51 protein-coding genes and 2 tRNA genes (1 of these 53 running past the window's edge) are annotated in these 57,671 nt (G+C 33.0%); 28 read left to right on the top strand and 25 right to left on the bottom strand.

Features of this window, described 5'->3' with window-relative positions; genetic code table 11:
- Positions 1 to 1,619 carry the 3' portion of a polysaccharide biosynthesis protein gene (locus P6733_RS13920; protein ID WP_306353538.1) on the top strand. It extends 349 nt beyond the left edge of the window, so 1,619 of the gene's 1,968 nt are visible here — the last part of the coding sequence; the start codon falls outside the window, past its left edge; the stop codon is at positions 1,617 to 1,619.
- Between the two features lie 69 nt (positions 1,620 to 1,688).
- Here the strand turns inward: P6733_RS13920 and lnt are convergent, their stop codons facing one another.
- Both lnt and P6733_RS13910 read right to left on the bottom strand, forming a co-directional pair.
- Positions 1,689 to 3,284 (bottom strand): apolipoprotein N-acyltransferase, encoded by a 1,596-nt coding sequence (gene lnt / locus P6733_RS13915; RefSeq protein WP_306353537.1) that lies wholly within the window; start codon positions 3,282 to 3,284, stop codon positions 1,689 to 1,691.
- Between the two features lie 4 nt (positions 3,285 to 3,288).
- Positions 3,289 to 4,356 carry a putative type IX sorting system protein PorV2 gene (locus P6733_RS13910; RefSeq protein ID WP_459553641.1) on the bottom strand — a complete coding sequence of 356 codons (1,068 nt, stop codon included), beginning with the start codon at positions 4,354 to 4,356 and terminating at the stop codon, positions 3,289 to 3,291.
- Positions 4,357 to 4,556: 200 nt separating this feature from the next.
- Between P6733_RS13910 and P6733_RS13905 the strand changes: the two genes are divergently transcribed.
- Together P6733_RS13905 and P6733_RS13900 are read left to right on the top strand one after the other, a co-directional pair.
- The gene (locus P6733_RS13905; RefSeq protein ID WP_306353536.1) at positions 4,557 to 5,288 is read left to right on the top strand and encodes a CDP-alcohol phosphatidyltransferase family protein; all 732 of its coding nucleotides are present in this window, start codon (positions 4,557 to 4,559) and stop codon (positions 5,286 to 5,288) included.
- A 15-nt stretch (positions 5,289 to 5,303) separates the two neighbouring features.
- Positions 5,304 to 6,185, top strand: coding sequence for a glycoside hydrolase family 25 protein (locus P6733_RS13900; protein ID WP_306353535.1), 882 nt, complete (start codon positions 5,304 to 5,306; stop codon positions 6,183 to 6,185).
- A gap of 60 nt (positions 6,186 to 6,245) precedes the next feature.
- Here P6733_RS13900 and lptB read toward each other — a convergent pair whose 3' ends face one another.
- Genes lptB through P6733_RS13880 form a run of 4 tightly spaced genes read right to left on the bottom strand, consistent with a single transcriptional unit; the run spans position 6,246 to position 9,137 of the window.
- Positions 6,246 to 6,986 carry an LPS export ABC transporter ATP-binding protein gene (gene lptB / locus P6733_RS13895; RefSeq protein ID WP_306353534.1) on the bottom strand — a complete coding sequence of 247 codons (741 nt, stop codon included), beginning with the start codon at positions 6,984 to 6,986 and terminating at the stop codon, positions 6,246 to 6,248.
- Positions 6,987 to 7,010: 24 nt separating this feature from the next.
- Positions 7,011 to 7,355 (bottom strand): carboxymuconolactone decarboxylase family protein, encoded by a 345-nt coding sequence (locus tag P6733_RS13890; RefSeq protein WP_306353533.1) that lies wholly within the window; start codon positions 7,353 to 7,355, stop codon positions 7,011 to 7,013.
- Positions 7,339 to 8,172, bottom strand: a complete 834-nt coding sequence (gene tatC / locus P6733_RS13885) for a twin-arginine translocase subunit TatC (RefSeq protein WP_306353531.1) — start codon at positions 8,170 to 8,172, stop codon at positions 7,339 to 7,341. Before tatC ends, P6733_RS13890 begins: the two co-directional genes overlap by 17 nt.
- Positions 8,172 to 9,137, bottom strand: coding sequence for a KpsF/GutQ family sugar-phosphate isomerase (locus tag P6733_RS13880; RefSeq protein WP_306353529.1), 966 nt, complete (start codon positions 9,135 to 9,137; stop codon positions 8,172 to 8,174). Before P6733_RS13880 ends, tatC begins: the two co-directional genes overlap by 1 nt.
- An 86-nt stretch (positions 9,138 to 9,223) precedes the next feature.
- On the opposite strand from P6733_RS13880, the gene recQ reads away from it, so the two are divergent.
- A complete protein-coding gene (gene recQ, locus P6733_RS13875) occupies positions 9,224 to 11,419 on the top strand; it encodes a DNA helicase RecQ (protein ID WP_306353528.1) in 2,196 nt (731 codons plus the stop codon).
- 51 nt (positions 11,420 to 11,470) lie between these two features.
- Here recQ and P6733_RS13870 read toward each other — a convergent pair whose 3' ends face one another.
- On the bottom strand, positions 11,471 to 11,719 hold the full coding sequence (locus tag P6733_RS13870) for a hypothetical protein (protein ID WP_306353526.1): 249 nt from the start codon (positions 11,717 to 11,719) through the stop codon (positions 11,471 to 11,473).
- Between the two features lie 178 nt (positions 11,720 to 11,897).
- Here P6733_RS13870 and P6733_RS13865 point away from each other — a divergent pair, with 178 nt between their 5' ends.
- From P6733_RS13865 to P6733_RS13825, 9 genes are all read left to right on the top strand, one after another.
- Positions 11,898 to 13,451 carry an NAD(P)/FAD-dependent oxidoreductase gene (locus P6733_RS13865; RefSeq protein WP_306353524.1) on the top strand — a complete coding sequence of 518 codons (1,554 nt, stop codon included), beginning with the start codon at positions 11,898 to 11,900 and terminating at the stop codon, positions 13,449 to 13,451.
- A gap of 178 nt (positions 13,452 to 13,629) precedes the next feature.
- Positions 13,630 to 14,157: an isopentenyl-diphosphate Delta-isomerase gene (gene idi, locus P6733_RS13860; RefSeq protein WP_306353523.1), complete on the top strand. Its 528-nt coding sequence runs from the start codon at positions 13,630 to 13,632 to the stop codon at positions 14,155 to 14,157.
- Positions 14,154 to 14,564: a 6-pyruvoyl trahydropterin synthase family protein gene (locus tag P6733_RS13855; protein WP_306353522.1), complete on the top strand. Its 411-nt coding sequence runs from the start codon at positions 14,154 to 14,156 to the stop codon at positions 14,562 to 14,564. Before idi ends, P6733_RS13855 begins: the two co-directional genes overlap by 4 nt.
- Position 14,565: 1 nt before the next feature.
- Positions 14,566 to 15,018 carry a peroxiredoxin gene (locus P6733_RS13850; protein WP_306353521.1) on the top strand — a complete coding sequence of 151 codons (453 nt, stop codon included), beginning with the start codon at positions 14,566 to 14,568 and terminating at the stop codon, positions 15,016 to 15,018.
- Positions 15,019 to 15,020: 2 nt separating this feature from the next.
- Entirely contained in the window at positions 15,021 to 15,989 is a 969-nt protein-coding gene (locus tag P6733_RS13845) for a type I phosphomannose isomerase catalytic subunit (RefSeq protein WP_306353519.1), read from the top strand.
- Between the two features lie 53 nt (positions 15,990 to 16,042).
- Positions 16,043 to 16,309 carry a hypothetical protein gene (locus P6733_RS13840; RefSeq protein WP_306353517.1) on the top strand — a complete coding sequence of 89 codons (267 nt, stop codon included), beginning with the start codon at positions 16,043 to 16,045 and terminating at the stop codon, positions 16,307 to 16,309.
- A gap of 79 nt (positions 16,310 to 16,388) precedes the next feature.
- A tRNA-Thr gene (locus P6733_RS13835) sits at positions 16,389 to 16,462 on the top strand.
- 127 nt (positions 16,463 to 16,589) lie between these two features.
- Positions 16,590 to 16,663: transfer RNA gene (locus P6733_RS13830), tRNA-Thr, on the top strand.
- 434 nt (positions 16,664 to 17,097) lie between these two features.
- Entirely contained in the window at positions 17,098 to 17,523 is a 426-nt protein-coding gene (locus tag P6733_RS13825; RefSeq protein WP_306353515.1) for a helix-turn-helix domain-containing protein, read from the top strand.
- A 79-nt stretch (positions 17,524 to 17,602) separates the two neighbouring features.
- Here P6733_RS13825 and P6733_RS13820 read toward each other — a convergent pair whose 3' ends face one another.
- The 11 genes from P6733_RS13820 to htpG form a co-directional block, all read right to left on the bottom strand.
- Positions 17,603 to 18,316, bottom strand: a complete 714-nt coding sequence (locus P6733_RS13820) for a DUF4369 domain-containing protein (protein ID WP_306353514.1) — start codon at positions 18,314 to 18,316, stop codon at positions 17,603 to 17,605.
- A 175-nt stretch (positions 18,317 to 18,491) separates the two neighbouring features.
- A complete protein-coding gene (locus tag P6733_RS13815) occupies positions 18,492 to 20,333 on the bottom strand; it encodes a M61 family metallopeptidase (RefSeq protein ID WP_306353513.1) in 1,842 nt (613 codons plus the stop codon).
- 226 nt (positions 20,334 to 20,559) lie between these two features.
- Positions 20,560 to 21,171 carry a hypothetical protein gene (locus P6733_RS13810; protein WP_306353511.1) on the bottom strand — a complete coding sequence of 204 codons (612 nt, stop codon included), beginning with the start codon at positions 21,169 to 21,171 and terminating at the stop codon, positions 20,560 to 20,562.
- 162 nt (positions 21,172 to 21,333) lie between these two features.
- Positions 21,334 to 24,003, bottom strand: a complete 2,670-nt coding sequence (locus tag P6733_RS13805) for a toxin-antitoxin system YwqK family antitoxin (RefSeq protein ID WP_306353510.1) — start codon at positions 24,001 to 24,003, stop codon at positions 21,334 to 21,336.
- Positions 24,004 to 24,190: 187 nt separating this feature from the next.
- Positions 24,191 to 24,469, bottom strand: a complete 279-nt coding sequence (locus P6733_RS13800; protein ID WP_306353509.1) for a DUF2805 domain-containing protein — start codon at positions 24,467 to 24,469, stop codon at positions 24,191 to 24,193.
- A 94-nt stretch (positions 24,470 to 24,563) separates the two neighbouring features.
- Entirely contained in the window at positions 24,564 to 25,166 is a 603-nt protein-coding gene (locus P6733_RS13795) for an alpha-ketoglutarate-dependent dioxygenase AlkB family protein (RefSeq protein ID WP_306353508.1), read from the bottom strand.
- Between the two features lie 76 nt (positions 25,167 to 25,242).
- Positions 25,243 to 25,926 (bottom strand): aquaporin Z, encoded by a 684-nt coding sequence (gene aqpZ, locus P6733_RS13790; protein WP_306353506.1) that lies wholly within the window; start codon positions 25,924 to 25,926, stop codon positions 25,243 to 25,245.
- A gap of 37 nt (positions 25,927 to 25,963) precedes the next feature.
- Entirely contained in the window at positions 25,964 to 26,344 is a 381-nt protein-coding gene (locus P6733_RS13785; RefSeq protein WP_306353505.1) for a DoxX family protein, read from the bottom strand.
- A gap of 66 nt (positions 26,345 to 26,410) precedes the next feature.
- The gene (locus tag P6733_RS13780) at positions 26,411 to 27,328 is read right to left on the bottom strand and encodes an EamA family transporter (RefSeq protein WP_306353503.1); all 918 of its coding nucleotides are present in this window, start codon (positions 27,326 to 27,328) and stop codon (positions 26,411 to 26,413) included.
- A gap of 188 nt (positions 27,329 to 27,516) precedes the next feature.
- Positions 27,517 to 28,275 carry a hypothetical protein gene (locus P6733_RS13775; RefSeq protein WP_306353501.1) on the bottom strand — a complete coding sequence of 253 codons (759 nt, stop codon included), beginning with the start codon at positions 28,273 to 28,275 and terminating at the stop codon, positions 27,517 to 27,519.
- Between the two features lie 158 nt (positions 28,276 to 28,433).
- Positions 28,434 to 30,314, bottom strand: coding sequence for a molecular chaperone HtpG (htpG, locus tag P6733_RS13770; protein WP_306353499.1), 1,881 nt, complete (start codon positions 30,312 to 30,314; stop codon positions 28,434 to 28,436).
- A gap of 200 nt (positions 30,315 to 30,514) precedes the next feature.
- On the opposite strand from htpG, the gene P6733_RS13765 reads away from it, so the two are divergent.
- The 6 genes from P6733_RS13765 to aspA all read left to right on the top strand — a co-directional run bounded on the left by P6733_RS13765 (position 30,515) and on the right by aspA (position 36,905).
- Complete coding sequence (locus P6733_RS13765) at positions 30,515 to 30,976, top strand: lipocalin family protein (protein ID WP_306353497.1); 462 nt, start codon at positions 30,515 to 30,517, stop codon at positions 30,974 to 30,976.
- Positions 30,977 to 30,990: 14 nt separating this feature from the next.
- Positions 30,991 to 31,686, top strand: a complete 696-nt coding sequence (locus P6733_RS13760; RefSeq protein WP_306353495.1) for an OmpA family protein — start codon at positions 30,991 to 30,993, stop codon at positions 31,684 to 31,686.
- Between the two features lie 148 nt (positions 31,687 to 31,834).
- Entirely contained in the window at positions 31,835 to 32,503 is a 669-nt protein-coding gene (locus tag P6733_RS13755) for a TetR family transcriptional regulator C-terminal domain-containing protein (RefSeq protein WP_306353494.1), read from the top strand.
- A gap of 193 nt (positions 32,504 to 32,696) precedes the next feature.
- A complete protein-coding gene (locus P6733_RS13750; RefSeq protein WP_306353492.1) occupies positions 32,697 to 34,007 on the top strand; it encodes an ABC1 kinase family protein in 1,311 nt (436 codons plus the stop codon).
- Positions 34,008 to 34,194: 187 nt separating this feature from the next.
- The gene (locus P6733_RS13745; RefSeq protein WP_306353491.1) at positions 34,195 to 35,172 is read left to right on the top strand and encodes an ABC transporter ATP-binding protein; all 978 of its coding nucleotides are present in this window, start codon (positions 34,195 to 34,197) and stop codon (positions 35,170 to 35,172) included.
- A 320-nt stretch (positions 35,173 to 35,492) separates the two neighbouring features.
- The gene (gene aspA, locus P6733_RS13740; RefSeq protein WP_306353490.1) at positions 35,493 to 36,905 is read left to right on the top strand and encodes an aspartate ammonia-lyase; all 1,413 of its coding nucleotides are present in this window, start codon (positions 35,493 to 35,495) and stop codon (positions 36,903 to 36,905) included.
- A 66-nt stretch (positions 36,906 to 36,971) separates the two neighbouring features.
- Here aspA and P6733_RS13735 read toward each other — a convergent pair whose 3' ends face one another.
- Positions 36,972 to 37,439: an energy transducer TonB gene (locus P6733_RS13735; RefSeq protein ID WP_306353489.1), complete on the bottom strand. Its 468-nt coding sequence runs from the start codon at positions 37,437 to 37,439 to the stop codon at positions 36,972 to 36,974.
- A 321-nt stretch (positions 37,440 to 37,760) separates the two neighbouring features.
- Between P6733_RS13735 and P6733_RS13730 the strand changes: the two genes are divergently transcribed.
- A complete protein-coding gene (locus P6733_RS13730; protein WP_306353488.1) occupies positions 37,761 to 38,375 on the top strand; it encodes an NAD(P)H-dependent oxidoreductase in 615 nt (204 codons plus the stop codon).
- 76 nt (positions 38,376 to 38,451) lie between these two features.
- Here the strand turns inward: P6733_RS13730 and P6733_RS13725 are convergent, their stop codons facing one another.
- On the bottom strand, positions 38,452 to 40,869 hold the full coding sequence (locus tag P6733_RS13725; RefSeq protein ID WP_306353487.1) for a S9 family peptidase: 2,418 nt from the start codon (positions 40,867 to 40,869) through the stop codon (positions 38,452 to 38,454).
- Positions 40,870 to 41,362: 493 nt separating this feature from the next.
- Between P6733_RS13725 and P6733_RS13720 the strand changes: the two genes are divergently transcribed.
- Positions 41,363 to 42,373, top strand: a complete 1,011-nt coding sequence (locus P6733_RS13720) for a 3-oxoacyl-ACP synthase III family protein (RefSeq protein ID WP_306353486.1) — start codon at positions 41,363 to 41,365, stop codon at positions 42,371 to 42,373.
- A 17-nt stretch (positions 42,374 to 42,390) separates the two neighbouring features.
- On the top strand, positions 42,391 to 42,912 hold the full coding sequence (locus P6733_RS13715) for a L,D-transpeptidase family protein (RefSeq protein WP_306353485.1): 522 nt from the start codon (positions 42,391 to 42,393) through the stop codon (positions 42,910 to 42,912).
- A 720-nt stretch (positions 42,913 to 43,632) separates the two neighbouring features.
- Here P6733_RS13715 and P6733_RS13710 read toward each other — a convergent pair.
- Entirely contained in the window at positions 43,633 to 46,053 is a 2,421-nt protein-coding gene (locus P6733_RS13710) for a TonB-dependent receptor (protein WP_306353484.1), read from the bottom strand.
- A 288-nt stretch (positions 46,054 to 46,341) separates the two neighbouring features.
- On the opposite strand from P6733_RS13710, the gene argS reads away from it, so the two are divergent.
- From argS to P6733_RS13680, 6 genes are all read left to right on the top strand, one after another.
- Positions 46,342 to 48,117, top strand: a complete 1,776-nt coding sequence (argS, locus tag P6733_RS13705; protein WP_306353482.1) for an arginine--tRNA ligase — start codon at positions 46,342 to 46,344, stop codon at positions 48,115 to 48,117.
- An 18-nt stretch (positions 48,118 to 48,135) separates the two neighbouring features.
- Positions 48,136 to 49,623 (top strand): SGNH/GDSL hydrolase family protein, encoded by a 1,488-nt coding sequence (locus P6733_RS13700; RefSeq protein ID WP_306353480.1) that lies wholly within the window; start codon positions 48,136 to 48,138, stop codon positions 49,621 to 49,623.
- Positions 49,613 to 51,034 (top strand): LysM peptidoglycan-binding domain-containing protein, encoded by a 1,422-nt coding sequence (locus P6733_RS13695; RefSeq protein ID WP_306353479.1) that lies wholly within the window; start codon positions 49,613 to 49,615, stop codon positions 51,032 to 51,034. Before P6733_RS13700 ends, P6733_RS13695 begins: the two co-directional genes overlap by 11 nt.
- Positions 51,035 to 51,063: 29 nt before the next feature.
- The gene (locus P6733_RS13690) at positions 51,064 to 52,719 is read left to right on the top strand and encodes an MBOAT family O-acyltransferase (RefSeq protein WP_306353478.1); all 1,656 of its coding nucleotides are present in this window, start codon (positions 51,064 to 51,066) and stop codon (positions 52,717 to 52,719) included.
- A gap of 113 nt (positions 52,720 to 52,832) precedes the next feature.
- The gene (ffh, locus tag P6733_RS13685; RefSeq protein ID WP_306353477.1) at positions 52,833 to 54,170 is read left to right on the top strand and encodes a signal recognition particle protein; all 1,338 of its coding nucleotides are present in this window, start codon (positions 52,833 to 52,835) and stop codon (positions 54,168 to 54,170) included.
- Positions 54,171 to 54,242: 72 nt separating this feature from the next.
- Positions 54,243 to 55,130 carry a bifunctional 5,10-methylenetetrahydrofolate dehydrogenase/5,10-methenyltetrahydrofolate cyclohydrolase gene (locus P6733_RS13680; protein ID WP_306353476.1) on the top strand — a complete coding sequence of 296 codons (888 nt, stop codon included), beginning with the start codon at positions 54,243 to 54,245 and terminating at the stop codon, positions 55,128 to 55,130.
- Between the two features lie 64 nt (positions 55,131 to 55,194).
- On the opposite strand, the gene P6733_RS13675 is transcribed toward P6733_RS13680, so the two are convergent.
- From P6733_RS13675 to P6733_RS13660, 4 genes are all read right to left on the bottom strand, one after another.
- Positions 55,195 to 55,746, bottom strand: a complete 552-nt coding sequence (locus tag P6733_RS13675) for a DUF6705 family protein (RefSeq protein WP_306353475.1) — start codon at positions 55,744 to 55,746, stop codon at positions 55,195 to 55,197.
- Positions 55,747 to 55,765: 19 nt separating this feature from the next.
- Positions 55,766 to 56,350: a DUF6705 family protein gene (locus P6733_RS13670; RefSeq protein WP_306353474.1), complete on the bottom strand. Its 585-nt coding sequence runs from the start codon at positions 56,348 to 56,350 to the stop codon at positions 55,766 to 55,768.
- 30 nt (positions 56,351 to 56,380) lie between these two features.
- A complete protein-coding gene (locus tag P6733_RS13665; RefSeq protein ID WP_306353473.1) occupies positions 56,381 to 56,953 on the bottom strand; it encodes a DUF6705 family protein in 573 nt (190 codons plus the stop codon).
- Positions 56,954 to 56,964: 11 nt separating this feature from the next.
- On the bottom strand, positions 56,965 to 57,671 hold a 707-nt coding region (locus P6733_RS13660), incomplete at its 5' end, for a hypothetical protein (protein ID WP_306353472.1).

Raw genomic sequence — 57,671 nt, 5'->3', positions numbered from 1 at the left:
TAGTGATAAACTTTGTTTTTCTCATGACAAATCATGGGAAGATATTCCTAAATACAGGACTTTTTCTAAATTTCGTATTATCGTTTTGTGCTCTATTCTCTTATCGAATAATGGTCAAACAAGTTTTTGAACGCTATTTTAACGATAAAAAAGATGCTAAATTAATCCGGGCAATGATTTATGGTTCTGATGCAAATGCAATAGCGGTTGCCAATGCATTGCGATCCGAAGTACCAACGAGATTCAAATTAGTAGCATTCATCAATAAGAACAATCATAATACATCAAAGAGAATTCTAGATTTACCTATTCTGTATCAAAATAAAAAAGTATCAGTTTTAATGCGTTCAAAAGGTGCTGAAGCCTTAATTATAGCGGATAAAAGTTTGACGAAAGAAGAACAGTTGGTTTTAGTCGATGAATGCTTAGAATTTGGATACAATGTGTATACGGTACCATTAATAACAGACTGGGAGAATAAACAAGAAATATCTAAAAAAGTAAAGAACTTTCAAATTGAAGATTTACTAGAAAGAAAACCTATAACATTAGATAGTCAGGCTATTTCTAAACAAATTAAAGATAAAACAGTATTAATCACAGGTGCAGCAGGATCAATAGGTAGTGAAATTGTATGGCAGGTAATCGGTTTTAATCCAGCAAAAGTAATAGTATTAGATCAGGCAGAAACACCCCTACATAATTTGTTTTTAGAGATACAAAAGAAAACAAATAAAGCGGAGATTTATCCAATCATTGCAGATATAAGAAATAAACAGGCAGTCGATCAGGTTTTTAAACAATTCAAGCCCGATGTTGTATACCATGCAGCAGCCTATAAACATGTTCCGTTAATGGAAGAAAACCCAGCACAGGCAGTATATGCAAATGTTATGGGGACAAAGAATATTGCCGATTTAGCCTACCAGTATAAAGTATCAAAATTCGTAATGGTTTCTACTGACAAAGCAGTAAATCCAAGTAATGTGATGGGAGCAAGTAAACGTATTGCAGAAAAATATGTACAAGCTTTACACTTCAAATGCAGTAACGAAAATGGAGGGAAAGGTAAAACAAAATATATTACAACCCGTTTTGGAAACGTATTAGGTTCAAATGGCTCAGTAGTACCATTATTTACGAAGCAAATTGCAAGTGGTGGTCCAATAACAATTACACACCCAGATATTATTCGATATTTTATGACCATACCAGAAGCTTGTCAGCTAGTATTAGAGGCAGGAGCTATGGGTAATGGAGGTGAAATCTATATTTTTGATATGGGAAAACCTGTTAAGATTATTGATTTAGCGTATAAAATGATTCGACTTGCCGGTTTTATTCCAGATAAAGAAATTAAGATTAAAATTGTTGGATTACGTCCAGGTGAGAAGTTATATGAAGAATTACTGAATAATTCTTCTAAGACCCTACCAACACATCATAATAAGATTATGATTGCTCAAGAAATGCATGAGGAATTTGAAATATTAAATGTGGCAATTGAAGCTCTTATTCATAAAGCGAGTTCGTATGACAATCATAGCATTGTGACTGATATGAAGAAATTAGTTCCGGAGTTTAAAAGTATGAATTCAACATTCGAAAAATTAGACTAAAGAAATATAGTAAATACAAAAAAAGGCTCATAAATTATTATGAGCCTTTTTTTGTGTCTGAATCTTTTTTTAAGATAAAACCTTTTTCTTCTTACGAAATAAAGAAATTAGAATTAATAGTATGATTGAGATTCCAGCTATTCTTGGGATGTAATCTCCAAATCGTACATAGAAAGTTTCTTTATCATTCAATTGTACTTTACCTAACAAAGCTGTTTTTTCATTATACTTAGATTGTTGTGTTATGTCACCCTTTTGATTTATAAAACCTGAAATTCCAGTATTAGCACTTCTTGCAATATCTCTTCTGGTTTCGATTGCTCTTAGACGTGCGAGACTTAAATGCTGTTTATGACCTTGTGTATCACTCCACCAAGCATCATTCGTTATAATGGCTAGAAATTGAGCGCCATTTTTAACGTAGCCGGTAACAAATTCACCATAAATAGATTCATAGCATATAATAGGAGCAACCTTAGTGTTGTCATTTGCTGTAAATACTGAACGCTCTTGCTGTGTGGTTTTGGTAGAAACCGTACCGCCAAGATTAATCATAACATTACCCAGTAAAGGCTCTAGTACACTTTTGTAAGGTAAGTTTTCAATACCCACTACAAGCTTAGATTTATTATACTTTTGAAAATCATATTGTTGATTAATAAATAAAGCAGCATTGTAGAAATTCACCCATAAATCTTCACGAACCTTATTAGAAGAAGGGTTTAAATCCTGTACATTAAATAGTAAGTCATAGGTATCTATTCCCCATAAAAATTGAGCTTTTGGATGTTGCTGAACATAAGTTGCTAATAAGCGTCGAACATCAGAAGTTGGAAAAGCACTAAAAGGTATGTTTTCTGCCAAAACAGTTTCTGGAGCCAGAATAAACTCTGTGTTCGGAGTTATGATTTCATTTGTTTGTGCAAGAAGACCTATAGCAACATCAATATTTCGAGTTTCATACTTTTCAGTGTATGGATCTACATTGGGTTGCAAAACAATTACTTCTTTAGTTTCACCTTTCGATTCGTAAGATGTATAGATCCAAAGGGAAAGTATAATAGGAATTGCTACCGCCAAAGACCATTTTGGAAATATATTTTTTAGAATATAAGTTTTAGTACTATTAGTAGATAATAAGTAGAATGTAAAGGCATTTACAGCCAATACCCACAATGTTCCGCCAAATGTCCCTGTGTACTCATACCATTGAATCCATTGTACATAATCCGAGAACCCATTCCCTAGATTAAGCCATGGCCAAGAGAAATCCCAGTTAAGATGGAATTTTTCAAAACAAATCCAAAAGCAGATTAAGAATAATAAACTTGCTTTTTGAGAAAGTCGTTTAGCAGCCAAATGATACATTAAAAACACTAAACTCATGAGTAATGTATTCACTAAGATAGCAAATAACATTCCGAAAAGTGTAGAGTAGTAAAGCCAGTATGTCGCAATAAGATTCCAAATAAAGAAAGACCAATATGCATGAATCCAAACTTTAAATTTTACTTTTTTGTGAGTGTCTCGGAATTGTTTTTCAGCAAATAATAAAGGAATAAAAGCGAGAAATAAGAGTAGAGGGAAACCATAAGTAGGCCAACTAAAAGCCAATAATAAGCCCGATAGTGTAGACAGGAAAAAAGGTTTTTTTAATAAAGTCATTTTGTTATCTAAAAATTCCTAAGTCAATAGTTAATGAAAAAATATTTGAGTAAAGTGCCACACTTTGATCCCCAATATCGGTAAGTGCATAGTCAATTTGAATGCCCTTATATTTAAAGCCTAATCCAATATTAGGTTGAAAACCAATTTTTTCTGTATTGTCAATCTGTTTTACATTTTGAAAATTACCAGCACCAGCTCTAAGGAAAACTAAATCAGTATATCCAAATTCAAAACCGATGGCAGGATCAATACTAACAACATCTGTTGAGATAATATCATTTGTTCTGGCAAAACGCATGTTTAAGTTGGCTGCAGCCAATAAACTATAGTCGTAATGAAAGATAAACTTCTTCGCCATTCCAATCTGTGCTTTTGGAAGTGTAATTTCGGTGCTTTCAGGTAATTCTTGATTTTGCCCTGGTATAGCATCTTTTATTTTGGCGTAAGCCTGTTCGTTGATATTCCAAACATTATAAGTCGTAGTTATATCTCTTAACATAATACCAAACTGCCATCCACTACTTTCATACTGTATTCCAACATCAAAACCAAAACCCCAAGACGTTGCAAAATCTCCAATGATTCTACGAATAACCTTTGCATTTACACCATAATTAAAACCATCAAGCGGTAGTTTACGTGCATAAGAGAAAGTAATGCCATAATCGGCAGTTGAAAACAAGCTAATACGATTGTAGTCAATATTACCTTCACTGTCAATTAATTCAGTAGTGTTTAAAATATCATCAACACCAAAACGAATCATAGAAATACCAAAAGCACTTCGGTCATCGATAGGCATTGCAAAGGCAGCGTAATCATATTGAGCAATATTTGCAAAATAACTAGCGTGCATTAATGAGACTTGTTTATCCTCTACTTTAATTAAACCTGCAGGATTCCAATAACCAGAATTTACATTGCCTGTGCTTGCAACTACAGCATTAGACATACCAAGTGCAGCAGCATCAACTCCAATATTCATGAATTCATTAGAGTACTTTCTGACGGCTTGACTGTAAGTAGCTGAAAATACCAATAATAGAATGAGTAAAAGACTTTTTTTCAATGTAAATTATTTTATACAAATATTAAATAAAAATTTGAGATAGCAATAACGAAAATTGTATTGTAAAATCAGCCATTTTTATCAATTTAATACTTGTTGTTATGTTAAAACAATAAAAATTTAATATCATGTAATAAACTCTATTATGTATTAACTTATTGTGCTAAATTTGTAGGCTTGAATAATAAAATAACGATGCGATGCAATTAAAATCTCAAATTCCAAATACAATTACTTTACTTAATCTATTCTCAGGCTGTATTGCTTTAGTCTTTGCTTTTCAGTCCAACTTTGAATGGGCTTTTTATTGGGTATGTATTGGTATTTTTCTGGACTTTTTTGATGGTTTTTTTGCCCGAATTCTAAAAGTACAAAGTGAATTAGGTTTGCAATTAGATTCATTAGCAGATATGGTTACCAGTGGTGTAGTGCCTGGAGTTGGAATGTTTTTTCTGTTGGCAAAATGTCAAACAGGAACTACCGATATTAATGCTTTAGATTTAACTAATACATTTGTTCCCTTCTTAGGATTTATCATCACATTAGGATCATGTATGCGTTTGGCGAGATTTAATTTGGATAAAAGACAAACCTCTTCTTTTATCGGTTTACCTACACCAGCCAATGCTTTATTTATTTTGAGTTTACCACTAGTTTTAGAAACAACATCCTATGAGTTTATTACTGCAGCATTAAGTAATCAGTGGGTTTTGTTATTCATTACCGTTTTAAGTGCTTTCATTTTAAATGCAGAAATTCCATTATTTTCATTGAAAATTAAAAGCTTTGATTTAAAAGCAAATGGGATTCAAATCATCTTCTTGTTGATATCATTATTACTACTGTTATTCTTCCAATTCTTAGGAATTCCATTATTGATTATAACGTATATTATAATGTCTGTGGTTACAAATTCACTTCAGAAAAAATAATCGTTTTCGTCTTGCATGAAGAAAGTAACCAAGAGAAAACCAGTATCTCCAAAACGAAAACCAACTCCTAAAAAGAAAAAATCTTCATTGGTAAATAAAGTAGTCACAATTACTGTGACGGTTTTAGTTATTATTGTAACGATAGGATTATTGTATCAATTTCGTAACGGATTAGCCTATTACTTAGGTTTTAAAAGTGATAAAGTTTCAAAAGAAAATACCGATGAAGCTGCCGCCAAAAAAATTGCGGATGTACGTATTTATGAAGTATTAAATAGACATGAAGACAAAGTTTTTGGTTTTGATGTTTCACATTATCAAGGCGATATAAAATGGGAGAAAATCAATACAGTTGAAAATACTTTTCCTATGCGATTTGTGTTTATTCGCGCAACAGCTGGCAAAGATGGAGTGGATAAAAAATTCAAAGAGAACTGGGTAGGAGCAAAGAAGAATAAACTAATACGTGGTGCTTACCATTACTATCGGGCTGATGAAAACTCATTAGAGCAGGCGCAAAATTTCATTAAAAATGTCAAATTAAAAAAAGGAGATTTACCTCCAGTACTTGATATTGAAAGAATCTCCAGCGTTCAATCTATGGAACGATTAAAAGTGGGATTGAAAAAATGGTTGGATGTAGTAGAAGAACATTATGGTGTAAAACCAATTATTTATTCGGGAGAACATTATTACAAAGAATTCATTGATGAAGAATTTAGTGAGTACACCAATTGGATTGCCAATTATAATTTTTTTGTAGAAGAAATAAGAGACGAATGGTTGTTCTGGCAGTTTACAGAAAAAGCCAGAGTAGAGGGGATAAAAGGAAATGTTGACCTGAATATTTTTAATGGAACCCCAACACAATTAAATTATATCACAATAGGAAATTAATGCTATAAAAAAAGAGCTTGTATCATTACAAACTCTTTTTTTATAGGGTAAAGAATGAATTTAAAATTCAAGTTTCTTTTTACGTAATTCAAAATTCTGACCCAAGTATACTTTACGAACCATTTCATCTTGTACTAATTCATCAGGAACACCTGCTTTCAAGATGCCCCCTTCAAACATAAGATAAGTTTTATCAGTAATAGCCAATGTTTCTTGTACGTTGTGATCCGTAATTAAGATACCAATGTTTTTATTCTTCAATTGAGCAACAATACGTTGAATATCTTCTACGGCAACAGGGTCAACTCCTGCAAACGGTTCATCTAGCAAAATGAATTTCGGATCCGTAGCCAAGGCCCTTGCGATCTCAGTACGACGTCTTTCTCCACCAGAAAGTAAATCACCTCTATTCGTTCGGATATGCTCCAAGCTAAATTCAGAAATTAAGGATTCCATTTTTGCAACCTGTTCCTGCTTAGAAAGCTTCGTTAATTGCAATACACTTAGAATATTATCTTCAATACTTAATTTTCTAAAAACAGATGCTTCCTGAGCAAGATAGCCGATACCATGTTGAGCTCTCTTGTACATTGGGAAATCGGTGATATTCATATCGTCAAGATAAATCGTACCACTATTCGGTTTTACTAAGCCTACAATCATGTAGAAAGAAGTAGTTTTACCAGCACCATTAGGTCCCAAAAGACCCACAATCTCACCTTGATTCACTTCAACGGAGATACCCTTTACAACACTTCTGCCTTTATAGGTTTTTACTAAATTGTCTGCTCTTAAAATCATTATAGATAAAAGTTTGAATGCGGTTTAATTATTTTCTAAAGCGTCCCAGAATTCATAAGCTCTACGCAAATGAGGAATAACGATAGTTCCCCCTACTAATGTAGCGATTCCTAAGGCTTCCATTACCTCCGCTTTAGTTAATCCTTGCTTATAACTGGTTTCCAAGTGATATTTGATACAATCATCACAACGAAGTACAGCAGAAGCTACAAGACCTAAAAGCTCTTTGGTTTTAACATCTAGTGCACCTTCCATGTAAGCATTAGTGTCTAAATTGAAAATACGCTTAATAATTTTATTGTTGTCATTCAGGATTTTTTCATTCATTTCCTGACGATACTCGTTGAATTCGTTAACTAGGTTGCTCATTTTTTTCTTCTTCTTTCTTTTGCTTGTTTATAACCCATTTTGAAATGTAAATGCTAATCTCATACAAGATAACAAGTGGTATTGTTACAATTGTTTGACTTACTACGTCTGGCGGTGTAATGATAGCCGCAATAATTAGAATAATAACAAATGAAATTTTTCTGTACTTTCTTAAAAACTCAGGTGTTACAAGTCCTAGTTTAGTCAAGAAGTAAATCAATATTGGTAGCTCAAAAACTAGACCACACGCTAACGTTGAAGTTTTTACTAAGCTAATATAGGAATCTAAATCGATATCATTATGAACCACTTTACTAATGTTGTAGGTTCCTAAGAAGTTTACAGATAGTGGCGTAATAAGGAAGTAACCAAATAATACCCCAATGAAAAACAAGAAAGAAGCAGTGATGATGAATCCTCTTGCGCCTTTTCTCTCTTTTTCGTACAAAGCAGGAGATATGAATTTCCAAAATTCCCATAAAATAAAAGGGAAAGCTACAATGAAACCAGCCGTAATAGAGGTCCAAATGTGAGCGTTAAATTGCCCGGCCATTGTTCTACTTTGAATGTCAAAAGGCATTTCTGTAATACAGAAACCTTCATCAAGACCAAATTTTAAGGCAAGATCACAGAAGAAACGGTAGGTTACAAAATTAGGGTCTTTTGGTCCAAAAATAATTTCATTAAAAATGAAATCACTAAAGAAGTATGCCACACATCCACCTACGGCGATTGCAATTGTACTTCGAATCAATAACCATCTCAGTTCTTCAAGATGATCTAAGAAAGACATCTCGTTTTTGTTTTTTTTTGCCATTATATTATCCCTTCTTTTAAAATGTCATGCAAGTGCAACACACCTACATACTGATCATCTTCGGTGACGATCAATTGTGTAATTGAATTATCTTCTAGAATATTTAAAGCGTCAACCACCATGGCATCGGATTTAATTATTTTTGGATTTTTTGTCATGATATCTTTGGCTGTTAAGTCGCCAAAAGAATCACGTTCATTAAGCATTCTACGGATATCACCATCAGTGATGATTCCAATAACTTTTTGATTTTCTACTACTGCAGTAACACCCAGTCTTTTTTCTGAAATTTCTACAATAGCCTTTTTTATACTTGAATCTGGGGCAACCATAGGTTTTTGAGCGCTGCCAAGCATATCTCGAACACGTAACAAAAGTTTTTTGCCTAAAGCACCACCAGGATGATATTTGGCAAAATCTTCATTTTTGAAACCTCTTAATTCCATTAAACACACGGCCAATGCATCTCCCATTACTAGTTGAGCAGTTGTGCTGTTTGTTGGCGCTAAATTTAAAGGACAAGCCTCAGATTCTACATACGTATTTAATACATAATCGGATTCTTTACCTAAAAAAGAAGTGATGTTACCTGTAATTGCAATTAAAGTATTGCCAAAATTTTTCAAAAGCGGTACTAATGCTTTTATTTCAGGACTATTTCCGCTCTTAGAAATGCAAATTACGACATCACCAGGTTGAACCATTCCAAGGTCGCCATGAATAGCTTCGGAAGCATGTAAAAAAATGGAGGGAGTCCCAGTAGAATTAAAGGTTGCTACCATTTTTTGAGCAATGATTGCGCTTTTTCCAATTCCTGTTACGATTAGCCTGCCATTTGATGCAAATATGATTTCTGTAGTTTTAACAAAGTCATCATTTAGATAGTCTGTTAGTTTTGCAATAGCTTCACTTTCAGTGAGTATCGTCTTTTTGGCTAGTGCCAAGATGTTCTCTTTATTTACCAAAACAGTTTTTTTATAATATTTGTGTGTATAAAAGAAATTCGTATCTTTATATTGTGCAAATTTATGTAAAATACCATTAATAAATAATGAAATCAACCGAAATTGACTTACACAAGGAGTTAAAAAAGTATTTTGGTTTTAACCAATTCAAAGGGTTACAAGAAGGAGTCGTCAAAAGTATTATCACCGGAAATAACACATTTGTCATTATGCCCACTGGTGGTGGTAAGTCTCTTTGTTACCAGTTGCCTGCTCTTGTGCAAGAAGGAACTGCAATTGTAGTTTCACCATTAATTGCCTTGATGAAAAATCAAGTAGATGCCATAAGAAGTCTTTCTTCAGAGAATGGAATCGCCCACGTGCTTAATTCTTCGCTTACCAAAACGGAAATTGCTCAAGTAAAAAAAGACATAACTTCAGGTTTAACGAAGTTGCTTTATGTTGCTCCAGAGTCACTAACCAAAGAAGAATATGTTACCTTTTTAAAAAATGTACCCCTTTCCTTTGTTGCGATCGATGAAGCCCACTGTATTTCAGAATGGGGACATGATTTTAGACCAGAATATAGGAACTTAAGGCATATTATAAAGCAATTAGGCGAAATTCCAATTATCGGGCTAACCGCAACGGCAACACCAAAAGTTCAAGAAGATATCTTGAAAAACTTGGATATGCCTAATGCAAATGCCTTTAAGGCTTCATTTAACAGGCCCAATCTGTATTATGAAGTACGAACAAAAACGAAAAATATTGAATCTGATATTATTCGATTTATCAAACAACATAAAGGAAAATCAGGGATAATTTATTGTTTGAGTAGAAAGAAAGTAGAAGAAATTGCTCAAGTACTTCAAGTCAATGGAATTAGTGCTGTCCCTTACCACGCGGGATTGGATGCTAAAACCAGAGCAAAACATCAAGATATGTTTTTGATGGAAGATGTAGAAGTTGTAGTTGCAACGATTGCATTTGGAATGGGAATCGATAAACCCGATGTTCGTTTTGTTATCCATCATGATATTCCAAAATCACTTGAGAGTTATTACCAAGAAACGGGTAGAGCTGGTCGTGATGGAGGAGAAGGACATTGCTTAGCTTATTACTCGTATAAAGACATTGAAAAACTAGAGAAATTCATGTCTGGTAAGCCAGTGGCTGAACAAGAAATAGGTTACGCATTATTACAAGAAGTAGTTGCTTATGCAGAGACATCGATGTCTAGACGTAAATTCTTATTACATTACTTTGGAGAAGAATTTGATGGAGATCATGGAGATGGAGCAGATATGGACGATAATGTACGAAATCCGAAAAAGAAAGTAGAAGCGCAAGATCAAGTAGCGATGTTGTTACAAGTTGTGCGTGATACAAAACAATTATATAAATCGAAAGAAATTATTTTCACATTAATCGGCAAGGTTAATGCGATGATAAAAGCTCACAGAACAGATGCTCAGGCATTTTTTGGAAAAGGAGCAAGTTTCGAAGAAAAATATTGGATGGCATTAATTCGCCAAGTATTGGTAGAAGGGTTATTGTCAAAAGATATTGAGACCTATGGTATATTGAAAGTGACTAAAAAAGGAGAGGAATTTATAAAAAATCCAGTTTCCTTTATGATGTCAGAAGACCATGAGTACAATGAAACAGAAGATGAGGCTATCGTCACAGCTTCAAAATCATCTGCTACAGCCGATGCTCAATTAATGGAGATGCTCCGTGACTTGCGTAAAAAGGTAGCGAAGAGGTTAGGTGTTCCTCCGTTTGTGGTGTTTCAAGATCCATCACTAGAAGATATGGCCTTAAAATACCCAGTGAATATTGAGGAATTAGGAAGTGTTCACGGTGTAGGAGAAGGAAAAGCAAAAAAATACGGTAAGGAATTCGTAGATTTAATTACCCGTTATGTAGAAGATAATGATATTATTCGACCAGATGATTTAGTTGTTAAGTCTACAGGAGCTAACTCTGCTTTGAAACTGTACATTATCCAAAATATAGATCGAAAATTACCATTGAATGATATTGCTTCCGCCAAAGGGATTCCGATGGATGTGTTGATCAAGGAAATGGAACAAATTGTATATTCGGGAACAAAACTGAATATAAAATATTGGATTGATGATTTATTGGATGAAGACCAACAAGAAGAAATTCATGAGTATTTTATGGAATCAGAATCAGATAAAATACAAGATGCATTAAAGGAATTCGATGGAGATTATGATTTCGATGAACTTCGATTGATGCGAATAAAATTCATTAGCGAAGTAGCTAATTAAAATTAAAAAAGCCCTTTTTTGAATTCAAAATAGGGCTTTTTTTATGTGAAATTATTGAATTGGCTCTTCGTACAATTCCCCGCGATGTGGTTTTAAAGCATCTCGTACAGCAATCATTTCCAGATCGGTAACGACCATAAAAGCAATAGCGTACATATCAGAATAGATTTCAAAGCCTGTAATGTTTAAAGGTAGTTTTTCAATAGCGATATATTCTTTCAAATGGATTTCGTGATGCTCAGCCGTTTTTGCGGAAGCAGGTCCACGGAAATCCCAGATTAATTTTATTTTTCTAGACATTGTTTTGAATAAACGAATTATAATTGGAACAAAGTTACAAAGTTTTCACGTAGAATAATTGCAGTAATGAAGAAAGGAAGAAGAATGTATTTCTTTAAAATAGAGTTGTATTCCTTTGAAAACATAGATAATGTGGAAACTAAAATTCTAAATTACTATTTTTGCCAAAAATTCCAGTATGCCAAGAGAGATTCAGATTCAGGTTGTTCCTGAAGTTGCAGCACAAGAAATAATATTAACAGATCATGTTGCAAAACTATTTAAAGTAGCTAGTGACAGGATAAAGCATTGTGTTGTCTTGAAACGATCTATTGATGCGCGTCAGAAATCGGTAAAGATTAATTTAAAACTGGCTGTGTATCTCGATGATGAACCTTTTACGGATAGTAAAATAGATTTACCAGAATACAAAGATGTTTCGAATGCAAAAGAAGTAATTGTTGTAGGAGCTGGACCTGCGGGATTGTTTGCGGCCCTAAGATTAATTGAGTTGGGATTAAAGCCAATTCTTATTGAGAGAGGAAAAGATGTAAGAGGAAGACGTCGTGATTTGAAATCTATCAATAGAGATCATATTGTAGATGAGGATTCCAATTACTGTTTTGGAGAAGGAGGGGCAGGAACTTATTCGGATGGGAAATTATATACTCGTTCCAAAAAACGAGGAGATGTGAATCGAGTATTGGAATTGTTTGTAGCTTTTGGTGCTTCAGATGATATTCTAATCGATGCGCATCCACACATTGGGACAAATAAGTTACCTAAGATTATAAGTGATATCCGAGAAAAAATAATTGAATACGGAGGAAAAGTACTTTTTGAAACCCGTGTTACCGATATTCTAATAAAAAACAATCAGGTAGAAGGTATTGTTACACAAAATGATGAACGCATTCTAGCGGATAAAATCATTTTAGCAACAGGACACTCAGCCCGAGATATATTTGAATTATTAGATCGAAAAAAAGTTCTGATTGAAGCAAAACCATTTGCGTTAGGCGTTAGAGCGGAGCATCCGCAAAGCTTAATTGATAGTATCCAATACAGTTGTGATTTTCGAGGTGAATATTTACCACCAGCACCTTATGCTATTGTAAAGCAAGTAGGCGGTAGAGGAATGTATTCATTCTGTATGTGTCCGGGTGGTGTTATTGCACCTTGCGCGACCAGTCCAGGAGAAGTTGTGACGAATGGATGGTCTCCGTCAAAAAGAGATCAGATTACAGCAAATTCAGGAATTGTAATCGAATTGACAATGGAGGATTTTAAGCCATTTGCAAAACATGGAGCATTGGCAGGAATGGAATTTCAAAAAAGTATCGAGCAAAATGCGTGGATTTTAGCTGGAAAAACCCAAAAAGTTCCTGCACAACGTATGGTCGATTTTACACAGAATAAAGTTTCTACTTCTATACCAAAAACATCCTATGTACCCGGGACTACTTCGGTAGAAATGGGTGAAGTATTTCCTGGCTTTTTAAGCCAAACATTACGAGAAGGATTTGTCGCTTTTGGTAAATCGATGAAAGGATATTTGACTAATGAAGCTATACTTCATGCGCCAGAATCAAGAACATCATCACCTGTTCGTATTCCTAGAGATCCAATCACATTGGAGCACCTTCAGGTAAAAGGATTGTATCCTTGTGGTGAGGGAGCAGGTTATGCGGGTGGAATCATATCGGCAGCGATAGATGGAGAGAAATGCGCCGAAAAATGTGCAGGACAATAGATGTAACTGCTGTATTTTAGATTCGAGAAATAAACTCATAAAAAACTATTTACATGACTGAATTCAGTTCTGATACGGGATATTAGAGCTTTATTTTAGTTAATATTTCCTTTCTAAAGAGGCTATTTTTAGGAAAGCATTAACCTATTTTGTATTTTTGGCAGGCTATATTTATACTATGGAAGAAGAGAAAGTTATATTGGTAAATGAAAAGGATGAACCGATTGGTTTAATGGAGAAACTTGAAGCGCATGAGAAGGCGTTATTGCATCGTGCATTTTCTGTTTTTATTTTAAACAATAAGAACGAAATCATGCTACAGCAAAGAGCAAAACAAAAATACCATTCTCCATTGTTGTGGACGAACACTTGTTGTAGTCATCAGCGAGAAGGAGAAACTAATATTCAGGCGGGAGATAGAAGACTTTTTGAAGAAATGGGATTCAAAACGGAGCTGAAAGAATTATTTTCGTTTATTTATAAAGCACCATTTGATAATGGACTAACGGAGCATGAATTTGATCATGTTATGATTGGAGCCTATGAGAATGATCCGGTAATCAATCCCGAAGAAGTAGAAAGTTGGAAATGGATGGATATTGATGCGATCAAGGAAGATATGCTCGTTCATCCTGATATATACACCGTTTGGTTTAAAATAATATTTGACCAATTTTATCACCATTTAGAAGATCATAAAATATGAGAGTAACGATAAGCAGGAAGGCACATTTTAATGCAGCACATCGTTTGTATAGAAAAGATTGGTCTTCGGAGAAGAATGATGAAGTATTTGGGAAATGTAATAACCCTAATTTTCACGGACACAATTACGAATTAATTGTAAGTGTAACGGGTGCAATAAATCCAGAAACGGGGTACGTAATAGACATAAAAGATTTGAGCGATATTATTTATGATGAGGTCGAAATACCGTTTGATCATAAAAATTTAAACTTAGATGTTCCTGAATTTCAGGATTTGAATCCTACAGCAGAGAATATCGTTGTAGTGATATGGAATAAAGTGAGAAAAAGAATTTCTATGTCCTTAGATTTGGAAGTGACATTATATGAAACACCACGAAACTTCGTGAGTTATAAAGGAGAGTAACGTGATAAAAGAAGGAGACAAAATACCTGTTTTTACTGCAAAAACAGCAGATGGAAAAGACTTTAATAGTGCGGAAGCATTACAAAATAAAGTTATAGTACTCTACTTTTATCCAAAGGATGATACACCAGGATGCACTTTGCAAGCTTGTAGTTTTCGGGATCAGTACGAAGAATTTACAGATTTGGGTGCTGAGGTAATCGGTATTAGCAGTGATAGTGAAAAATCACATCAAGCATTTGCTGAAAAGCATAAATTACCTTTTGTTTTACTTTCTGACTCAGATAAAAAAATTAGAAAATTATTTGGAGTTCCTACTAATTTATTTGGACTTTTGCCGGGTAGAGTGACCTATGTGATTGATAAAAATGGAATTGTGCAATTGATGTTTGATAGTATGTTGGCGGGGAAGCATTTGCCTAAAGCATTGGAAGCTGTAAAGAAATTAGTGTAATTATGAGTTTTGAATTATATCCTTTGACATTTACTCCTATATTGAAAGAAAAAATATGGGGCGGAACAAAATTGAAATCTCTTTTGAATAAATCTATTCTTGAGGGCAATGCCGGTGAGAGTTGGGAAATATCGACTGTAGAAGGAGATGTTAGTATAGTGGCAGAAGGAGCTTATAAAGGAGAATCCTTGGATGGATTAATTCATCGTTTTCCATCGGAAATTTTAGGAACAAGAGTAGTACAGCAATTTGGGGAACAATTTCCATTGTTGTTTAAATATATTGATGCAAAGGAAGATTTGTCGATTCAGGTACATCCTAATGATGAATTAGCCCGTAAACGACATAATTCTTTTGGTAAAACCGAAATGTGGTATGTGATGCAGGCCGATCCTAAAGCACGATTAATCATCGGATTTAAAGAAGGAGCTAATCAGGAAAAATATCTAGCTCATTTAGCAGATAAAACTTTAGTATCGATTCTTAATGAAGTTGAAGTTGCAAAGGGAGATACATTTTTTCTAGAAACGGGAACAATCCATGCTATAGGAGCCGGGGTGGTTTTGGCAGAAATCCAACAGACTTCGGATATAACTTATCGCGTATACGATTGGGATAGGCTTGATGATGCTGGAAATGAAAGAGAATTGCATGTAGATTTGGCTTTGGATGCTATTAATTATGCACCAAGTCATGCCGAAAGACCGTATGATAAAGCAATAAATCAGGATAATTTAATAGTAGAATGTCAATATTTTACAACAAATTATTTGGTTTTAGATGAGAATTTGGAAGTACATAAAACCAATGAAACCTTTACGGTTTATATGATTATAGAAGGCGAATGTACCATTAATAGTAATGGAGTTCGATATTCTTATAAAAAAGGAGATACAGTATTAATCCCAGCAAACCTAACACATTATAACTTAGAAGGTAAGGCAGAAGTATTAGAAATATTTATTTCATAGTCCTAATTAGAAAGATTATATGTAGTTTTGCACCGAATTAAAATTTTATAAAAATGGCAAACGTTAGAAATTTAAAGAAAGACATTAATTTTGTTTTAGGAGATATTATTGAAGCGGTTTATATTTGGGAGATGTCGACAGTAGGAAAACCAACAGTAGAATCTGAGGCTATCGTTGATGAAGCTATCAAATCATTCGACACATTGATTACAAAAGTAAACGATAGAAAAGTAGAGGACAAAAAATCTCACTTCAAACAAATTCACCAAGAATTAGAACAAGTTGCTAATCAATTAGTTGATAAAATCAACAGCTTGTAATAAAAAAAAATCAATAAAAAGTGCAAATTTGTTTTGGAAATTCTAAAAACAGGATTATATTTGCACCCGTATTGATAACGCCGATGTAGCTCAGCTGGCTAGAGCAGCTGATTTGTAATCAGCAGGTCGTGGGTTCGAGTCCCTCTATCGGCTCAATAATAAAGCGCTTAACTTAGGTTAGGCGCTTTTTCGTTATATACAGATTAATCTTACATTATTTTTTTGGTTTTTTATTTGGAAATTCTAAAAACAAGATTATATTTGCACCCGTATTGAAAAGGCCGATGTAGCTCAGCTGGCTAGAGCAGCTGATTTGTAATCAGCAGGTCGTGGGTTCGAGTCCCTCTATCGGCTCAATAAAAAAAGCACTTAACTATGTTAGGTGCTTTTTTCGTTATAGGAAGTTACGACGTATCATTATTTCTTTGAAATTCTAAAGTACAAGATTGAATTTACTATAAACCTCGTTGTACTCTTTCTGAGAATATTGTAAATCGACCTGAAGTGCATTGATTTGATGAATCTGATCTACGATTTTGATCATTTGCTGGATTCGTGTAATGGTAGATTCTGAGGATGCTACATGCTGTAGTTCTTGTATTCTTCAGTTGTATTACGGTTGATTGTCACAAAGGAATAAGATTTGAGAAGGGTAGTCTACAAATAGAATTTGTATTTCTAGGGTTGTAATTTGTATTTTACGACTAATTTATTGCGCTAGGGGAAAGCTTAGTCAATTATTCTTTTTACTTTTGTTTAGGTTCGAAACAATTAAAACAATTTTTATTATGACTGCTGATACTATACCATTCAAGAAAAACCATCATGGTCGAAACGTGAGACGTTTGCGTGAAATGCTAGGAGTGAAACAAGAAGCGATTGCTGTAGAACTGGAGATGACTCAGCAAAATTTCTCTGTATTGGAGCAAAAAGAAGAAATTGAAGAAAAGGTTTTGGATAAAATTGCCAAAGCATTGAAAATCCCTGTAGAAGCTATTAAGAATATGACTGAGGAAGCAACCATTAGTTATATCAATACATTTAATGCTGAGGTTACTAGTACAGGAGCGGGTGGTACAATTGGAAATCATAATCATTCAACATTTAGTTTTAACCCAGTAGATAAAATTGTGGAATTGTATGAACGTTTAGATAATGAGAAAGCAGAGAAAATTGCTTTATTAGAAAAGTTATTACAAGACAAGAAGATTTAATTTTCTTTATAAAATATAAAAAAACCATCTGATAATTCAGATGGTTTTTTGTTTATGGCTGGAATAGATTTACAATCTATTATTTCTGTTCCTTTTTTCTTTCGGCAATGTACTCTGTCAATTTTTGTCCGTATTTAGATTTTGCTACAGATGGTGACATCGATTTCTTAATGGTATCCAAATACTTGATATTAGCATCATAAATCTCCGTTAAGGCAATATATGGAGCAATCTCATGGTCTGCATTGGTAAGAGCAAAGTTAGCCGCATAACGGTATTTTCTCAATGTTACTTTGTCGTAGTCTTGTTGTAGTTTACTTAAAGTATCAGGATTGTTTTCTTTCAGGGCTTTAATGTTTCTTTCTACGAGTGTAAGATGCTCGTCATTAAAACGAGTTTTTATTTTTTTGAATTCATCATATAGCTCTTGATTCTTAGATCCTGTGATTTTTACTTTCGATAGGAATGATTCAATATCGGTACTGATGTTCATTTTGCCTGGTTCGGCAAAAAACAAAATATTGTTATCCATTGAATTTGTTACTCCACGATCTAGGAATAGATAAAGCATTTCTGGTGAATCCAAATGAATATCACTTTCGAAGTTTGAATTACCATCCATAATAATGGTATCCAAAGCTACTAATGAGCTGTCCTGAAAACGTTGAATATATAGAGTTCCCTTTTTTAAGCCTTTTACAGTACCAGTAATGTGAAGATTTTTGTCTTTTTTGTCGCTATTACAAGCAATAATAAGAAATAACGTCAATAAGGCAACAATAGATTTTTTCATAAAATAACGAGGATTATCTTTTTATAATTGGGTTGCAAAATAACAAAAATATATGAATGATTGTACATTGTGTCGTGTCATTATTTTCTGGATATAAATGCAATTTTGTGAAATAGAAAAAAGCCCCAATTTATAGTACAATAAGTTGGGGCTTTCTAATGATTTTAAGGTTGAATTATCCTCTTAACCAAGCATCTCTAAGTGCTTTTTTACTATCATCTGTAGCTTTAAGTCCTTCGGATTCGAAAACAGGTAATTTTACAGTTCCTTTCAAGGTTTGTACTTTTCCGTTACGTTTTATTTTTACCGTAATTGGGTCTCCGGTTTTCATAGAAGTCATACTCATCATAACCATATCGTCAATGTTGTCAAGGTTATAATTGGTGTCATTGATGGACTGGATAATATCATTTCCTTTGATGCCTAATGAAACGAAGAAATCATTTAAAGGATTACTTGGTAATACAATAATTTCTTTTGTATTAGGATCTACTGTGATAAAAGGTTGGTTGTCTTTTATAAATGGATTTCCAGTAGTCTCTACTGTACCAAATGATACACCTACTTTTTCAAAATATTTTTCATAAGGAATTGGTGTTGCTCCTGCTACATAGGTATTTAGGAATGTTCCAATTTCTGGATAGGTTAATTCGGTAATTTTCTTGAACAATTCTTCATCATTAAATGGTTTATTGTTACCATATTCATGTGATAATTTTTGCATTAAATCTAGAATTCCTTTTTTACCACCACTCAATTCTCTTAGTTGAATGTCTAGACACATGGCGATCAATGTACCTTTTTGGTATACATTGTAGTAAGAATCCTTGTACGGTTTTTTCAAGATGTTTTTACTCATGTAAGTAAAACTCATGTCTCCAAATTGTTTTGCAGTAGTAATTTTTTCAGCAATCCTTTTGTAGAATGCATCATCATCAATTAAACCTTGGTTTACTTGGAATAAGTTTGCAAAATATTCAGTGATTCCTTCGTACATCCATAAATGTTCGGACATATTGGGAGTGTTGTAATTGAAGTATTGAATTTCTTTAGAGTGTACGCTTAATGGTGTTACAATATGAAAAAACTCATGTGATACGACATCTACCATTTGCTCTATCAAAGCTTCTTTTGGCATCATCTCTGGCATTACAACTGTTGTAGAAGTATTGTGTTCCAAAGCTCCAAAGCCTTTTGCGTCAGGTTTACTCGTATCTGATAAGTATAATAATACGCTGTATTTTTTAGTAGAATTGATTGGTCCTAAGAATTTCTTCTGAGCAGTAATCATCTTTTTCATATCCGCAGTAATATCCTCAGCAGTATATTTATTATTTGGAGAATACACACTGATTAGGATATCCATATCATCTACTTTGAAAGTAGTATAATTTGGTTTTGAGTACATGATAGGATTATCTACCAGTTCTGCATAACGTTTTGTTGTAAATACGTCTTTCTCATTACTTGGATCAGCATCGTTTAATGAAGTTGCTCCCCATAAACTTGCTGGATGTGTAATAGTAAGTTTGTACGGTACTTCGCTTTTGTCTGAGAAATAACCAAAGAAAGCATGCGTGTTCAACATAAAGTTTTCACCTGCTAGAATGTTCGTTCCCGCTGGAGAAAATACGTCATGTTTATCCTCAATATCATAAGTGTCATTTACATAATAAGTCAATTTTGCTAATGCTTTAGCATTGCTAATTGTCCATGAATTATCATCGGCTTTCGCCACGGTCAATGCATTTCCTTTTGCATCGTATGCTTTTACATTTTCAATGAATTTACCGTAATCATCTTCAGAATAAGTTCCTGGGATAATTTTTGGAATATGGTAGGTAACTTTGTCTGTTTTAATAGATGGAGGTGTTACAATAACCATTACTTTATCATCTTTAACATCATTTAAATCAACAGAGATTTGAACCTCGTCTATTTGAGATGATTTGTTAGCGGATGGTTTACAACTCCATAATAGAGAGGCAAATGCAAGCGTATAAACTAGTTTTTTCATAATTATTTATTTTATCTGAATAAGTCGAATAATTCTATGCTTTGTTACAAAAATAGGGCTTTATTTTTATACCCTAGTGGACTAGTCTTACAATTAGAGCTTTTGTTTAGGACAAATATTATAGTACATAGGGTTGCAGGTAGTGTTATGAAAATGAAAAACTCTTTAATGAAAAGAGTTTTTTAGAGTGGATTGTAAAGGCTATTATTACTAGATGTCTCGTAGTTTAGCTTTTAGTTATTTGTTTTTTCAAAGTATTTTTTTTCGAATCATTAAATAACATATCATTATTAGATACTGTTTCTTTGTTAACTATTTTACTAAACTTATAAGTGGTAATAGTTTCTCCAGTAGCCGTAACATTAATTAATTGTCCCATATAAGGAAGCCCTGTTTCTAAGCTATAGGTTAAGGTCGATTTAACGGCTCCTTTTTTATCTATATTTTCAGTAAGGGTGATGTGTTTGTTATCATCATAGGTTTCTCTTTTCATTATATTTCCATTAGTGTCATAATAGATGATTTTACGGATTTTACCTTTTTTGTAGATTTCATCCTTGTAAATATTCTCCCCCGTAAAGGTTATGGTATTCCCATTTCTATAATCAGTATTCTCAATGGTGTTTTTTAGTTCTAGAAGTTTCCCTATTTCCTTATTCTCTGGGAAATAATAAGTAGATGCTGATTGATAATTAATATTTGTTTTTAGTAAATAATAAGTAGCTTCATTTTTTGTTTTAACTTTTTGCCAATTCTTATTGAACCAAAGTGTGTCTTTTTGAGCAGAAAGTGATGGGATAAAGGATAATAGTACTAATAAGAGTAATGGATTTTTCATGTATAATGGGTAAGTAATTAAGAAAGTAAAATTATTTAATCATTAAAAAAATACATGCCAAAATAAGTTTAAAAAATACAAGATTAGGGTTTAATTTGGGAGTATATAAAAAGAAAAAACTCCTTAAGAAAGGAGTTTTTAATATAGACAACAAAGCCTGGATTATTTTGCTTCAATTATTTGTGGAGCTGGGGGAGCTTCATATTTTATAGGTGTACCAACATCTATAAGTCCTGTTGAATAATCATAGTAAGACAAAGGAGGAGTGTTGTTGTGTAATTCTGACGGATAAATTTCTGAGGTCTTGATTACGTAATTGAGTTTGCTTTTTGATTGAGCATCAGTTATTTTCTCAATAATTTCAAAATCAATTTTATTCGGTAAAATAATTCCTTGCGATTTGATTTCTTTCTTGGTTTTTATGATTTTAATATAGTTGGCGGTAGATTCCAAGTAATAATTGGTAGAATTTGTAAGCCAAATTTCTCCATCTACTAAACTTCCTTTATTGAATTCTGCTTCATATTGTTTTTTACCTTTTTCATCAAAATACTGTACTTTACCGTGCAATAGGTCAGCATTAGTTTTGTATTTGAATTTTGGTTTTCCATTCTCATAGAAATTAGCTACGTTGTATGTTTCGTCACTTTCAAGAATTTGTTGTTGAACTATTTTATTATTGATGTAAATTCTACTCTCTGTTAGTTTCCCATTTTTATAATCGCTTTGTCTGAAATTTACAGTAGAAGAAGTTTCAAATTCGGTAGTTGTTCCATTTTGAATTTCATTATTTGCATATTCCAAAGACGAAATGTTTTTTCCTGTAAGGTCAAAATACAATACATTACCATTTACCATTCCATTTTCATATGGGATTTGCTGTGCTAAAACTCCCTCTGTATATATTTCGGTAATACCTTGTAGTGTACCATTTACGTAATTTACTTTTTTGTCGAGTGCATTCGTGTAATACCCATAATACAATTGTTCACCATCAAGCATCCCATTTTTGAAATTCGATACCGTTTTATAAGTGTAATCTACTGTTATTGTTTTCCCGTCTAATGGTTTTCCATCTTTGTAGGTCGCTGTATAAGTGGTACCGTTGTGATCATAAAAAGTCCCTTTTTTAGTATAATCAATTTCGCTTAATAATTTATACGTGTTTTCGTAAGTGCTATAGCTGTAGTCTGAGATATATTTCTTCTCGTACGTAATAACTCCGTTTTTAGCTGTTTTGATGTGTTCAATAGAGTCTGTACCGTCAAAATAGCCATATTCAGTACCAGTATTTTTGGCGAAGTCATAGGTGCTTAGTAATTTTCCTTTGTCGTTATAATAAGTGCCTTTTGCAGGGCTGTATTTTTCATATTTTATTTCAGTCTTTTTTGCGCCATTTTGGAAATATGTGGTTTCTTCTATAAGCATTCCATTAGGGTCAAATTTACTCAAGTTTTGAGTAACTAATTTATCTGTTATCGCAGGATTGTAGGTAATAGTTTGAATTAATGTTCCCTTTTCATATTTATTGGCTGTATAGAGAATATCGTCACTAAAATAATAATCAGTTCCTGTAAAAGGGGAGTCGAATGTACCATAATTGTATTTGTCATACATTGTTAGTGTACTCATAAGCTTACCCTTTCTATCAAAGAATTGAGCTGTTTCACCTTTCTGGGATTTAAAAATTTTCCCGTTTTTGTAGGTTATTTTTTCTTCAATTTTTTTACCATCTTTATAAGTAACAATCCCCATATCGCTAATAGAAGTACCATTCATTGGAAGGTTTGTTTCTGGATTGTAGCTTAATGTTGAGGCAATATTTCCCTTTTCATCAAAATTTTCTTCTAAGGTAACATATTGATTTTCGTCATAATGAATGGCTTTTTGAAGGATACCTGTATTAGTGTAATACAGTGATTTAATCATTTTTCCACCAGCATATTCATTGTTGTATAGTATAAAATTGTCATTGTCTAGACTATAGTCAAATGTGATTTGATTTCCGTCCTGAGGATAATAGGATTCATAATCTCCTTTGGTTTCAGTAAGTTTCCCTATTTGTTTTCCAGTATTGTCATAATACAATGTAGTTCGAGTTACATCTGAAATGGACTCTTCAGATTTTACTTTTCCATTTTTATAATAAAGGATGCTTTGCTCTGGAAGATTATTCTTGTATTTGGATATAGATCTAATTTTAAAAGGATCATAATAGTATTCTACAAAAGTACCTTCTATAGAACCATAACTTCCATCTGGATATGTACTTTCTCCTATTTTGTTTCCTTTCTCATCGTAAAAAACTTGCTTTTTTACCATGTTATCTTCGTAGAAATACTCGTAATAAAATTTAGGATTCTTTGGGTCGTATATTTTTTGATAGCTAATTACACCATTTTTAGCAGTTCCTAAAGCGTAATAATTTATATAGTCATAGATTATCGTTCCATCATACAGTTCATTATTCTTATATATTGCTTCAGATTTTTCTCCATTGGAAAGAAAAGTGGCTAGTTTTCCATCCATTTGCCCATTCTTGTATTCGGCAGTTTGAGAAATGGAACCATCTTCTCTGTACCAAGTGGCAGAACCTTCAAAAACATCCTGATCTTTTGAAAGAGAAAAGCCTTCCATTTGTTTCTTTCCCGAAAGGTAATAATCGGTTATAGAATATCCATTTCCTTTGGCAACAGGTGTTAATCGATAAAAAGCAGCTTCTTTTTTAGTAGTTACCTTTTGCCAATCTTTATTGAACCAAATGGTATCTTTTTGAGCCAAAAGACTCTGTCCTACGCATAGGAATATCAGTAAAAATAAATTTTTTCTCATGGGATTTAATAGTAAGAGTAATTATAGAATAAATATCTAATTATAGAAGTAAAAATAAACAATTCGGATGTAATTAAACGATATAATAAGGCATAATGCAGTTAATCACATTACAATTGGTTTCAGAATTTTGGATTGTTTTTGTAAAAGGCAAATAAAAAGGCCCCAGAAAAGGAGCCTTTTTTATTTAATCAAATTTGTTTTTGATATAGTATTTTCCGTCTAATTCCTCATCAAAATCATCGATGGACATCGGTTTCGGTTTCGGTTTTTTGGCAGCTGTTTTTTTCTTCCACAGTTCAAAATTGTCTGTGGTTAATTTTTTTTTCATGATTTCGGTAACCTCTTTTTCGGCTAAACCAAATTCATTTTTAATTACTTCAAAAGGTCTCTTTTCTTCCAAAGCCATGTTGACAATCCTTTCCAGTTTTTCGTTGTCGAGTTCTATATGTTTACTTTTCTTCATTACATGAAAATTAATCCAGATAAATAATTTTAGTTTATGAATTGTAATTCAATATTAATAAAAAAAATAATTACTTTTTAAAACTTTTTAAATTTTATTTTATGACCCTATAGGTTAGGTTAATTCTTGGATTAATAGGTTTTGCTGTTTTTGGGATTTGGTGTTTCCAGAATTCTTGTGTAGTGCCCTGCATGAGGAGTAAACTACCGTGTTCCAATGTAATACTTGCTTTTAGTGAAGAATCGTTAATGTGCTTTAACTGGAATATACGCTCTGAACCAAAACTCAAAGAAGCGATAACGGGATTTACTCCAAGCTCCTTTTCATTGTCTGAATGCCATCCATTACCATCTTTCCCATCGCGGTATAAGTTCAGTAAAACGGTTGTAAAAGCACATGGAGTAATTGTTTCAATCTTGCCTTTAATCTCCATTAATAGTGGAGTCCAGTCATGCGGTTGCATGGTGATATTAGAATAGCTATAAGGCTTTCCGTTATTTCCGTATAAAGCCGTTAGTCGAGGTTGCAGGTGGGTTTTTCCAAATAATGTAATAGGGTCTTGTTGCCATAGAATGCTCTCCTGTAGTATCTTCAATATAGTATCGGCCTCTTCTGTTGTGAAAAAAGAAGGGTAGTATACGATGGAAGCATCCGGTAGGTCTAATACAATCGGATCCGATGAAAATAATGAATTCATGGTATAAAAATAAAGAGAAAAGTAATTGGTCATACCGCCTACTTTTCTCTTTTATAAAATAAAATATTTTTAAATGTTAAGCATCTGCTTTTCCGAAGAATTTATAAACGATACCTGCTAATATTGCACCCAAGATAGGAGCAACAATAAATAACCATAATTGGCTAAGGTGTTCTCCACCTACAAAAATAGCTTGGCTAATACTTCTTGCAGGATTTACAGAGGTGTTAGTAACTGGAATACTGATTAAGTGAATTAGCGTTAATGCTAAACCAATTGCTAAACCAGCAAAACCTTTTGGTGCTCTTTCATCTGTAGCTCCTAGAATGATGATAAGGAACATAAATGTCATTACTACTTCCGTTACGAAAGCAGAGGTAAGATCATACTTTCCTGGTGATAAATCACCATAACCATTGGCTGCAAAATTTCCAATTTCACTTCCATTTCCTGTTACAATAACATATAAAATGGCTGCCGCAGCAATACCACCTAATACTTGAGCGATGATATAAGGAACTAATTCCTTTACATCAAATCGTCCTCCAATCCATAATCCAACAGATACTGCAGGGTTAAGGTGCGCTCCAGAAATATGGCCTAATGAATAGGCAATCGTTAATACCGTTAATCCAAAGGCAAGTGATACACCTAATAGACCAATCCCAACGTCTGGGAAACCTGCGGCTAATACTGCGCTTCCGCAACCACCTAATACAAGCCAAAAAGTTCCGATAAATTCTGCTAAAAGTTTTTTCATGTGTTAAAAAAAATTAGTTAAACATTTGGTTATAAAGTCAATGTAAGAATGTATATTGATAAGCCCAATAAATAAGAACTAACTGTAAGGGTAAGCGAATCAACCGCACCCATTTAGGTAGTCCTAAACTAGCTTTGTCATCAAGATACATTTTTATGTTTGCGGGGAAAACTGCGACTAATAAAATAATAATACCCCAAGCTGCATATGCCGTTAAACCTGGAACTAATAATAAAAATCCAAGTCCACATTCAGCAATACCACTTAAATAAACCATTTGCATGGGTTTAGGGATATACTCAGGCATCATTTTTAAGTATAATCGGGGAACTCTAAAATGATTTAGACCTGCAATAATGTACAAAAAAGACATTAAATACAAGTGCCATGGATAATGCATATTCGTTATAGCATACATATGTTAAAAAATATGATTATAACGAATATACAATTTAATATTTATTTATGATGCTATTTGCAGATCTTAAATGTGACCTGCATTGCTTTTGTTTTTGATGTTCATGATTACAATTGCCATAATAATCATAGCAATCCCTAACCATTGAACACCTAAAACCTCTTCTTTTAATAGTAAGTGAGCCATCATTACCGATACTGGAATTTCTACAGAAGTAACAATACTTCCTAGGCCAATTCCTGTAATAGGGAAACCTGCATTTAATAACATTGGCGGAATAATAGTTCCAAAAAGTGATAATACAATACCCCATTTTAAGAAAATATCAAAGTGAAATTCTCCAGTATGTGTTGCCATTGCAAATGCAAAAACAATTACCGCTCCACCCAATAACATATAAAGACTACGTTGTGATGTAGACAATTCTGTCGCGACTTTGTTTGAGGTAAACATTGTTACAGTGTACGAACATGCGGCACATAAGCCCCAAAGTAAACCAGTAACAAAACCTTCTTGATTAAAGTCTATACTTTTTCCAAACAGGTTAAGTGCCAAAGCTGTTCCAACTAATACTACTACTGTAGCAATAGTTTTTTGCAAAGAAGGTAATTTTTTGGTCAGGATCATTTCAAGAACAACACCCATCCATACCGTTTGCATTAATAAAACAATTCCCATAGATACAGGTATTGTTTTTACAGCCAAGTAGTAGAACAAACTTGTACAACCTAATGATGTACCAGCCAACATTAATTGAAATACATTTCGAGTTGTTGCCTTGGTAACTTTTCCTTTATTCTTTGATTTTTGATAGGTATTGATGAGTAACATTCCGATGATTCCCAAAACAAATTGTGATGTAGTAACTTCGGCAGTTGTGTATCCTTCGTCATAAGCCATTTTAACGAAAGTGGCTAGCATTCCATAACTAGAAGCTCCAAGTCCGACTAAAAAAACTCCTTTTAATAATTGATTCTGTAACATTTTTATAATTTTAAAAAGCCCGCAAAGGTAAGGTTTAACGATTGATTATTCCCCCTTTTAAATAAAAAATGCAACGAAATCCAAAATCAGCTTACAGTTAGGTGTTTAGATTCCCTCGTGTTTGGTAAATCGTATTTATTATATACCAATCTTGCAGTTTCGAGTAATTTTTATTCTACCACAGTATGTTATTCTTTCGGGTTAGACCAGTATTTTTTTACTAAATCAAATTTTTTAGAGGTTTTATTAAATTGAAAAAGTAAGGTGTTCCCATTGAAGCAGTCCTTGTTTTCATTTTCTTTGAGATAGAAGGAATTACTAATTTCTACTGCTGTTTCACTGTCAAAATCATATTCAAAACCAATCTTATTTTCTTCTAATAATTCGTTGCATTTGACATTGTTTTTATCCACTAATAAACTTGAAAAATAGTCGCCAAATACTTCCTTAAGCTTTATGTATTTTAGTTGCCCTTTGTCATATTCGAAAGCTAAAATCTCATTTCCATCACCTACCATGTCATCGGTGATTACAATATAATGATCTGCTTTTATTTTATAAATTGATAAAACCCAACTTCCATCTACGACTTGTATTTTGAGAGTGTTTGGTTTTATGGATACAATCTTAGAGAAGTTTTTACTAGTATCTGGAGTAACATTATTTTGTGCTATAAATTTCACGAAATCTTTTCTTTCATTCGGTTTCCATCCCCAGCTAGGCATAGTGCTATCAGGAATAATCGTCAAAACATCGAGTATTTCCTTATGTTCAGCATAATTAACAGCTAGTTTTTGAGCCTCTTTAGGTTCATCTTCTGTGCTTATTACTTCATTGAGTGCTTGGATAGTATCGATTTTTAGAGTGTTATCCGATTCCGATTCTTGCTTTTTATCGTTGCAAGAAATTAGAACTAAGAGAAAGAAAAGAGAGATTATTTTTTTCATAACACGGTTTTAAATTGCTTTTTGTTAAGGCAATAAGTAAGTTCAAATATAGAGAAGTCTATAGCACTGACAAAATAAAGTAAGCCTGTGTTTTTAAATAAAAAAAGAGCATTGAGGTTTTGCTCAATGCTCTTTTCGATAAAAGATATATTGTGAAATTACTTGATCATTTCAAAACTACGTTTAACAAATGCAGTTAACTCTTCACCTTTTAAAAGGTTTTGAGAAAGCTTTGCAAGATCCATCGCTTGTTTTACAAGATGCTCTTGATGTGATTTGTCAGTAGTATTCAAGATACTTCCCGCTAATTCATGATTTGTATTCACGACAAGATTGTACATTTCAGGGAAATTACCCATACCAAACATACCACCTCCACCAGAAGCACTCATTTCTTTCATTCTTCTCATAAACTCAGGTTGAGTGATGATGAATGGTGAAGCGTGACTATCCATTGCTTCAAGTTGTACGGAATATTTTGTTTTAGGAACAATACTCTCTAAAACAGTTTTTAGGCTTTCTTTTTCTTCATCAGAAAGTTTAGAAATTGTAGTATCTTCTTTCTTGATTAAATTATCGATATGGTCAGAGTCAACACGTACGAAAGTTGTTTTCTCGTTGTCTGCCTCTAATTTTTGAATTAAGTGTGATACAATAGGAGAGTCTAGTACTACAACTTGGTATCCTTTATCTTTTGCCGCAGCGATAAAGCTGTGTTGTGCTTCTTTGTTTGAAGCATAAAGAATCACAAGATTTCCGTCTTTGTCTGTTTGAGTATCTTTTAAGCTCTCTTTTAATTCCTCCAGTGTAAAGTACTTGTCGTCCGTTGTAGGATATAAAGTAAATGCACCTGCTTTTTCATAGAATTTAGGTTCAGATAACATTCCGTATTCCAATACGATTTTGATATCATTCCATTTTTGTTCAAAATCTTCTCTATTCTCTGTGAACAATGATTTTAATTTATCCGCTACTTTACGAGTAATGTAGTTTGATATTTTCTTTACATTTCCATCAGATTGTAAATAAGAACGAGAAACGTTTAATGGAATATCTGGAGAATCAATAACCCCTTTCAACATAGTTAAGAATTCAGGTACAATTCCTTCTACGTTGTCAGTAACGTAAACCTGGTTTTGATACAATTGAATTTTATCCTTTTGGATCTGTAAATCCGAAGACATTTTTGGGAAATATAAGATACCTGTCAAGTTGAATGGATAATCTACATTCAAGTGAATGTTGAATAAGGGTTCTTCAAACTGCATTGGGTATAATTCACGGTAGAATTTTTTATAATCCTCATCATTTAAATCAGCAGGAAGTTTAGTCCAAGCTGGATTTGGATTATTGATGATATTGTCTACTTCAATACTTTCTTCTTTAGCATCCTCACCTTCACCTACAGTAACCGTTTCAGTTTTTGTTCCAAATTTAATTGGAATAGGCATGAACTTATTGTATTTGCTTAGTAATTCAGCAATTTTATGATCTTCTAAAAATTCTAAAGAATCTTCAGCAATATGAAGAATAATCTCACTTCCTCTTGATTCTTTATCAGAAGGTTCTAGAGTAAATTCTGGGCTACCGTCACAAGTCCAATGAGCAGCTGGTTCGTTTTTGTATGATTTTGTAATGATTTCTACTTTCTCTGCAACCATAAATGCAGAATAGAAACCTAAACCAAAGTGACCAATAATTCCAGAATCTTTAGCAGAATCTTTGTATTTGTCTAAGAATTCTTCTGCGCCAGAAAAAGCAACCTGATTGATATACTTTTCTACTTCCTCAGCAGTCATCCCAAGACCTTGGTCAATAATATGAAGTTTTTTACCTTCTTTATCAATTTTAATTTCAATAATAGGTGTTCCGTATTCAACGTTTGCTTCCCCTATACTCGTTAAGTGTTTTAACTTTAAAGTAGCATCTGTCGCATTTGAAACCAATTCACGTAAGAAAATTTCGTGATCACTGTATAAAAATTTCTTGATTAATGGAAAGATGTTCTCTACTGAAACATTAATTTTTCCTGTGGTCATATGTGTTTATAATTTAAGTTTTACATGTATTGTAGCTTTGCTATCTCAAATAGAATACCAATTGCAAAGTAGGTGACAAAATGACATTGTTAAAAAAAAATACCCTAAAAATGTTAAGATTGGTTAATTTTGCCTAAATTTAATACGATTATTCACCAATTAATCGTTGAGATAAATAGTAACATAAATTAAATTTAACTATGAAAAAAATTTTGTTTTTGAGTGCATTAGTACTTATGTTGGGAGCTTGCAAACCAACGATTGATGCTAAATCGCAAGTAGGGTTAAAAGGAAATTGGGTTTTATCGAAAGTGAGCTATCCAGGTTCAGAGTATATTAAAGTTAATTCCTTTCAAATAGCTGATTCAAAATGTTTTGAAGGTAGCTCTTGGTCTTTTATTTCCAATAACAACAAAGGGAATATGAGCCTAAATGGAGGTGGTGATTGTCCTAGTTTTAGTAGCCCAATTGTATGGAGTATTACTCCCGATCAACAGTTTGGCCTGAAAATTGTTGAGGCTGGTGTGAAAGCGAAAAGAGTAACCTCTGGTTATTTCTTGAAACTTGCCAACAGAACAGAGAGTTCTTTCCAGTTAATTGATAAAGTTGATGTAGGTGGAAAACAAACTGATGTTGTATACCAATTTAATAAAGTTAACTAAATAAATATCGTAAAATGAAAAAGTCATTAATTTATTCTTTAATCGGAGCTTTTCTCTTTAGTTCTGCCTTCACAAGCTGTGATAGCGCAAAAAACATGAATAACACGCAAAAAGGTGCTGGTATTGGTGTAGCAGCTGGAGCTGTATTAGGTGGTATTCTTGGGAACAACTTAGGAAACAAGAAAAATTCAGCTTTAGGAGCTGTATTGGGTGGTGTACTAGGTGGAGCTGCTGGTGGATTGATTGGTAACAAAATGGATAAGCAAGCGAGACAAATTAGCGATGCTATTCCTGGGGCTGATGTAGAAAGAGTAGGAGAAGGTATTAAATTGGTATTGAATGAAAATGCAATCCGTTTTGATACAAACAAATCTACTTTAACAGCAACTGCTCAACAAAATTTAGATAAGTTAGTTTCTGTATTTAAAGAATATCCTGATACTGATATCCAAATTTATGGATATACAGATAACACCGGTAGAGCTGAGTACAACAAAACATTATCTGCACAAAGAGCAGAATCTGTAAAAACATACCTATCAGGTAAAGGAATTAATTCTGGTAGATTCAAAATTACGGGTATGGGTATCGAAGAGCCAATTGCTACAAATGATACACCAGAAGGTAGAAGTCAAAACCGTCGTGTAGAATTTGCAATTACTGCAAATCAAAAAATGGTTAATGACGCTCAAAAAGAGACCAAAAACTAAGAAACAAAATATTGTAATAAAAAGGCTATTTCGTAAAGGAATAGCCTTTTTTTATTGAAAAATATTTAACAAAACCTTTAGTTCTGGGTTTAGAATTGCTGATTAACTATTTTGTATCTTTACGTAACGATTTAAAATAAAGTGTATTATGGCGACTACCAAAAGAGCTGGAAAGAAGAAATTAATGGATGAAGATCAAATTATTTCGATTTACATGGAGCAAGTTTTAGTTCACAATACTGAACCGCTCAATGTATATGTGTTCTGTAAAGAGAATGGAATAGAAGAAGGAGATTTCTATATTTCTTTCACTTCAATTGAGGCGCTGAAACAAACCATTTGGATTAAGTTTTTTGAGAATACAATTGCAATTATTGACAAAGATGAAGCCTATCCAGGGTATTCAGATCGGAATAAATTGCTGACTCTCTATTTCACAATATTTGAACTACTGACTTTAAACAGGAGTTATGTGTGGTTTACCCTAAAAGATAATAAACAAGGGTTAAAAAATTTGAAACAACTGAAAGAATTACGAAACCATTTTAAGGAATTCATCGTAAGTATAATTGAATCCAGTGCAAAAGAAGGCAACGAGAAATTACAGAAAATCACAAAACCCGTATTTGCAGAAGGAGCTTGGGTACAGTTCTTATTCATCTTGAAATTTTGGATTGATGACACTTCAAAAGGATTTGAAAAAACAGATATCGTGATTGAAAAATCAGTGAAAGCAAGTTTTGATTTAATGGATACGACACCCTTAGAAAGTTTATTAGATTTAGGGAAATTTCTTTGGAAAGAAAGAGCAGTATAACGGAGGAATAAAGAGGTTTAGAATAAAAGAATAGAGGGTAATAAAAACAAGAAAAAGTATTTATTACAGATTGAATTAGAATGGCATTCTTTTTGATTATTAGTAAGTTAGGTTGATAAATGAAATTGAAATTTGTTGGCTATCCTATTATTTCGGACGTTTCAAAAAGTTGTGCTTTAGCAGCCAAAAGAACATGAAAACATTAGATAAAATACCAACAAATAAAATAGAACGAGCAAGTCAATTAGTTAAAACAGGTTTGAAAGTAGGAGGTAATTACATTGCCTATTATGGAGAGAAGATTGTAAATCCTAGTTTAAACAGAGACAAGCTTAATGAAAACAATGCAGAAGATATTTATGATGGCTTGAAAAACTTAAAAGGCAGTGCCTTGAAAGTAGCTCAAATGCTGAGTATGGAAAAGAGCATTATGCCAAGAGCCTATGTCGAAAAGTTTTCATTAGCACAATTCTCAGTTCCGCCATTATCGGCACCATTAGTTAGGAAGACATTCAAGAAATATTTAGGTAAATATCCAGAAGCAATATACGATTCATTCACTCCAGATTCTGTTAATGCAGCCAGCATTGGACAAGTACATAAGGCAAATAAAGACGGAAAAGATTTGGCAGTGAAAATCCAATATCCTGGAGTAGCAGAAAGCATTAGTTCAGATTTGGCTATTGTAAAACCATTTGCTATAAAAATGTTCAATTTACAAGGGAAAGATTCAGAGAAATATTTCAAAGAAGTAGAACATAAACTATTAGAAGAAACCGATTACGAATTAGAATTAGCACAAGGTACCTTTATTGCGGAGTCCTGTAGCAAAATAGACCATTTGCGATTCCCAAAATATTATCCGGAATTATCTTCTAAGAAGATAATCACAATGGATTGGATGGATGGAGAACACCTGTCAGAGTTTACGGCATACAATAAAGACCAGGCCAAAGGAGATCAATTAGGACAAGCACTGTGGGATTTTTATATGTATCAAATGCATTATTTAAAACAAATCCATGCAGACCCACATCCAGGGAATTTCTTGGTAGATCAAGACAGTAATCTAATTGCAATAGATTTTGGATGCATTAAACATGTGCCAGAAGAATTTTATATTCCGTACTTTGAATTAGCGAAAGTTGAGGTAATCAACGATCCAGTTTTGTTCAAAGCTAAATTGTATGAATTAGAGATTTTGCGTACCGATGATACAGAAGAAGAGGTAGTTTATTTCTCCATGTTGTTCCATCAATTACTGAGTTTGTTCACAAAACCATTCCATGGTAAATATTTTGACTTCTCAGATGATGTTTTCTTCGGAAAAATTGCTACATTAGGAGAAGAATTTGCGAAGGATACGCAATTAAAGAAAATGAATGGAAATAGAGGTTCTAAACATTTTTTATATATTAACAGAACGTTTTTTGGATTGTACAATTTGTTACATGATTTAAAAGCGAGAATTAACACAGAAGAATTTAATAGGTTTATTTCATAAAGGGAAGGTTAGATTAAGAATGGTTTTGTTTATTGGTTAAGTCGATAAGAGTGTATTTTCTGTATAAGGAAGTACGCTCTTATTTTTTATAACAGTTTTTATTTGACCACCATAAAGTAAGCGAGTATCTTTGCATCGAATAAAAATAATAAGAGCCTCGCTCCATCGTTTAGTACACTACAAAAGAATGTTAGAAATTAAGAATATATCGTTTGCTTATGATGAGAAAACGGTTATACACGATATTAGTTTTTCAGTTGAAAAAGGTCAAAATATAGCAGTTATTGGTGAAAGTGGTTGTGGCAAAAGCACACTATTGAAATTAATATATGGGCTATACGATTTAAATCAGGGAGAGATAACTTGGGATGGAGAAAAGATTTTAGGTCCAAAATACCATCTCGTTCCGGGTGCGTCATTCATTAAATATTTAGCGCAAGATTTCGATTTGATGCCGTATATTACTGTAGAAGAAAATGTTGGTAAATACTTGTCTAATATTCGTCCAGAAGAAAAAAAACAAAGAGTATACGAACTTTTGGATATGGTCGAAATGACTGCTTTTGCAAAAACGAAAGCGAAGTATTTAAGTGGTGGACAACAACAAAGAGTAGCCTTAGCAAAAGTATTGGCTAACGAACCCGAAATTTTATTATTGGATGAGCCTTTCAGCCATATTGATAGCTTCCGCAAAAATGCTTTACGCCGTAACCTTTTTGCTTATTTAAAAAGTAAAAATATTATCTGTATTGTTGCTACCCATGATAGTGTAGATGCACTTTCTTTTGCAGATGAAACAATCGTAATGCAAAAAGGAGCAGTAGTGACAAAAGACCATCCAGCACATATGTACTTGTATCCTAAAAATAAGTATGTTGCCTCGCTGTTTGGTGAAGTGAACGAAATACAAGTTTCCAAACTGATGCCTTTTGAAAACGAACAAAAGAAAGTCCTTTTATATCCACACGAATTATTTGTGCATAAGGAAGGATATTTGAATGTGATTATAAAAAACACTTATTTTAAAGGAGATTTATTTCTTATAAAAGCTTTTTTTGAAAATCAGGTAGTATTTTTTGAACATCCAGTTTCGTTACCAATTAATGAAATATTTGCCATTGCCGTAGACCCTGATTTAATCTTGGAACGAATAAACTACAATTAAAAAATAGCAGTTTTAATAGTTATAATTCCCAACCTACTAGTAGGTTAAATCAACGGTCTATTTAGGGTATAAAAGCGGAAAAAATACTACTAAAATAAGTACTAGGCAATTAAAATTCCTTACCTTTATTAGAGATAAAATCATTGCTTTATCTTAGAACTGTAGCGCTCTAGTGTGAGTTTTTGCTATTTAGTTTTAAGCTGGAAAATAATGCAATGACATCTACTTTTAATACTATAAAAATAAAAAACAAGAACAATAATTTAATTCATAAAATCCTTTTGATCTTTAGACAGAAGAATTTTTAATACCCTTTTATTATGGCACAGAATTCAAGAATAGAACATGATTTTTTAGGAGAAAAAGAACTTTCTAATGATTTGTTTTATGGTATCCAGACTCTCAGAGCAATTGAGAATTTTCATATAACAGGAATTCCAATCAATAAAGAACCTTTGATGATTCAGGCATTAGGCTATGTGAAAAAAGCAGCTGCATTGGCTAATTTAGAATGTGGTGTTTTAGACCGTGAAGTAACCGATGCCATTGCATTTGCTAGTGATCAATTGATTGCAGGGAATTATTTAGATCAGTTTGTTACCGATATGATTCAAGGAGGAGCAGGAACTTCAGTAAACATGAATGCCAATGAAGTAATTGCAAATATTGGACTGGAGCATATGGGTAAAAAGAAAGGAGAATATGATTTCTTACATCCAAATAACCATGTGAATTGCTCACAGAGTACAAATGATGCTTATCCTACTGCTTTTAGAATTGCATTGTATAATAAAATGACCCTTTTTATTAAAGCATTGGAAGTATTGCGAGAATCATTCCTTAGAAAAGGAGATGAATTTGCACATGTTATAAAGATGGGTAGAACGCAATTGCAAGATGCAGTACCAATGACTTTAGGGGCAGAATTTAAAGGATTTGCAACCAGTATAAAAGAAGATATTCAACGTTTAAAAGAAGCGCAAGCCTTGATTACAGAAATTAATATGGGAGCAACTGCTATTGGTACCCGTATTAATGCGCCACAAGGATATCCGGAAATTGTAACAGAATATTTAAAAGACATTACAGGCTTGCCGTTGTTTCTTGCAGAAGATCTAATTGAAGCAACTTCAGACACAGGAGCTTATGTTCAGATTTCAGGAACTTTAAAAAGATCGGCAATTAAAATTTCTAAAATATGCAATGATTTACGATTACTATCATCTGGACCAAGAACAGGAATTAATGAGATTAATTTACCGGCATTACAACCAGGATCCTCTATTATGCCTGGAAAAGTAAATCCTGTAATTCCAGAAGTGGTCAATCAAACGGCGTATTACGTAATTGGAGCCGATGTAACCATCTCAATGGCAGCAGAAGCTGGACAATTGCAATTGAATGTAATGGAGCCTGTTATTGCTTACAGTTTGTTCAGTATGTTGTCCTATATGGAAAATGCCTGTTATACGTTAGAATCTAAATGTATTAATGGCATTACAGCAAATGAAGAAGTATGCAGGAATTTAGTGATGAACAGTATTGGAATTGTCACGTCGTTAAATCCAATTTTAGGATATGAAAAATGTTCAGCTATTGCAAAAGAAGCATTAAAAACAGGAAAATCGGTACATCAGATTGTCGTAGAAGAAGGAAAGTTGATTTCTCAAACGAAATGGGATGAAATATATTCTTTAGAAAATATGATAAATCCACAGTTCATTAATTCATAATTGAACAGATAAAAATAAAAAAGGGCTTATTACGATAAGCCCTTTTTTATTTCATAATACATTATACTATCTCCCAAATTTTATAGGGAGCATGTGTTGTACACGTACAGGTTTTCCTTTGATGGAACCAGGATTCCATTTGGGGCTTTTTTGAATAACTTTCAAAGCCTCTTCATCGCAACCACCACCGATGGACGTTATAATTTTTGCATTGGTAATAGTTCCATCTTTTTCAATGATAAATTTTACAACAACAGTACCGCTTAAATTACTTTCTACGGCTTGTTTAGGGTAAACAATTGACCCTTGAATATTTTTGTAAAAAGCTTCTAATCCACCTGGGTAGGATGGGCGAACTTCTACTTTTGCATAATTATAGACTTCTTCTGGCTGAATTACAGGTACAGAATTAGTTGTTGTCGTTACGGGTGTTTTTGAAGTGCTTTTTGTATTTGTTTTTACAGTTTGAGCATTGGATACACTATACGTTAATGTCATTACTGTAACCAAAATGGGGAATATTACCTTTTTCATGATTCTTGTGTTGGGGTATATTGTTTTGAGTTATGTTATTCTTTTCTCAGAAATTGTACCATCTTTTATCAGATTGGCAACAATGAAGTTTTTTATGAAAACTTTAATCAAAGGGCTTTAAAAGTACAACATTGTTTTTGATGCAGAATAAAGCGGTTTCGTTTTTAACAAAAAATGGAAAGACAGTTGCAATGACTTTTTGAGATTATGGCAGTATAATAACATTATAATTATGATAGATATGTATTAGTTTAGTTATTTTTATAATACATATTTGCATCATACCTTTGTAGTGTACAATTCAATATAGAAGATTATACTATGAAAAAGATATTTGTAATTAATGCTAGTCAAGACTTTATGCACTCTGGAGGTGCTTTTAATACAACCCTTACGAATGTTACGAATGGTTTTTTTACGGCAAAAGAAGATTTTGAAGTAAAGGTAACGAATATTAAAGAGGGTTATGATTTGAAAGAGGAAGTAGCAAAGTATGTATGGGCAGATGTAGTGATTTATCACACAGCCATATGGTGGTTTGGCCTACCATTCGATTTTAAAAAATACATTGATAATGTTTTTACTGAAGGACATGATTCTGGAATATATAAAAGTGATGGACGTTCTTCGAGCAATCCGACGCGCAATTACGGGACGGGAGGGATGTTGCATGGGAGAGAATATATGTTAACAACAAGTTGGAATGCACCGAAAGAAGCATTTACAATTCCGGGAGAATTTTTTAATGAAAAGAGTGTAGATGAAGGAGTAATGTTTGGTTTTCATAGAATGAACGCATTTACTGGAATGACTCCATTAAAAAGTTTTCATTTCCATGATGTAGAGAAAAATCTAAATATTGATACAGCATTAACAGAGTATAATGCTCATTTAAATGAAGTATTTGTAAAGGAAACAGTAGTAGCAGTTTCCTAATATGGTGTTTGATTATACGCAAAAACGGTCGTCTAGTATTTTAGACGACCGTTTTTTTATGTAATAAATTGAATTATTATTTCTTGTTTTTCACATATTTTTCTAACCACTGATCCTGCTCCCATAATAGGTGTAAAATAGATTCAATAGCTGCATATCCATGACTTTCTTTTGGCAATAACACTAAACGTGTTGGTGCACCAAAACCTTTTAAAGCATTAAAATAACGCTCACTTTGCATTGGGAAAGTACCGGAGTTATTATCCGCTTCACCATGAATTAATAATAAAGGTGTTTTCATTTTGTCAGCATGCATGAATGGAGACATAGTGTTATAAATTTCTGGAGCTTCCCAGTAATTTCTTTCCTCACTTTGGAAGCCAAAAGGTGTTAACGTTCTGTTGTAAGCCCCACTACGAGCTATCCCAGCAGCAAACAAATCGGAATGCGTTAATAAGTTTGCAGTCATAAAAGCCCCATAAGAGTGACCACCTACAGCAACACGTTTTCTGTCGATATAACCTAATTTATCGACGGCATCAATCGCTGCTTTTGCATCAGCAACTAATTGTTCCATAAAAGTATCATTCGGCTCAGCTTTACCTTCACCAACAATTGGGAAAGCAGCATCGTCTAAAATAGCATAACCACGAGTTACCCAATATATAGGTGAACCATAATAAGGGAAAGTAAACTCATTTGGATTAGAAGTATTTTGACCAGCACTATTTTTATCCTTGTATTCTGTAGGATAAGCCCACATAATCATAGGTAATTTTTCTTTTTTCTTTTTGTCGTAACCAGCAGGTAAATATAATGTCCCTGTTAATTCTAAACCATCTGCTCTCTTATATGTAATTACTTCTTTTGTTACATTTTCGATTTTTTTGAATGGATTCTCAAAGCTTGTTATAGCAATAGGAGCGATTCGTTTTTTAAGATTGCGAACGTAGTAGTTTGGATATTCATTTTTAGATTCCAATTTCACTAATACTTCACCTTTTTTCTCATCCATTATAGAGATAATACTCTCTTTTTTGTCTGTATAAGCCGATTGATATAAACGAGTTTTCTTTTTTGTTTTAAGATTGATTTGGTCAATAAAAGGGAACTGTCCTTTATCGGTAAATCCAGCTCCTACAAGGTAAGCATTGTCATTATCTAAGTTTAAAACATTACGTCCCCATTGATTTCTTTTCGTTTTGAAAGAACCAGGGTCACTATATTGATCTTGGTAATTACGATCAAAAAGTACTTCTGGAGCTTTTGAAGCATTAGAAGGATTAAAGATGTATGTTTTGGTATTTCGTGTGTTCCACCAACTATCATTTAATAAAGCAATGTTGTCATCACCCCAAGTGATTCCAGCATAACGATTGATTGTTTTTACTAATTGTTTTGGTGTTCCAGTAAATGGCGCATCCAAAGTGTAAACTTGATCTCTAAATGGTACTTCAACAGCAGGATCACCATTGTCTAAGGCCTCTGCCCATACTAATGTAGCAGCCTTATCTGCTCTCCAAGAGATATTTCTTCTCCCTTTTTCTGTTGCCATAAAACCTTTAGGAAGGTCTTCAATAAGCGGTTTTTCATAGAAAAGTTGAATTAGTTTTCCATTAGCATCATAGATGTTCGTTGTAGTAGGGAAACGATCTAAAGTTACAATGTATGAAAATGGTTTATGAATTGTTTCAATCAATATATAATTTCCATCAGCAGAAAACTCTTCTCCAGAGTACATTGCTTTCTCTTTCCATAATGTTTTTTTACCATCCAGAGAAACTTTATATAATTCAGAAGTAGTTAATACTTCAAAGTTATTTTCGTCATTTTTATTTTTCAATAAATCTTGATAAGTTCTATTTTGAGCTTTAGAACCATCACTTACTGTTACAGTAGGTCCAGTAGGAATAGCATCGGCTGCTTTTACGATTGTTCCTCTCTGGGCAGGTAACATGCGAACCAATAAAGATTTACTATCTTTAAACCAGCTGATTGGATTTCCCATGTTTGCATTAGCAGTATCATCAGTGATTTTTTTTGCTGCACCGCTAGCAACATCAAAAATCCAAACTTCAACACCATTTTCTGTAGTGTTTGTAAAGGCTAATTTAGTTTCGTCTGGTGACCAACTTAAATTGGCTAGCTTAGCACTGGTTGGTAATCCTGCTGCTTGTTTAGCCGTTTTGTCTTTTAATTTTTTGTACTCAATATTGTTGATGTATCGTACAGTACTAGAAATATTCGTTTTTGGATTGATACGCAAACCTCCTAATTTCATTTCGTCTTCTGAGAGATCAGCGAGTGTTTTATACATATTACTGTATAAGAAAATCATGTTTTCATTTTTGCTATCAATAGAAACAGAAGGAGCTCTTTTTACATCGGCAAGTTCTAAGATTTCTTTTGGAGGTTTTTGATACGTTAGGTTTTCCTGTCCAAAAGCAACCCCGCTTATAAACAAGAAAATGAATGATTTTAAAAGTATTTTCATTGATTGAAATAGTTTAATGAATAAAGGCTTAAAAATACTAATACTGCATCATATATAGTAATTTAAATCTGTTAAAATTGGCAAGTAAAGATAGAATCTTTCAGAGAGTCTAAAGGTGTTATTATTAATCTGTTAATCGAATCCGTTTTTAAGTCAAAATCATTAAAATGTATATATTTTGACAATAATAGTGATGTGAAATTGCATAAAAAGATGCAGATGTGCTATGTATAGTAGTTTTAAATTATGTTGCTAATTACCTGTATTGTAGTGTGTTACTGTTGATTGTTTGGGAATTGCGCCAAGTAGATATAGTTTTTTCTTAACATATGTTAAAAAAATACCGAATACTATTTTATATTTGTCGGGAATTGTTTTCTAAAAATAAGGATTTAAATTACTAATAGTGAAATTTTTACTATCTTGTAGTATACTGTTTTAAAGTATGCTTAAATTTGCAAACTTATTTTTAACAAAAACATAAACAAAGACAATGTATCATTCAAAGATAAAAGGGTTAGGCTATTATGTTCCTGACAATGTTGTGACTAATGGAGATCTTTCTAAGATCATGGAGACTAATGATGAGTGGATTCAGGAGCGCACAGGGATAAAAGAAAGACGCCATGTTGTACCAGGCGGAGAAGATACGACCACTACAATGGGCGTTAAAGCTGCGAAAATTGCGATTGAGCGTGCTGGAATTGATAAAGATGATATCGATTTTGTAGTGTTTGCAACCTTAAGTCCAGATTATTATTTTCCAGGACCAGGGGTTTTAGTACAAAGAGATTTAGGTTTAAAGACTGTAGGAGCATTAGATGTTCGAAATCAATGTTCTGGTTTTATATATGCATTATCTGTTGCCGATCAATACATCAAAACAGGAATGTACAAGAATATTCTAATCATTGGGTCTGAACTTCATTCTACAGGATTGGATATGACTACAAGAGGTAGAGGCGTATCTGTTATTTTTGGTGACGGAGCTGGAGCTGCTATTCTAAGCAGAGAAGAAGATACAACGAAAGGGATTCTTTCTACACATTTACATTCGGAAGGACAACATGCAGAAGAATTATCATTGATTGCTCCTGGAATGGGAAAAAGATGGGTTACAGATATTATTCGTGATAATGATCCGAATGATGAATCTTATTATCCTTATATGAATGGACAATTTGTATTTAAAAATGCCGTTGTACGTTTCAGTGAAGTGATTATGGAAGGATTACAAGCGAATAATTTGCAGGTTTCTGATATTGATATGCTTATACCACATCAAGCGAACCTTAGAATCTCTCAATTTATTCAACAAAAATTTCAATTGCGTGATGACCAAGTTTATAATAATATTATGAACTACGGAAACACTACTGCTGCTTCAATTCCAATTGCTTTAACAGAAGCATGGGAGCAAGGTAAAATCAAAGAAGGAGACACTGTTGTTTTGGCGGCGTTTGGAAGTGGTTTTACTTGGGGAAGTGCAATTATTAAATGGTAAAAAAAATAGTATTTTAAATGAAAATTCGGAAAATCATGCTTTGGATATTAGTCTTATTGATTTCTGGATTTCTAGTTTATTATTATTACCCCGAAACAAAATTACCTGAGAATACCACAGTAGATCACCTTGTTGTTTATAAAAGTAAGCGACAGTTATTGGCATTTTCTGAAGGAAAACTTTTAAAAGTATATAAAATTTCCTTAGGAAAAAATCCCATTGGACATAAAGAATTTGAAGGAGACAATAAAACTCCTGAAGGAATATATTATATAGAAGATCGAAATCCAAAAAGTGGATATCATAAAAATTTAGGCATTTCTTACCCTAATGAACAGGATAAAGAAAAGGCAAAAAAAGCAGGGAAACCCAGTGGAGGGGATATTAAAATTCATGGAATTAGAAATGGTGCTGGATACATCAATAAAATTCAAAGGTGGTCCGATTGGACTGCGGGCTGTATAGCATTGACCAATTCTGAAATTGACGAATTGTATCAAGCTGTAAAGATTGGATCAAAAATTGAAATCTATCCATAAAGTTATAAAAGACTCAAGTACAAAAAGACCGGAGCGTATTTCTCCGGTCTTTTCTTTCTAATCAAACATATTTAAAATGCAACTTTAAATACAAGTTTTAAGACATACCTCCATTGCCTTGTTTTGTGCTATCTTATTTTGTTATCTACACTTCAATTTACCTACTAATGAGATAATTTATACGCTCGTATAGATTCTAATTTTTTTTTTAAGTTGTGACTAATGAACACTATTGTCTAGAGTTCGTTCACTTTATTATTATGGCTCAAAAAGTGTCATAGATTTTACTATAGCACTTATAATTATCATAAGGTTTTTACTTCTTTAAATGAGGTCAATAAGGAGCTAGTTCGATTCTTCGTATTGAGCTCGAAAAGTTACAACTATACTCAAGAGTAGATAAGGGGTGATTTAGAATTCATTTTAGTCCGTTTTTTGATTGATGATTGATGATGGGGTATTTTCTCAAAGCTTTCACTAATCGGGAAGTACTAGTAAAAGCTTTAAAAAAGAACCGTACTATAACGACTGTTAAAAAAATGAAATGTTACAGTTAGAAGAGAAATATTTTCATTTTTTTAATAAAGTGAAAAAGTAATGGCAAATTAAGAAGGAAAGAAGAAGAGAATAGGTAATGCTTGAATACAAAAAAACCGGAGCGTATTCCTCCGGTCTTTTCTTTCTAATCAAAATTATTTAAATGCAACTTTAAATACGGGTTTAAAACATACCTCCACTTCCTTGTTTGGTGTTGTCATCTCTCTGTTTACGCTGTAAACTCCTGTTCTTTCCACCACCAAATAAGTAATTTATTCCAATAAATACGGATTGACTCTCCCAAGTAAATTGGCCCCTTTGTGGATAAGGATTTTGTGAATCAAAAGCATATTTCATTGAATTAAAGACATCATTAAAACGAACACTCATTGTAAGTTTGTCTTTAAGAAGGCTATAACGTCCACCTACGTCAATTTTTTTCATTTCTTTTCCATTGTTCTGAATTCCATTTACGGGACCTCTATAGAAACCAAAGACTAAGAAACGTAAACTCTTTGTAGCTTTGAAATTACTGTTCAAACGAGCGTTGAAAGCAGCTACATCTACTTCTTTTTGTACGAATTCGAAATCGTTTGTATTCGTATTTCGCATAGATACTAAACCTTTTTGTGAGATATTCGAGAAATCTACACTTGGGTTAATATCCCACCAAGAATTAATTTTATAATTTGCTGATACCTCAAATCCATAAGCAGTATTGTTGTCAAAGTTTGCGAAACTCATGATTTGACCATTTTCAACACTTGGATCCGGATACAATATACGGTTAATTTCTGCATTAATTGCTCTATAATAAATACCCGCTGTAACCGATCCTTTAGATAAAGTTCTTGTGTAGTTTAATTCTACAGAATTTGTGAACTGAGGATCTAATTTTGGATTACCAATAGAGGTTACCAGTGGAGTAGAAAACTCTCTTAATGGTTTAGTTTGTGAAGCACTTGGTCTATCTACACGTCTGCTGTAACTCAATTGGAATTGGTTTTTCTCAGTAGGAGTATAGGTAAGATATGCAGATGGGTAAACTGTTAGGTAATCATCTTTATAAGCACTATTGTTATTTAATAAAGCATTTACTTTATAGCTTTCCATACGAGCACCCACTTGATAGCTGAATTTCTCAAATTTTTGACCATAAGTAGCATACAATGAATAAATGTCTACATCATAGTTGTAAATTGAATTTTGCTTTGATGGATCGGTAACGATTGGATTACCCGTAATGTAGTGATTTTCATTACGCATGTATCTCGCTTCTGCACCCAACTCTAAATTAGTCTTCTCATTTAAAGGATTAACATAATCTAAGTTCACTGTAGTAAGCTTACTCTTATCATTTAAGAAATCCTGATAATCAATAAATGTTGAAGGAGCTGTATAAGTTGTCGTGTTGAAACCTGCATCCTGAGCTTGTTTATTGATGTTGTGATTTACCTCTAAGTCTAATGTATGACCTTCTTTTTCAAATAAATGCTTGAAAGCTAAGTTGTAAGAGTTATTTTTTCCTTTTGTATGATAAGTAGAATTTTGGAAGATATTAGGAATTGCTCCAACTCCTCCTTGAGGATAAGTGATAAACGTATTTACAATACCATCACCCGTTATTGAGTTTTGGTTAGTATATACTGATAAAGTGTTTTTATCATTGATATAATAATCCATTCCAATTTTATAAATGTAAGAATCATTATCATTCAGGATATCCAATGCTTGTGTAGAATTATTATCCATTCTGCTGATAAAACCTTCATTTGCATATTTTCCAAATGTTTTACCATAGTTACCAAAGAAATTTACTTTTCCTTGACGGTAATTCATGTCCAATGAGTTGTTGAATTTTGGTGTTTTACCTAAGGTGATACCAGCATTCAAGTTCCCATTAAATCCATCGTTAGAATTTTTGTGTAAAACGATGTTAATGATCCCAGACATTCCTTCAGGATTGTATTTTGCACTTGGGTTAGTAATTAACTCAATCTTTTTAATAGACGAAGAAGGGATTTGTTTTAATAACTGACCCGCATCCATATTAGTAGGTCTTCCGTCAATTAATACACGCACATTCGTGTTACCACGTAAAGAAAGTTTACCATCCTGATCTACATTCACAGAAGGAATGTTATTCATGATTTCTGATGCCGTTGCACCAGCAGTAGTTAAATCTTTACCAACATTGATAATTTTACGATCAATTTTTTGTTCAATAGTAGAACGTTCTGCTACAACACTCACGCTGTTTAGCATCGTTGCTTCTTCTTCTAGAGCGATTTGCTTTAGTGTAACACTCTTATCACCACTTTCTAAATTTACAGCGATTACAGAACTTTTATATCCTATATACTGTATCTCGACAGTGTAATTTTTTAATGGAAGATTTTTGATTTGAAAATTTCCATTGTCCTCTGTGATTCCTCCATTAACGTTAGCTTTTGGATTACCTACTTCTTTAATTATAACAGTAGCATATCCAATCGGGGCCTTTGTTGATTTGTCAACAACATTTCCTGAAATGGAACCTGTGCTCTGTGCGTTTGAAGTAAACACCGCGCCAAAAATTAATAATAAGAATAATTGTAGTTTCATTTTTGTTTGTTTGATTATGATTGATAGGGCAAATATATATCTTTTTAGGCTACTTTGTTAAACATAGTACTATTTTATGCAATGTTTAACATTTCTATAACAATTTTTAAAAACGTTATCATATACTAGACACAATTCAGGGAAAAATGTTACAAGTATTTTCAAAAAAAATGAAATTGTTTTCAAAAAAAATATAAAGTACTGATAATTAAGGTGTAATTATATTAATTACAAATTTTCAAATTGCTACAATATACATATCTTTGCACCCTTAAAATAAACTATAATATGACCTTATCACAGATACTTACACCCCAAATAGAGAAAGCTATTCAGTCCTTATTCGCAATTACTATTGATAAAGTTGAATTTCAAACTACGCGTAAGGAATTTGAAGGTGATATTACTATGGTGATTTTTCCTCTTTTGAAAGTAGTGAAGAGTAATCCAGTAGAGTTAGGAAATAAGATTGGACAATACCTCGTAGAGAATGTTATAGAGGTAGAACGTTATAATGTAGTATCTGGTTTTTTGAATATTGTAATATCAGATCAGTACTATCTTAACTTTTTTAATGCAATTAAGAATGATAATCAGTATGGTTTTGTAACACCAAAGGAAGAGGACATGGCTGTAATGGTAGAGTATTCTTCTCCAAATACAAATAAACCTTTACACTTAGGACACGTTAGAAATAATCTATTAGGTTATTCGGTTGCAGAAATAATCAAAGCTTCAGGGAAGAAAGTATATAAAACTCAAATCATAAACGATAGAGGGATACATATTTGTAAATCCATGTTGGCTTGGCAAAGATTCGGTAACGGAGCTACTCCAGAAAGCACAGGATTAAAAGGAGATAAATTAGTAGGAAATTATTATGTAGCTTTTGATAAAGCATATAAAGAAGAAATAGCAGTATTAATGACTTCTGGTAAAACAGAAGAAGAAGCAAAAAAACAAGCACCTATATTATTAGAAGCTCAAGAAATGCTTTTGAAGTGGGAAGCAGGAGATTCTGAAGTTATTGCACTTTGGAAAAAAATGAACCAATGGGTATACGATGGATTTGCGGTAACATATAAAAATCTTGGAGTTGACTTCGATAAGAACTATTATGAAAGTGATACCTATCTATTAGGTAAAGATGTAGTTCAAATGGGACTTGAGAAAGGCGTTTTCTATAGAAAAGAAGATTCATCCGTATGGATTGACTTAACAGCAGATGGCTTAGATGAAAAAATTGTATTGCGTAGTGATGGTACTTCAGTGTATATGACACAAGATATTGGTACGGCAATTCAACGTTTTAAAGATTTTGATATTAATGCTTTGACCTATACGGTAGGAAACGAACAAGATTATCACTTTAAAGTATTATTCCTAATTCTGAAAAAATTAGGATTCGAATGGGCTGACAATTTATACCACCTGTCATACGGAATGGTAGACTTACCATCTGGAAAAATGAAAAGTAGAGAAGGAACAGTAGTTGATGCAGACGATTTAATGCGTGAAATGACTGAAACAGCTCAAAATATTTCAGAAGAATTAGGAAAGTTAGAAAGCTATACTAAAGAAGAAAAAGCCGCACTATATAATACGATTGGTCTAGGAGCATTGAAATACTATATCTTGAAAGTAGATCCAAAAAAACGTATACTTTTTAATCCAGAAGAATCAGTAGATTTTGCAGGAAATACAGGGCCATTCATTCAATATACATACGCCCGTATCCAATCAATTATAAGAAAAGCAGCTTTCGACTTTGAAAATGCTACACCTACAGTTGAATTGCATGAAAAAGAAAAAGAATTGTTGAAGCAAATAGCTTTATTTCCAGAGGTAATTCAAACGGCTGCACAAAATCATAGTCCTGCATTAATTGCAAACTATACGTATGATTTAGTGAGAGAGTATAACTCGTTTTATCAGATGGTCCCTATATTAGGCTCAGAAAATCAACAAGAAAAGACATTTAGAGTCCAACTTTCCAAGAAAGTAGCCGATATTATAAAATTGGCCTTTGGTTTGTTAGGCATCCAGGTACCAGAAAGAATGTAATTTTTATATCCAGTTTTTGTGAATCAATCAGAATCAAAATCATATTTTTTCCAATCCTTTGGAATAGTATTACTATCAGCAATCATTTTTGTTGGTATAAAAGAAGTTTTACCGAAAAAGATTTTCTCCGAAAAGGCCGGTGCTACTAAGAATGTGGTAGTGGATAGCTTAATGCTTGAAGCCGTAGCAGCTCAGGAAAAAGAAGAGAAAGTAGACAAGTTGGCACCCGATACTTTATCCAAAGAACCAATTGTTTTTAAAGAAACAGAAGGTATTCAATTTCCTACGGAGAAATTTGAAAGCTATAAAGGATATCAGTATTTGGTTAATTTCTATGAAAAATTATACCAATTAGAAACTCAACAAAAAGGGAATGTACGTATTGCCTATTTTGGAGATTCCATGACCGATGGAGATATGATTGTGCAGGATTTGCGTAATAATTACCAAGAAGTATACGGCGGTAGAGGAGTTGGATTTGTATCAATAACTTCTGAGTCTGCGGGATCAAGAGGAACAATTAGCCATCAATTTTCTCCAAACTGGAAAACACAATCTTATCTAAATGTAAAAAGACCAATTAAGCCATTTGGAGTAAATGGACATGTGTTTTTTACAAAAGATACCATAAAGTCAACATGGGTTCAGTATAAAGCAAACAATACTCGATTTGCAACAAGCTTAGATAATCCAACCTTATTTTATGGTAGTTCAAATAATAAACGTGGATCAATATCTGTTGCAATAGATAAGGATACTGTAAAAGTAATAAAGAAACTATTGCCTAATAATCTACTGAATACTGTAGCAATAACACCAAACAGTATTAAAGGTTTGAAAGTGAATTTTGTACATACTGATTCCATTCCATTCTACGGATTTAATTTTGATGACGGAAGAGGAGTACACATTGATAACTTTTCTAATAGAGGAAACTCAGGATTACCAATCAGTACTTTCAATACAAACTTAATGCGTGCTTTCAATGATAAATTAGGCTACGATTTAATTGTATTGCACTACGGAACCAATGTATTGAATTATGGATCTTATAATTATGATTGGTACGATAGAAGTATGTCTAGAGTTGTGGAGCACTTGAAAGAATGCTTCCCTGGAGTATCAATATTGATTATTTCTACGGCAGATAAAGCGTCAAAATACGAAATGGAAATGAAAACCGATTCGGCAGTAGCACCATTATCAGTAGCCCAAAAGAAATATGCAATCAAAACGGGATCTAGTTTTGTGAATCTATACACTCTAATGGGAGGAGATGGTTCTATGGTAAAATGGGTAGACGAACAACCGGCTATGGCCAATAAAGATTATACTCACTTTAACTTTAGAGGGGCTAAAAAAGTTGCAGGAATGATTTACAATCAGTTGAATGAAGGGTATATAGAATACAAAGAATTAAGAAAGAAGAAGCAAGCAGCTATAATTGCGGTGGAGAAGAAGAATGATACGATCCATCCTAAACGAGATTCAACACATGTGGAATAAGCTCACGATTTGTTTATTTTTTGTTTTTGCAAGTTTAAATCTAACGGCGCAAGATTTGGATTCCATAGCTATTGTGGATTCCATAGCAGTTGTAGATACAATTATTGCACGACCAGAAAATAAAATTATAAATACACCTGCATTAGAACCTTTTTTTAGGAAACTGTTAGAATTACAGAAAACGAAAAAAGGAAAGATTAATATCGTACATATTGGAGATTCCCACATTCAAGCCGATTTTATAAGTGGGACGGTGCGCGACAGTATGCAGAAAAACTTTGGAAATGCCGGAAGAGGGCTAGTTTTTCCACATTCATTAGTGAAAACCAATGGAATTTGGGATGTTCGATTCTCTTCCAATTTAAAATGGGAGAGTTACAGAAATATATATCCAGTAGTAGGAAATCCAGTAGGGCTAAGTGGGATTGCATTATTTACAAAATCAAAAGACTTTGCTTTAGAAATTAATGTAAAACAATCCGTTAGTTATTTCCAAACTATAAAGGTGATTACGCCGAAAAACAGGAATATGTTTGATTTGGCGACAACCTCTAGAACAGTTGTTTTAGAATCTAGTCAACCAAAGAAGATATCACACAAAGTTCGAAAAGGAGAAGCGCTATCAATTATTGCCGATAAATACAATGTCTCTGTTGCAGCCATAAAGAAAGCAAACAATTTAAAATCCAATAATATTCGTTTTGGGAAATCCTTAAAGATACCAACAAACGAGATGGAGAGAAAATCGGTGGAACGATCAGAATTTATTCCTTTTGAAATGACTTCAGATGCCAATTCGCATTTTTATAAAAGTGAAACTCCAATTAGTAAAATCTATTTATTGCCGAACAAAGAAGAAAGTGAATATGCTCTAAATGGAATTGTATTAGAAAACAATGAAGCAGGAATAATCTATCATACAATCGGTGTAAATGGAGCTAAAATTTCGGATTATACGAAATATCCAATGTTCTTTGAACAGCTAAAAGCATTACAACCCGATTTAGTGATTCTATCATTAGGAACAAACGAATCCTTCGATAAACTAATTACAACAGACTATATGGGTCAGATGAAATTGTTTTTGGAAGATTTAAAAAAAGAAAATATTACAGCCCCAGTATTAGTGACAACGCCACCACCCTCTTTATTTCAACGTAAATACCCCAATGTTTTTGTAGCCGACTATACACAAGAAACTTTAGCAAAAGCAGCTGATATGTCTGTTTCAGTTTGGGATTTATTTAGTTTGTTTGGTGGATTATATGGTGTAGATCAAAATTTTAGAAATGGCCTGATGGCTTCCGATAAAGTACATTATTCTAAACAAGGTTATATAATGCAAGGAAATCTCCTGAACGAAGCGATTATGAATGCGTATTACAGTTTTAAAAATCCTATACAAAATTGATACAGTTAGCCGACCTCCAAAATTGGTTTATGACCAATTTCTCTTTCACGATTGAGGATGTACAAAGATGGATTACTTATAATCCCAAAGAACCATTGCTGTTTAATACAGGATTGTTCTTAGGTATATTTTTGATTTTCTACAGTGTTTATATTTTTACAAGAAAGACCTTCCATTTGCGATTAGTCTATGTAATTCTATTCTCATTATTTTTCTATTACAAATCTAGTGGGATTTACTTCCTACTGCTCATCTTGTCGTCTGTTGTCGATTATTCCCTGAGTAGTGTGATTTATAAAGAAGAACGCAAAGGATGGCGTAGTCTCTATCTGTGGATCAGTGTGATTTTGAATCTGAGTCTTTTAGGCTATTTTAAATATACAAACTTCCTAATAGGAACCTATAATGATTTGTTCCAAGGACATTATGCATTCCATGATATTCTATTGCCAGTAGGAATTTCATTCTATACATTTCAATCGATTAGTTATATCATCGAGATATACCGTAAAGAAATTGAACCAACTAATAACTACGTAGAATATTTATTTTTCGTTTCATTTTTCCCGCAATTAGTTGCTGGACCCATTGTAAGAGCGAAGGATTTCTTACCGCAAATTTATCAAAAACTGAATTTGACCAGAGCAGACGTTAACGCTGCCTTATTCTTGATTATTGGTGGTTTATTGAAAAAAACATTAATATCAGATTACATCTCCATTAATTTTGTAGACCGTGTATTTGATGCGCCCAATAGTTATACGGCCTTTGAAAACTTAATGGCATCCTATGGATATGCAATTCAAATTTATTGTGATTTTTCTGGATATTCAGATATGGCCATTGGAGTAGCGTTATTGTTAGGATTCCGATTACCAACCAACTTTAGAACGCCTTATCAATCCGTTTCGATTACAGAATTCTGGAGAAGATGGCACATCTCATTATCCACATGGTTAAAAGATTTTCTTTATATCTCAGTAGGAGGAAACCGTAATGGATCATTTGCAGGATTCCTATTTCCAACATTATTCTTTGCAGGATTAATAGCATGGGGTATTTATTATCAGGCAACGAGTATTGTTCCATTAGTAGTGAGTGTAGCTGCAACAATCGTGTTTATACTAACATTTTTATTGTCGAAAGAACGCAACCGTACAATGTATACCAATGTCAATTTAATGACAACAATGTTATTAGGAGGATTATGGCATGGAGCAAGCTTACGTTTTATTATATGGGGAGCATTACATGGAATCGCATTAGCAGTACATAAAATATTCATCGAATTTTTTCCAACCAAAAAAGACAGTAAGAAAACAGTATGGACTTATATTGTAACGGCATTATCAGTACTATTAACGTTCCATTTTGTAGTGTTCTGTTGGTTGTTTTTTAGAGCAAAAGATTTTTCAACAGCTTTACAGATCATCAATAATATTGGGCAGTTAGAGTTTAATATTCAACACTGGATTACAATTATTGAAGGATACCGCAATGTATTTTTAGTGATGTTACTAGGATATGTATGGCACTTTTTACCCGCTAAGGCCGTAGACTTTTTACGCGATGGATTCTCAGCAATGCCTATGCTTGTAAAAGCAGCAATATTAGCCTTAGTATATTGGGTCGTTTACGCAACAGCAACGAGCGGACCACAACCATTTATTTATTTTCAGTTTTAAAAGAATAATTTTTATATAATATAAGGTTGAGATACGCTAATTTTTCAAAGTGATTAATTTTCAAATTGTTTAATTAGCGTATCTTTGCCATTCAATAAAAGACAGATACAATTATGTTTGATAATTTAAGTGATAAGTTAGACAAAGCCTTTCATATACTGAAAGGACATGGGAAAATTACCGAAGTAAACGTAGCCGATACTTTAAAAGAAGTACGTCGTGCTCTTTTAGATGCCGATGTTAACTTTAAAATAGCGAAAGAATTTACGACTAAAGTAAAAGAAAAAGCTATTGGACAAGACGTTTTAACAACTTTACAACCAGGTCAATTATTAGTTAAGTTAGTCAAAGACGAATTGACTGAATTAATGGGTGGAGATGCAGCAGGAATTAACCTGTCTGGAAATCCAACTGTAATATTGATGTCAGGTTTACAAGGTTCTGGAAAAACAACTTTTTCTGGAAAATTGGCAAATTACCTTCAAACAAAGAAAAACAAAAAACCATTATTAGTTGCCTGTGATATTTACAGACCAGCGGCTATTAATCAGTTGCATGTTGTAGGAGAACAAATTGGTGTTCCAGTATACTCTGAAGAAGGAAATAGAAATCCTGTAGAAATTGCTCAAAATGCAATTAAGCATGCTAAGGCAAATGGATTCAATGTTGTGATTGTCGATACGGCAGGTCGTTTGGCTGTAGATGAAGAGATGATGACAGAAATTGCAAATGTTCATAAAGCAATTCAACCACAAGAAACATTATTTGTGGTCGATGCAATGACAGGACAAGATGCTGTAAATACTGCAAAAGCATTCAATGATATATTAAACTTTGATGGAGTTATATTAACGAAATTAGATGGTGATACTCGTGGTGGAGCTGCGATATCAATTAAATCGGTCGTTAATAAACCAATCAAGTTTATCGGTACGGGAGAGAAAATGGATGCAATAGACATTTTCTACCCAATTCGTATGGCGGAACGTATCTTAGGGATGGGTGACGTTGTCTCTTTGGTAGAAAGAGCTCAAGAGCAATTTGATGAAGAAGAAGCTAGAAAATTACAAAAGAAAATTGCGAAGAATGAATTCGGTTTCGATGACTTCTTAACGCAAATTCAACAGGTGAAGAAAATGGGTAACATGAAAGACTTAGTCGGAATGATCCCAGGTGCTGGAAAAGCATTAAAAGATGTAGAAATTGAAGATGATGCATTCAAACATATTGAAGCAATTATTCATTCAATGACACCTACAGAGAGAAGCAAGCCAGCAACAATCGATGTAAAAAGAAAAACAAGAATTGCAAAAGGATCAGGAACTTCAATCCAACAGGTAAATCAATTGATGAAACAGTTTGACCAAATGAGCAAAATGATGAAAATGATGCAAGGATCTGGAGGGAAAAACTTAATGAGAATGATGGGTGGAATGAAAGGAATGAGATAATAAATTTCCAACATAGCAACAAACAACAACAACACAATTATATAGAATACCTAACTACAAACAACCCTTGAAATGCAGCTATTAGACGGAAAAAAAGTTTCTGACGACATTAAAAATGAAATTACTGCCGTAGTGCAGGAAATGAAAGACAATAATGAAAAAGTACCACATTTGGCCGCTATTATTGTTGGAAACGATGGAGCAAGTTTAACGTACGTAGGAAGTAAAGTAAAAGCATGTGAGCGTGTAGGTTTTGAATCTACATTAGTAAAAATGCCAAGCACAACTTCTGAAACAGAATTGCTTAAAAAAATAAAAGATTTGAATGAAGATGATGCGATTGACGGTTTTATCGTTCAATTACCATTACCGGAACAAATCGATACACAAAAAGTATTAATGGCCATTGATCCAAGTAAAGATGTGGATGGTTTTCATCCAGAGAATTTTGGTAAAATGGCATTAGATATGACGACTTTTATTCCAGCAACTCCCTTTGGGATTTTGGAATTATTAGAACGTTACAATGTTGAAACAGCTGGTAAACATACTGTAGTAATTGGACGTAGCCATATTGTAGGTCGCCCAATGAGCATCTTAATGGGTCGAAAAGGATTTCCTGGAAACTCAACCGTTACTTTGACACACAGTCATACCAAGAACATTACACAAATTACAAGTCAAGCCGATATTATTATTACAGCATTAGGAGTTCCAAACTACCTAAAAGCAGAAATGGTAAAAGACGGAGCAGTAATTATTGATGTGGGTATTACTAGAGTAGCAGATGAAAATGCAGAAAGAGGTTATGTGATTACTGGAGATGTAGATTTCCAAAACGTAAGCAAAAAAGCATCCTTTATTACGCCAGTGCCAGGAGGAGTAGGACCAATGACCATTGCGATGCTTCTTAAAAATACATTATTAGCCAGAGAGCAAAAAAGATTAAAAAATCTATAATACAAAAAAGCCCTAAACATTTGTTTAGGGCTTTTTATTTATTTTTTAGTTCATTTATATTAAATTACTGCTTTGTTAAAATAATACCTGTTGGGATTGAAAAAGTTCTATCTTTTTTTGGCTTTGGTTCACCTGGTAAAACAACTGTTATTCCTCCTGGAATATTATTTAATGTCATTCTAGCTTGATTATTACCTAATAATTCGAATTCTATGTATATATTCTTCATTTTAATCATATCATAGGAGCTAAAACTAATGGAAGTTTCATTGGTTGGAGTACCTGCTTTACGATAACCATCCATTGCAGAGTTTGATATTACATTATTCCCTCCTTTATCATAAGAGTATTCTAGTTGGAGTTTATCTATATGAATATCTAATAGAGCATTAAATGTCTTTTTTATTGCTATTTTGATTGTAAAGCTTTCATTTCCATTTTTGTATTCCCATAAGCCTTCAAAAGGTTTGCTTTTTTCAATCTCTTCTGAAAATCTGTAATAGTCGCCCTTTTTTAATTCGGGAATCTCTCCTTTTTTGAGGATTATTACTTTTTCTTGCCCATGTAGTATACAACTACATAAAAATAGTAAAGAAAAACATATATACTTTTTCATTGGTTTTTATAAAAACTTATTATTCAGTTATTTTATTAGAATTTTGTTTCGTTAAAATAATACCTGTTGGAATTGAAAAGGTCATATCTTTTTTTGGCTTTGGATCATTTGGTGAAATAATTGTTATCCCTCCAGGCCAGTTTGTTAAAGTCATTTTAACTTTATTTTCACCTAATAATTCTAAATTTATATCAATCCCTTTCTTTTTTACCATATCATAAGACATAAAGCTAGCTTTATTTTCATTATTCTCTATAATATTCCCTATTTTACTATTGTCTTTCCTTGTTTTGTTTGATATAATCTGTCCATTTCCTTTGTCATAGGAAAATTCTAATTGTAGTTTATCTAAATAAAATTCAAATTTTGGAATCAATGTTTTTTCCATGGTTATTTTAATGATAAAACTTTCGTTTCCGTTTTTATATTCCCAAACTCCTTCAAAAGGTTTCCCTCTTTCTATTTCTTCTGGAATTTTGTAATAATTACCTTTTTTGAATTTTGTTAATGGCTCTCCTTTTTTATGTATTATTACTTTTTCTTGCCCATGTATTACACAACTAGATAAAAACACTATTATTAGAAAACCTATATACTTTTTCATTGATTTATATAAAAGATAAAGTCATTATTGTTACTCAGTTACTTTATTAGAATTCTTCTTTGTTAAAATAATATCCATTGGCATAGAAAATGATCGATCTAACGTTTTACCTCCTCTACCGTCACTTCCATTGATTACAATAGTTTCCTTATTTCCTAATTTCCATTGTAGCAGATTATTGTTTTGTAATTCTAAATTTAATATTCCAGACTTGTCTTTTGTAATATCATAAAAACTACTAAAACTGGCTTTATTTTGTTTTTCATAACTTACATTTCCATAACTGTATTTTGTTGTATCACAACTAATCTCTATTCCATTTTTCTCATAACAGTAATAAATATGTAACATATCCAAATATACATCGGGACCCTTTAAAAAAGTTTTCCCATATTCGATTTTGATTTCAAAGATATCTTTTCCATTTTTATAAACCCACGTTCCTATAAAAGGCTTTGATCGCTCTTTCGTTTCTTCACTTTTATAATAAACCCCCTTTTCTAACTTACCGATATCTTTTCCTTTTTTATATTCAATTACCTTTTGAGCATATATAAAATTACCACTTAGAGCTATTAATATTATAACGAGTATATTTTTCATTTGTTTATATTTTAATTACAATTACTTAGTTGAATATTACCATTAACCTCTTTAATGTTTTTCCATGAATTAAAATCATCGTTATTTCCTTTCATTAATTTTAATCCTGAACTTTCTAATGCTTTTAACAAAGCTAACTCTCGAGATTCAATTTCTGATTTGTTAAATGTTATATTATTTATATCGTAATAATTATTATAATAATTCTCTAAGTCTTTAATTCCTAAATCAGAACTTAGATTCGTACTTCCAAAGTTACTAAAGGTCGACGTATTATCAATCATTATCACATACGAGGTGCCATGACTGGACACAACTCCTGCGGTAAACGTCGATGTATTCTGGATATTACCGCCTTGATACAATTGATAAATGGCTTTTATATCGGCTATTGAAAATGAAGAATAACCAATTCCAACATGGGTATGCAAATATCCACTAATGGGACTTGTGGGTAAAAGTTCTATTAGATGTTCATTGGGATCTCCTTGAACAGTCGTATAACTAGTAGAAGTTCCATTTGTAGTCATTAAAAATCCTGTTTCATAATTTACGTTTAGGCTTGCTTTTAGTTCATTTAATTTCCCTTTGAATTCTGCATCATTTGCCTTCTTCTTCATCTCTTTACAAGGAGTAGTTGCTGCTTCCTCAGGATTATTTCCTGCTCCGCCACTGCTTCCGCCATAATTCCACCATCCAGAATTAGAAGGATTTGAAT

Source organism: Flavobacterium aerium (assembly GCF_030766725.1).
GTDB classification, from domain to species: Bacteria; Bacteroidota; Bacteroidia; order Flavobacteriales; family Flavobacteriaceae; genus Flavobacterium; species Flavobacterium aerium.
The sequence above is the reverse complement of the archived record's forward strand: the minus strand, read 5'-3'. Positions and strand labels throughout refer to the sequence as shown.

Excerpts from the sequence above, each read along its gene's own strand:
- aspA (WP_306353490.1), top strand. The coding sequence starts at position 35,493 with ATGGCACAGAATTCAAGAATAGAACATGATTTTTTAGGAGAAAAAGAA.
- P6733_RS13675 (WP_306353475.1), bottom strand. The coding sequence starts at position 55,746 with ATGAAAAAGTATATATGTTTTTCTTTACTATTTTTATGTAGTTGTATA.
- P6733_RS13690 (WP_306353478.1), top strand. The coding sequence starts at position 51,064 with ATGACCAATTTCTCTTTCACGATTGAGGATGTACAAAGATGGATTACT.
- tatC (WP_306353531.1), bottom strand. The coding sequence starts at position 8,172 with ATGGCAAAAAAAAACAAAAACGAGATGTCTTTCTTAGATCATCTTGAA.
- P6733_RS13890 (WP_306353533.1), bottom strand. The coding sequence starts at position 7,355 with ATGAGCAACCTAGTTAACGAATTCAACGAGTATCGTCAGGAAATGAAT.
- P6733_RS13785 (WP_306353505.1), bottom strand. The coding sequence starts at position 26,344 with ATGTATGCTATAACGAATATGCATTATCCATGGCACTTGTATTTAATG.
- P6733_RS13755 (WP_306353494.1), top strand. The coding sequence starts at position 31,835 with ATGGCGACTACCAAAAGAGCTGGAAAGAAGAAATTAATGGATGAAGAT.
- lptB (WP_306353534.1), bottom strand. The coding sequence starts at position 6,986 with ATGATTTTAAGAGCAGACAATTTAGTAAAAACCTATAAAGGCAGAAGT.
- lnt (WP_306353537.1), bottom strand. The coding sequence starts at position 3,284 with ATGACTTTATTAAAAAAACCTTTTTTCCTGTCTACACTATCGGGCTTA.
- htpG (WP_306353499.1), bottom strand. The coding sequence starts at position 30,314 with ATGACCACAGGAAAAATTAATGTTTCAGTAGAGAACATCTTTCCATTA.
- P6733_RS13905 (WP_306353536.1), top strand. The coding sequence starts at position 4,557 with ATGCAATTAAAATCTCAAATTCCAAATACAATTACTTTACTTAATCTA.
- P6733_RS13810 (WP_306353511.1), bottom strand. The coding sequence starts at position 21,171 with ATGAAAAATCCATTACTCTTATTAGTACTATTATCCTTTATCCCATCA.
- P6733_RS13825 (WP_306353515.1), top strand. The coding sequence starts at position 17,098 with ATGACTGCTGATACTATACCATTCAAGAAAAACCATCATGGTCGAAAC.
- P6733_RS13765 (WP_306353497.1), top strand. The coding sequence starts at position 30,515 with ATGAAAAAAATTTTGTTTTTGAGTGCATTAGTACTTATGTTGGGAGCT.
- aqpZ (WP_306353506.1), bottom strand. The coding sequence starts at position 25,926 with ATGAAAAAACTTTTAGCAGAATTTATCGGAACTTTTTGGCTTGTATTA.
- P6733_RS13665 (WP_306353473.1), bottom strand. The coding sequence starts at position 56,953 with ATGAAAAATATACTCGTTATAATATTAATAGCTCTAAGTGGTAATTTT.
- P6733_RS13855 (WP_306353522.1), top strand. The coding sequence starts at position 14,154 with ATGAGAGTAACGATAAGCAGGAAGGCACATTTTAATGCAGCACATCGT.
- P6733_RS13820 (WP_306353514.1), bottom strand. The coding sequence starts at position 18,316 with ATGAAAAAATCTATTGTTGCCTTATTGACGTTATTTCTTATTATTGCT.
- ffh (WP_306353477.1), top strand. The coding sequence starts at position 52,833 with ATGTTTGATAATTTAAGTGATAAGTTAGACAAAGCCTTTCATATACTG.
- P6733_RS13750 (WP_306353492.1), top strand. The coding sequence starts at position 32,697 with ATGAAAACATTAGATAAAATACCAACAAATAAAATAGAACGAGCAAGT.
- P6733_RS13845 (WP_306353519.1), top strand. The coding sequence starts at position 15,021 with ATGAGTTTTGAATTATATCCTTTGACATTTACTCCTATATTGAAAGAA.
- P6733_RS13670 (WP_306353474.1), bottom strand. The coding sequence starts at position 56,350 with ATGAAAAAGTATATAGGTTTTCTAATAATAGTGTTTTTATCTAGTTGT.
- P6733_RS13710 (WP_306353484.1), bottom strand. The coding sequence starts at position 46,053 with ATGAAACTACAATTATTCTTATTATTAATTTTTGGCGCGGTGTTTACT.
- idi (WP_306353523.1), top strand. The coding sequence starts at position 13,630 with ATGGAAGAAGAGAAAGTTATATTGGTAAATGAAAAGGATGAACCGATT.
- P6733_RS13725 (WP_306353487.1), bottom strand. The coding sequence starts at position 40,869 with ATGAAAATACTTTTAAAATCATTCATTTTCTTGTTTATAAGCGGGGTT.
- P6733_RS13680 (WP_306353476.1), top strand. The coding sequence starts at position 54,243 with ATGCAGCTATTAGACGGAAAAAAAGTTTCTGACGACATTAAAAATGAA.
- P6733_RS13780 (WP_306353503.1), bottom strand. The coding sequence starts at position 27,328 with ATGTTACAGAATCAATTATTAAAAGGAGTTTTTTTAGTCGGACTTGGA.
- P6733_RS13730 (WP_306353488.1), top strand. The coding sequence starts at position 37,761 with ATGAAAAAGATATTTGTAATTAATGCTAGTCAAGACTTTATGCACTCT.
- recQ (WP_306353528.1), top strand. The coding sequence starts at position 9,224 with ATGAAATCAACCGAAATTGACTTACACAAGGAGTTAAAAAAGTATTTT.
- P6733_RS13715 (WP_306353485.1), top strand. The coding sequence starts at position 42,391 with ATGAAAATTCGGAAAATCATGCTTTGGATATTAGTCTTATTGATTTCT.
- P6733_RS13815 (WP_306353513.1), bottom strand. The coding sequence starts at position 20,333 with ATGAAAAAACTAGTTTATACGCTTGCATTTGCCTCTCTATTATGGAGT.
- P6733_RS13735 (WP_306353489.1), bottom strand. The coding sequence starts at position 37,439 with ATGAAAAAGGTAATATTCCCCATTTTGGTTACAGTAATGACATTAACG.
- P6733_RS13695 (WP_306353479.1), top strand. The coding sequence starts at position 49,613 with ATGTGGAATAAGCTCACGATTTGTTTATTTTTTGTTTTTGCAAGTTTA.
- argS (WP_306353482.1), top strand. The coding sequence starts at position 46,342 with ATGACCTTATCACAGATACTTACACCCCAAATAGAGAAAGCTATTCAG.
- P6733_RS13800 (WP_306353509.1), bottom strand. The coding sequence starts at position 24,469 with ATGAAGAAAAGTAAACATATAGAACTCGACAACGAAAAACTGGAAAGG.
- P6733_RS13745 (WP_306353491.1), top strand. The coding sequence starts at position 34,195 with ATGTTAGAAATTAAGAATATATCGTTTGCTTATGATGAGAAAACGGTT.
- P6733_RS13865 (WP_306353524.1), top strand. The coding sequence starts at position 11,898 with ATGCCAAGAGAGATTCAGATTCAGGTTGTTCCTGAAGTTGCAGCACAA.
- P6733_RS13795 (WP_306353508.1), bottom strand. The coding sequence starts at position 25,166 with ATGAATTCATTATTTTCATCGGATCCGATTGTATTAGACCTACCGGAT.
- P6733_RS13840 (WP_306353517.1), top strand. The coding sequence starts at position 16,043 with ATGGCAAACGTTAGAAATTTAAAGAAAGACATTAATTTTGTTTTAGGA.
- P6733_RS13775 (WP_306353501.1), bottom strand. The coding sequence starts at position 28,275 with ATGAAAAAAATAATCTCTCTTTTCTTTCTCTTAGTTCTAATTTCTTGC.
- P6733_RS13900 (WP_306353535.1), top strand. The coding sequence starts at position 5,304 with ATGAAGAAAGTAACCAAGAGAAAACCAGTATCTCCAAAACGAAAACCA.
- P6733_RS13760 (WP_306353495.1), top strand. The coding sequence starts at position 30,991 with ATGAAAAAGTCATTAATTTATTCTTTAATCGGAGCTTTTCTCTTTAGT.
- P6733_RS13720 (WP_306353486.1), top strand. The coding sequence starts at position 41,363 with ATGTATCATTCAAAGATAAAAGGGTTAGGCTATTATGTTCCTGACAAT.
- P6733_RS13805 (WP_306353510.1), bottom strand. The coding sequence starts at position 24,003 with ATGAGAAAAAATTTATTTTTACTGATATTCCTATGCGTAGGACAGAGT.
- P6733_RS13870 (WP_306353526.1), bottom strand. The coding sequence starts at position 11,719 with ATGTCTAGAAAAATAAAATTAATCTGGGATTTCCGTGGACCTGCTTCC.